This window comes from Dolichospermum sp. FACHB-1091 (assembly GCF_014697585.1).
Lineage (GTDB): Bacteria > Cyanobacteriota > Cyanobacteriia > Cyanobacteriales > Nostocaceae > Dolichospermum.
The window spans coordinates 57,672-115,342 of record NZ_JACJSB010000011.1; the positions used below are offsets into that span (position 1 = coordinate 57,672).

The 57,671-nt window shown below is 36.0% G+C and carries 61 protein-coding genes, 1 tRNA gene and 1 pseudogene (2 of these 63 cut by a window edge); 23 read left to right on the top strand and 40 right to left on the bottom strand.

From position 1 onward, the window contains the following. Together H6G25_RS09045 and H6G25_RS09050 are read right to left on the bottom strand one after the other, a co-directional pair. Positions 1 to 1,025, bottom strand: the 5' portion of a protein-coding gene (locus H6G25_RS09045) for a murein transglycosylase A (RefSeq protein WP_190392189.1). 208 nt of this gene lie to the left of the window's left edge; the window shows 1,025 of its 1,233 coding nt (coding positions 1-1,025); its start codon is at positions 1,023 to 1,025; its stop codon lies off the left edge, out of view. Further along, positions 1,018 to 2,331, bottom strand: a complete 1,314-nt coding sequence (locus tag H6G25_RS09050; RefSeq protein ID WP_190392190.1) for a proton extrusion protein PcxA — start codon at positions 2,329 to 2,331, stop codon at positions 1,018 to 1,020. Before H6G25_RS09050 ends, H6G25_RS09045 begins: the two co-directional genes overlap by 8 nt. Before the next feature lie 58 nt (positions 2,332 to 2,389). Here H6G25_RS09050 and H6G25_RS09055 point away from each other — a divergent pair, with 58 nt between their 5' ends. Next, positions 2,390 to 4,531, top strand: a complete 2,142-nt coding sequence (locus H6G25_RS09055) for a recombinase family protein (protein ID WP_190392191.1) — start codon at positions 2,390 to 2,392, stop codon at positions 4,529 to 4,531. A gap of 189 nt (positions 4,532 to 4,720) precedes the next feature. On the opposite strand, the gene H6G25_RS09060 is transcribed toward H6G25_RS09055, so the two are convergent. The 4 genes from H6G25_RS09060 to moaC form a co-directional block, all read right to left on the bottom strand. After that, a complete protein-coding gene (locus tag H6G25_RS09060; protein WP_190392192.1) occupies positions 4,721 to 5,704 on the bottom strand; it encodes a DnaJ C-terminal domain-containing protein in 984 nt (327 codons plus the stop codon). Positions 5,705 to 5,940: 236 nt separating this feature from the next. Beyond that, the gene (locus H6G25_RS09065) at positions 5,941 to 6,450 is read right to left on the bottom strand and encodes an AAA family ATPase (protein ID WP_190392193.1); all 510 of its coding nucleotides are present in this window, start codon (positions 6,448 to 6,450) and stop codon (positions 5,941 to 5,943) included. Between the two features lie 113 nt (positions 6,451 to 6,563). Next, entirely contained in the window at positions 6,564 to 7,853 is a 1,290-nt protein-coding gene (locus H6G25_RS09070) for a glucose-1-phosphate adenylyltransferase (RefSeq protein WP_190392194.1), read from the bottom strand. 140 nt (positions 7,854 to 7,993) lie between these two features. Beyond that, complete coding sequence (gene moaC, locus H6G25_RS09075) at positions 7,994 to 8,494, bottom strand: cyclic pyranopterin monophosphate synthase MoaC (protein WP_190392195.1); 501 nt, start codon at positions 8,492 to 8,494, stop codon at positions 7,994 to 7,996. 53 nt (positions 8,495 to 8,547) lie between these two features. Between moaC and H6G25_RS09080 the strand changes: the two genes are divergently transcribed. After that, a tRNA-Arg gene (locus H6G25_RS09080) sits at positions 8,548 to 8,621 on the top strand. Positions 8,622 to 8,793: 172 nt separating this feature from the next. Here the strand turns inward: H6G25_RS09080 and H6G25_RS09085 are convergent. The 7 genes from H6G25_RS09085 to fraC form a co-directional block, all read right to left on the bottom strand. Beyond that, positions 8,794 to 9,000 carry a hypothetical protein gene (locus tag H6G25_RS09085; RefSeq protein WP_028082131.1) on the bottom strand — a complete coding sequence of 69 codons (207 nt, stop codon included), beginning with the start codon at positions 8,998 to 9,000 and terminating at the stop codon, positions 8,794 to 8,796. A gap of 108 nt (positions 9,001 to 9,108) precedes the next feature. After that, a complete protein-coding gene (locus tag H6G25_RS09090; protein ID WP_190392196.1) occupies positions 9,109 to 9,513 on the bottom strand; it encodes a biopolymer transporter ExbD in 405 nt (134 codons plus the stop codon). After that, positions 9,513 to 10,151 (bottom strand): MotA/TolQ/ExbB proton channel family protein, encoded by a 639-nt coding sequence (locus H6G25_RS09095; RefSeq protein WP_190392197.1) that lies wholly within the window; start codon positions 10,149 to 10,151, stop codon positions 9,513 to 9,515. The genes H6G25_RS09090 and H6G25_RS09095 overlap by 1 nt, the downstream gene beginning before the upstream one ends. Positions 10,152 to 10,405: 254 nt before the next feature. Beyond that, positions 10,406 to 11,068 (bottom strand): phosphoribosylglycinamide formyltransferase, encoded by a 663-nt coding sequence (gene purN / locus H6G25_RS09100; protein WP_190392198.1) that lies wholly within the window; start codon positions 11,066 to 11,068, stop codon positions 10,406 to 10,408. A gap of 225 nt (positions 11,069 to 11,293) precedes the next feature. Then, a complete protein-coding gene (locus H6G25_RS09105; protein WP_190392199.1) occupies positions 11,294 to 12,073 on the bottom strand; it encodes an ABC transporter permease subunit in 780 nt (259 codons plus the stop codon). An 82-nt stretch (positions 12,074 to 12,155) separates the two neighbouring features. Then, positions 12,156 to 13,166: a septal junction protein FraD gene (gene fraD / locus H6G25_RS09110; protein WP_190392200.1), complete on the bottom strand. Its 1,011-nt coding sequence runs from the start codon at positions 13,164 to 13,166 to the stop codon at positions 12,156 to 12,158. 36 nt (positions 13,167 to 13,202) lie between these two features. Beyond that, the gene (gene fraC / locus H6G25_RS09115) at positions 13,203 to 13,751 is read right to left on the bottom strand and encodes a filament integrity protein FraC (RefSeq protein ID WP_190392201.1); all 549 of its coding nucleotides are present in this window, start codon (positions 13,749 to 13,751) and stop codon (positions 13,203 to 13,205) included. 281 nt (positions 13,752 to 14,032) lie between these two features. Between fraC and H6G25_RS09120 the strand changes: the two genes are divergently transcribed. Then, positions 14,033 to 15,172, top strand: coding sequence for a cob(I)yrinic acid a,c-diamide adenosyltransferase (locus H6G25_RS09120; RefSeq protein WP_190392202.1), 1,140 nt, complete (start codon positions 14,033 to 14,035; stop codon positions 15,170 to 15,172). A 222-nt stretch (positions 15,173 to 15,394) separates the two neighbouring features. Here H6G25_RS09120 and H6G25_RS09125 read toward each other — a convergent pair whose 3' ends face one another. From H6G25_RS09125 to der, 5 genes are all read right to left on the bottom strand, one after another. Continuing rightward, complete coding sequence (locus tag H6G25_RS09125; protein WP_242034914.1) at positions 15,395 to 15,625, bottom strand: DUF4351 domain-containing protein; 231 nt, start codon at positions 15,623 to 15,625, stop codon at positions 15,395 to 15,397. A 150-nt stretch (positions 15,626 to 15,775) separates the two neighbouring features. Continuing rightward, positions 15,776 to 16,600 carry a DUF4351 domain-containing protein gene (locus H6G25_RS09130; protein WP_190392203.1) on the bottom strand — a complete coding sequence of 275 codons (825 nt, stop codon included), beginning with the start codon at positions 16,598 to 16,600 and terminating at the stop codon, positions 15,776 to 15,778. A gap of 154 nt (positions 16,601 to 16,754) precedes the next feature. Further along, positions 16,755 to 20,579, bottom strand: a complete 3,825-nt coding sequence (locus H6G25_RS09135; protein ID WP_190392204.1) for a TaqI-like C-terminal specificity domain-containing protein — start codon at positions 20,577 to 20,579, stop codon at positions 16,755 to 16,757. A gap of 603 nt (positions 20,580 to 21,182) precedes the next feature. Then, the gene (locus H6G25_RS09140) at positions 21,183 to 22,112 is read right to left on the bottom strand and encodes an energy-coupling factor transporter transmembrane protein EcfT (RefSeq protein ID WP_190392205.1); all 930 of its coding nucleotides are present in this window, start codon (positions 22,110 to 22,112) and stop codon (positions 21,183 to 21,185) included. Positions 22,113 to 22,192: 80 nt separating this feature from the next. Then, positions 22,193 to 23,557: a ribosome biogenesis GTPase Der gene (der, locus tag H6G25_RS09145; RefSeq protein WP_190392206.1), complete on the bottom strand. Its 1,365-nt coding sequence runs from the start codon at positions 23,555 to 23,557 to the stop codon at positions 22,193 to 22,195. A 357-nt stretch (positions 23,558 to 23,914) separates the two neighbouring features. On the opposite strand from der, the gene H6G25_RS09150 reads away from it, so the two are divergent. Beyond that, a complete protein-coding gene (locus H6G25_RS09150; protein WP_190392207.1) occupies positions 23,915 to 24,514 on the top strand; it encodes a hypothetical protein in 600 nt (199 codons plus the stop codon). Positions 24,515 to 24,607: 93 nt separating this feature from the next. Here the strand turns inward: H6G25_RS09150 and H6G25_RS09155 are convergent, their stop codons facing one another. Beyond that, on the bottom strand, positions 24,608 to 25,351 hold the full coding sequence (locus tag H6G25_RS09155) for a response regulator transcription factor (RefSeq protein WP_190392208.1): 744 nt from the start codon (positions 25,349 to 25,351) through the stop codon (positions 24,608 to 24,610). A 221-nt stretch (positions 25,352 to 25,572) separates the two neighbouring features. Between H6G25_RS09155 and H6G25_RS09160 the strand changes: the two genes are divergently transcribed. Beyond that, positions 25,573 to 26,646, top strand: coding sequence for an alpha/beta fold hydrolase (locus H6G25_RS09160; RefSeq protein WP_190392209.1), 1,074 nt, complete (start codon positions 25,573 to 25,575; stop codon positions 26,644 to 26,646). Positions 26,647 to 26,658: 12 nt separating this feature from the next. Continuing rightward, entirely contained in the window at positions 26,659 to 27,393 is a 735-nt protein-coding gene (gene hetI, locus H6G25_RS09165) for a 4'-phosphopantetheinyl transferase HetI (RefSeq protein ID WP_190392210.1), read from the top strand. Between the two features lie 241 nt (positions 27,394 to 27,634). Here hetI and H6G25_RS09170 read toward each other — a convergent pair whose 3' ends face one another. From H6G25_RS09170 to H6G25_RS21125, 10 genes are all read right to left on the bottom strand, one after another. Further along, complete coding sequence (locus H6G25_RS09170; RefSeq protein ID WP_190392211.1) at positions 27,635 to 28,366, bottom strand: MAE_28990/MAE_18760 family HEPN-like nuclease; 732 nt, start codon at positions 28,364 to 28,366, stop codon at positions 27,635 to 27,637. After that, positions 28,363 to 29,460, bottom strand: a complete 1,098-nt coding sequence (locus H6G25_RS09175; RefSeq protein ID WP_028090496.1) for a DUF262 domain-containing protein — start codon at positions 29,458 to 29,460, stop codon at positions 28,363 to 28,365. Before H6G25_RS09175 ends, H6G25_RS09170 begins: the two co-directional genes overlap by 4 nt. 193 nt (positions 29,461 to 29,653) lie before the next feature. Continuing rightward, positions 29,654 to 29,995 carry a XisI protein gene (locus H6G25_RS09180; protein ID WP_028090498.1) on the bottom strand — a complete coding sequence of 114 codons (342 nt, stop codon included), beginning with the start codon at positions 29,993 to 29,995 and terminating at the stop codon, positions 29,654 to 29,656. Continuing rightward, positions 29,980 to 30,399 (bottom strand): XisH family protein, encoded by a 420-nt coding sequence (locus tag H6G25_RS09185; protein WP_190367320.1) that lies wholly within the window; start codon positions 30,397 to 30,399, stop codon positions 29,980 to 29,982. The genes H6G25_RS09180 and H6G25_RS09185 overlap by 16 nt, the downstream gene beginning before the upstream one ends. A gap of 237 nt (positions 30,400 to 30,636) precedes the next feature. Beyond that, entirely contained in the window at positions 30,637 to 30,834 is a 198-nt protein-coding gene (locus H6G25_RS09190) for a hypothetical protein (RefSeq protein WP_028082818.1), read from the bottom strand. A 14-nt stretch (positions 30,835 to 30,848) separates the two neighbouring features. Next, positions 30,849 to 31,097, bottom strand: coding sequence for a type II toxin-antitoxin system RelE/ParE family toxin (locus H6G25_RS09195; RefSeq protein WP_028082817.1), 249 nt, complete (start codon positions 31,095 to 31,097; stop codon positions 30,849 to 30,851). 83 nt (positions 31,098 to 31,180) lie between these two features. Continuing rightward, a complete protein-coding gene (locus H6G25_RS09200; protein ID WP_190392212.1) occupies positions 31,181 to 31,522 on the bottom strand; it encodes a XisI protein in 342 nt (113 codons plus the stop codon). A gap of 183 nt (positions 31,523 to 31,705) precedes the next feature. Then, positions 31,706 to 32,086 (bottom strand): type II toxin-antitoxin system VapC family toxin, encoded by a 381-nt coding sequence (locus tag H6G25_RS09205; RefSeq protein WP_199319707.1) that lies wholly within the window; start codon positions 32,084 to 32,086, stop codon positions 31,706 to 31,708. Beyond that, complete coding sequence (locus H6G25_RS21120) at positions 32,087 to 32,422, bottom strand: hypothetical protein (protein ID WP_242034915.1); 336 nt, start codon at positions 32,420 to 32,422, stop codon at positions 32,087 to 32,089. A gap of 105 nt (positions 32,423 to 32,527) precedes the next feature. Then, positions 32,528 to 32,896, bottom strand: coding sequence for a type II toxin-antitoxin system prevent-host-death family antitoxin (locus H6G25_RS21125; protein WP_190392213.1), 369 nt, complete (start codon positions 32,894 to 32,896; stop codon positions 32,528 to 32,530). A gap of 102 nt (positions 32,897 to 32,998) precedes the next feature. On the opposite strand from H6G25_RS21125, the gene H6G25_RS09220 reads away from it, so the two are divergent. Next, positions 32,999 to 33,154 (top strand): hypothetical protein, encoded by a 156-nt coding sequence (locus H6G25_RS09220; protein ID WP_190392214.1) that lies wholly within the window; start codon positions 32,999 to 33,001, stop codon positions 33,152 to 33,154. 3 nt (positions 33,155 to 33,157) lie between these two features. On the opposite strand, the gene H6G25_RS09225 is transcribed toward H6G25_RS09220, so the two are convergent. The 9 genes from H6G25_RS09225 to acnB all read right to left on the bottom strand — a co-directional run bounded on the left by H6G25_RS09225 (position 33,158) and on the right by acnB (position 39,473). Further along, positions 33,158 to 34,777 (bottom strand): peptidoglycan-binding protein, encoded by a 1,620-nt coding sequence (locus H6G25_RS09225; RefSeq protein ID WP_190392215.1) that lies wholly within the window; start codon positions 34,775 to 34,777, stop codon positions 33,158 to 33,160. A 157-nt stretch (positions 34,778 to 34,934) separates the two neighbouring features. Beyond that, positions 34,935 to 35,111: a hypothetical protein gene (locus H6G25_RS09230; protein WP_190392216.1), complete on the bottom strand. Its 177-nt coding sequence runs from the start codon at positions 35,109 to 35,111 to the stop codon at positions 34,935 to 34,937. 44 nt (positions 35,112 to 35,155) lie between these two features. Continuing rightward, complete coding sequence (locus H6G25_RS09235; protein WP_190392217.1) at positions 35,156 to 35,380, bottom strand: type II toxin-antitoxin system HicB family antitoxin; 225 nt, start codon at positions 35,378 to 35,380, stop codon at positions 35,156 to 35,158. Positions 35,381 to 35,422: 42 nt separating this feature from the next. Then, a complete protein-coding gene (locus H6G25_RS09240) occupies positions 35,423 to 35,767 on the bottom strand; it encodes a XisI protein (RefSeq protein WP_190392218.1) in 345 nt (114 codons plus the stop codon). Then, a complete protein-coding gene (locus H6G25_RS09245) occupies positions 35,755 to 36,171 on the bottom strand; it encodes a XisH family protein (protein WP_190392219.1) in 417 nt (138 codons plus the stop codon). The genes H6G25_RS09240 and H6G25_RS09245 overlap by 13 nt, the downstream gene beginning before the upstream one ends. Before the next feature lie 66 nt (positions 36,172 to 36,237). Further along, positions 36,238 to 36,372 (bottom strand): hypothetical protein, encoded by a 135-nt coding sequence (locus H6G25_RS21500; RefSeq protein ID WP_277881743.1) that lies wholly within the window; start codon positions 36,370 to 36,372, stop codon positions 36,238 to 36,240. A gap of 13 nt (positions 36,373 to 36,385) precedes the next feature. After that, on the bottom strand, positions 36,386 to 36,634 hold the full coding sequence (locus H6G25_RS09250) for a hypothetical protein (RefSeq protein WP_190392220.1): 249 nt from the start codon (positions 36,632 to 36,634) through the stop codon (positions 36,386 to 36,388). Continuing rightward, positions 36,634 to 36,822, bottom strand: coding sequence for a hypothetical protein (locus tag H6G25_RS09255; protein WP_190392221.1), 189 nt, complete (start codon positions 36,820 to 36,822; stop codon positions 36,634 to 36,636). Before H6G25_RS09255 ends, H6G25_RS09250 begins: the two co-directional genes overlap by 1 nt. A 56-nt stretch (positions 36,823 to 36,878) precedes the next feature. Beyond that, the gene (gene acnB / locus H6G25_RS09260) at positions 36,879 to 39,473 is read right to left on the bottom strand and encodes a bifunctional aconitate hydratase 2/2-methylisocitrate dehydratase (protein ID WP_190392222.1); all 2,595 of its coding nucleotides are present in this window, start codon (positions 39,471 to 39,473) and stop codon (positions 36,879 to 36,881) included. A 146-nt stretch (positions 39,474 to 39,619) separates the two neighbouring features. Between acnB and H6G25_RS09265 the strand changes: the two genes are divergently transcribed. The 11 genes and pseudogenes from H6G25_RS09265 to H6G25_RS09315 all read left to right on the top strand — a co-directional run bounded on the left by H6G25_RS09265 (position 39,620) and on the right by H6G25_RS09315 (position 50,932). Beyond that, the gene (locus H6G25_RS09265; RefSeq protein WP_190392223.1) at positions 39,620 to 39,835 is read left to right on the top strand and encodes a hypothetical protein; all 216 of its coding nucleotides are present in this window, start codon (positions 39,620 to 39,622) and stop codon (positions 39,833 to 39,835) included. After that, positions 39,825 to 40,229, top strand: a complete 405-nt coding sequence (locus H6G25_RS09270) for a PIN domain-containing protein (RefSeq protein ID WP_190392224.1) — start codon at positions 39,825 to 39,827, stop codon at positions 40,227 to 40,229. The genes H6G25_RS09265 and H6G25_RS09270 overlap by 11 nt, the downstream gene beginning before the upstream one ends. Before the next feature lie 7 nt (positions 40,230 to 40,236). Then, positions 40,237 to 40,581, top strand: a complete 345-nt coding sequence (locus H6G25_RS09275) for a XisI protein (protein WP_190392225.1) — start codon at positions 40,237 to 40,239, stop codon at positions 40,579 to 40,581. A gap of 64 nt (positions 40,582 to 40,645) precedes the next feature. Continuing rightward, entirely contained in the window at positions 40,646 to 40,846 is a 201-nt protein-coding gene (locus H6G25_RS09280) for a hypothetical protein (protein ID WP_190392226.1), read from the top strand. 108 nt (positions 40,847 to 40,954) lie between these two features. Beyond that, entirely contained in the window at positions 40,955 to 42,904 is a 1,950-nt protein-coding gene (locus H6G25_RS09285; RefSeq protein WP_190392227.1) for an ATP-binding protein, read from the top strand. A gap of 203 nt (positions 42,905 to 43,107) precedes the next feature. Next, positions 43,108 to 43,206, top strand: a pseudogene (locus H6G25_RS09290) (element excision factor XisH family protein); the annotation flags it as partial. A gap of 101 nt (positions 43,207 to 43,307) precedes the next feature. Then, positions 43,308 to 45,035 carry a 2-succinyl-5-enolpyruvyl-6-hydroxy-3-cyclohexene-1-carboxylic-acid synthase gene (menD, locus tag H6G25_RS09295; protein WP_190392228.1) on the top strand — a complete coding sequence of 576 codons (1,728 nt, stop codon included), beginning with the start codon at positions 43,308 to 43,310 and terminating at the stop codon, positions 45,033 to 45,035. A 349-nt stretch (positions 45,036 to 45,384) separates the two neighbouring features. Continuing rightward, positions 45,385 to 46,965: a phosphoglycerate dehydrogenase gene (gene serA / locus H6G25_RS09300; RefSeq protein ID WP_028088863.1), complete on the top strand. Its 1,581-nt coding sequence runs from the start codon at positions 45,385 to 45,387 to the stop codon at positions 46,963 to 46,965. A gap of 496 nt (positions 46,966 to 47,461) precedes the next feature. Beyond that, positions 47,462 to 48,361, top strand: coding sequence for a 50S ribosomal protein L11 methyltransferase (gene prmA, locus H6G25_RS09305; RefSeq protein WP_190392229.1), 900 nt, complete (start codon positions 47,462 to 47,464; stop codon positions 48,359 to 48,361). Between the two features lie 67 nt (positions 48,362 to 48,428). Next, positions 48,429 to 49,874 carry an NAD(P)/FAD-dependent oxidoreductase gene (locus tag H6G25_RS09310; RefSeq protein ID WP_242034916.1) on the top strand — a complete coding sequence of 482 codons (1,446 nt, stop codon included), beginning with the start codon at positions 48,429 to 48,431 and terminating at the stop codon, positions 49,872 to 49,874. Positions 49,875 to 49,882: 8 nt separating this feature from the next. Continuing rightward, positions 49,883 to 50,932 carry an agmatinase family protein gene (locus H6G25_RS09315; RefSeq protein WP_190392230.1) on the top strand — a complete coding sequence of 350 codons (1,050 nt, stop codon included), beginning with the start codon at positions 49,883 to 49,885 and terminating at the stop codon, positions 50,930 to 50,932. An 828-nt stretch (positions 50,933 to 51,760) separates the two neighbouring features. Here H6G25_RS09315 and H6G25_RS09320 read toward each other — a convergent pair. Next, positions 51,761 to 51,964 carry a hypothetical protein gene (locus tag H6G25_RS09320; protein WP_242034917.1) on the bottom strand — a complete coding sequence of 68 codons (204 nt, stop codon included), beginning with the start codon at positions 51,962 to 51,964 and terminating at the stop codon, positions 51,761 to 51,763. 250 nt (positions 51,965 to 52,214) lie between these two features. Between H6G25_RS09320 and thrC the strand changes: the two genes are divergently transcribed. Beyond that, on the top strand, positions 52,215 to 53,306 hold the full coding sequence (gene thrC / locus H6G25_RS09325) for a threonine synthase (protein ID WP_190392232.1): 1,092 nt from the start codon (positions 52,215 to 52,217) through the stop codon (positions 53,304 to 53,306). Positions 53,307 to 53,552: 246 nt separating this feature from the next. Here the strand turns inward: thrC and H6G25_RS09330 are convergent, their stop codons facing one another. Then, positions 53,553 to 54,137 (bottom strand): Uma2 family endonuclease, encoded by a 585-nt coding sequence (locus tag H6G25_RS09330; protein ID WP_190392233.1) that lies wholly within the window; start codon positions 54,135 to 54,137, stop codon positions 53,553 to 53,555. 256 nt (positions 54,138 to 54,393) lie between these two features. Here H6G25_RS09330 and H6G25_RS09335 point away from each other — a divergent pair, with 256 nt between their 5' ends. The 4 genes from H6G25_RS09335 to gltX form a co-directional block, all read left to right on the top strand. After that, a complete protein-coding gene (locus H6G25_RS09335; protein WP_190392234.1) occupies positions 54,394 to 55,263 on the top strand; it encodes a YihY/virulence factor BrkB family protein in 870 nt (289 codons plus the stop codon). Positions 55,264 to 55,406: 143 nt separating this feature from the next. Next, on the top strand, positions 55,407 to 55,910 hold the full coding sequence (locus H6G25_RS09340) for a DUF4112 domain-containing protein (RefSeq protein WP_190392235.1): 504 nt from the start codon (positions 55,407 to 55,409) through the stop codon (positions 55,908 to 55,910). A 19-nt stretch (positions 55,911 to 55,929) separates the two neighbouring features. Next, a complete protein-coding gene (locus H6G25_RS09345; RefSeq protein WP_190392236.1) occupies positions 55,930 to 56,865 on the top strand; it encodes an alpha/beta hydrolase in 936 nt (311 codons plus the stop codon). A 323-nt stretch (positions 56,866 to 57,188) separates the two neighbouring features. Next, on the top strand, positions 57,189 to 57,671 hold the 5' end (the start) of the coding sequence (gene gltX, locus H6G25_RS09350) for a glutamate--tRNA ligase (protein ID WP_190392237.1). The gene runs 960 nt beyond the window's last position; only the first 483 of its 1,443 coding nucleotides appear in the window; its start codon is at positions 57,189 to 57,191; its stop codon lies beyond the right edge, outside the window.

Below are 57,671 nucleotides of genomic sequence, written 5' to 3' on the forward strand. Positions count from 1 at the left end.
AATGCTAAAGCCCCTGGAGGCATTAATGATTTATCTGTAGCAATAGAACGCTCTGGAGTTAGTGGTACACTAATAGAACCTTGGGCTGGTTTTCCGTAGGTTTCTCGAAAAAATACAAAACTGCGATCGCGCGGAATATAAATATTCAAATCCTGGGGATATTTGCGGAAATATTCGAGGATAATTGGCATATTTAACCCTTCTAAAGGTAATTTACCATCATCAACTAACGACCTTCCTAAACTTCTATAATTATAAGCTGTATTACCAGCATAGCCTATGGTTGTTTGTGTTCCATCTGTTAATTTAAGTTTGGCTGAACCTTGAATTTGAATTATATAAGGTTCAAGACGATTTCTAAACCAAAATAATTCTAATCCTTTTAATTTTCCCTTTCCACCTTGTAAACCATCTGCACCTTCTAATTCTAATCTGGTAGGATGGGGTTTAGCCCAAGATTCTAAATCAGCGGGATAGCGATAAACAGGATAACGAAACTCTTTTGTTGGTTGACGACTGGCTAAATATACAGGTTCATAATAAGCGGTAAATAAAACCGTTCCTTTATTATCTCTCCCTACAGATTGATAAAAAACAAATTCTTTTTCGATAGCTGCGTGTAAGTCTTGAGCCGATTTTGTGGAAATCAACAATTGACGAAATCTTTGCAAACTTTGATCAACTCTTTCTCTAGTAATTTCCGATTTTTGATAAGCCATAATCGCCTGTTCTGTTTGCAAATATTTCAGGCTATAATCTATAGATTGTAATAATGCTTTTTTATCATCATAAGTTGCTTGATCTAAACAGGAAATATCCTCTTGACAGCAAGTAACTGGTACTCTAGGAACAAGTACGGGTAACTTCTTTGGCTCTGAATTTACTAACGGTGGTAAATTCCATTTTGCTAACCGACATTCGGGGGGACTAAGTTCTTGATTGAGGAGTGGTTTTATCCCCACAATCAAACTGGCCATAAATACAGGTAAACTAATAGTAATATTGGCAAAATGCTGGCTATTCATTCATGTTATGGTAGGTAGCAACCGCAGACGGTGAAATTCGATTTAAATACCGGAAAATCCAATATTTGAATATAGTATCTAAAATCACGGGAAATGTGGCAATAAATAAGAAAATAAAATCACGATTAGCCGGTAATCCCCAATGTCGTGATATCCCTTCTAACAGCACTTCCCAACCGTGGGGAGAGTGAAATCCAACGAAAACATCAGTAAATAAAATGATGATAAATGCTTTAGCACTATCACTTAAACCATAGACTACGTTATCAATAAATTCTTTGAGTACAGCAATATCAGATTTACTCATTATTAACAACACGGTGAAACTAATTACCGCACAAATATCAGCAAATACATTTTTAATTGCATTATCACTTTCTTGACGAAATTCCTCTTTTACTTCCTCCGCTTTCTCTTTGATTTTATTTTCTAATTCTTCAGACCCCAGAGGAGGTGCATTAGTAATTAATGCTTCAAATTTAATTCTTTCTTCAAATCTTTGTAATTTTAATAGTCCTTCTTCTTCCATTTCTGTATTTAAGAAAATTTCCGCTTTTTCTTGATTGCGAAAATGTTCTACCAATGGTCCAACAATTAGAGCTTTGGAAATTTGATGAGTCAGGAGAGGAATGATAATAAGTAGCAGTATAAATCGGATAGAGATAATACTTCTTTTTTGTGCTTGACGAAAATTTCTAACTACGTCCTGCTCAGAACCCGGATCTAATTCTACTTGTAGCCGAGTGATAGTATTGAAAATTGAGCGGGGTAAAATTCCTGTAGTATTAGCTTTTCCTTTTCTGATATTTTGGTTAGATTTACTTGCTGTTTTGGGTGTGAATGGCTGAGATTTAACTAAATCTACGGGGACTTTAACAGGTTGAGAATTGGGATTTTCATAATTTTTGTATATATCATTATTATTGTATTTAGAAGTAACTTGGTCAATAAATTCTAGTTTCTCTAAAATTAATGCTGGGCTACTATATTCTATACCCACTTTCATGGCGGCTTTTTGCTTAGATTCATTAGCCAACCACTGACTCGCTTTAAACTCCGTCAGCCGCATTTGTACCGTTTTTAATAACTTTTGCAAATCTGTCTCAAAATAATCCATGACACTACTACTGTAGGTGGTAGACTCGGCATCTATTTTGTTACCATGGAAATGTTTTTCTTCAATTCCCTGGATTTTTATAGCTGCTTGATAAGCTGCTTCTAAAGAACGCTCTGGTGTCAGTAGATACCATCTGTAAGCAGCTAGTAAAAAAGGGTATATTTTTTGTTTAAACACAGTATTTTTCATTGAGACCATGATCTGGCATTATCTACTAAACTATTAAACTTAAATTAACCTAAAAGATATGGTTTCTTCTATTTGGATTTTTGGTACTAGTCGCAGTGGTAAAACTACTCGCTTGCTAAACCAGTTTAGTGCTTGGTTGCAAATAAAAGACCGTAAGTTGTCCAATTTATCTGACAACCCTATAAATCCAACTTTAAATTTACACCAAAGAGAACTAAGTATTTTATTACTAGCTGCTAATGATGACAACAGACGAGAATTAGCTGATAGAGTTACTACTTTGACCCTGGGAAAACATCCTATTCGTGTCAAAACAGCCTTGGGGTTTTTTCAAGATGAGGTAATTTTATTTTGGCCATTATTAATTGATTTATTGTCAATAAAAGCACAATTTCCGGTTAGATTACGTCCAGAAACGGAACAGGAATTAGCGACAAAACTCTGGAGTTCCCATTTAAACTCAGATATCTTGCGGCGTGTCGGTATAAATGAGTATCGTTTAGTTAGACGAATACTGGATTTATGGCAATTAGCAGCTTATAGCGGTGTATCCTGTGAACATATTCCCCAAATATTGCACAGTGGTATAGTAGATAATTCTATCAATTTAGAACCGGAATTTTTGGGTTCTTTACTACTAAATTGGCGAAATTGGTGTTTAGAACGGGGTTTATTGACTTACGGGCTAATTACCGAGCTATATAACCAAAAATTATTAACTCATGGTGACTATCAGCAGCATCTCAAGCAACGTTATCAGGGTATCATAGCAGATGATGTAGATGATTATCCGGCGATCGCTGCTAATTTATTTGAATTTTTGTTAAATACTGGTGCTGTGGGCGCATTTAGCTACAATCGTGACGGGGCTGTCCGCTGGGGTTTGGGGGCAGATCCTCAGTATTTATCCAGATTAACTAAATATTGTCAAGTAGAGAATTTAACTAAACCACATCCCCATAGTTTGGGATATTTTCTCACTGATCAAATGGTAGAATTGGTAACACATCCCATGACAATGTTGAGTTTACCAAGTTCTGTACAGCCTGTCCAAACCACTTCCCGCGCTGAGTTATTACGTCAAATAGCCCAGATAATAATTCATGGGGTCAAATCCGGGGAAGTAGGGGCAGATGAAGTAGCAATTATTGCACCAGGACTAGATGCGATCGCTCGTTATACCTTGGTAGAAATATTAACTAAACAAAATATTGAAGTAGAATCACTTAATGAACAGCGCCCATTAATTAGTTCCTCCGTAGTTAGAGCCTTACTGACCTTAATAGCTCTAGTTTATCCTGGTTTGGGGCGTTTGGTGGATAGGGACGCAGTGGCGGAAATGTTAGTTATTTTAAGTCAATATCAAACTCCAGAGGGGGAGAAAAAAGAATTTCATCATTCTAGAATAGATCCGGTGCGGGCTGGGTTAATAGCAGATTATTGTTTTGTCCCCCACCCCGACACACCCAATTTATTATCAGTGAAAACCTTTGAACGCTGGGATAGAATTGGTTATACTGCAACTCAGGCTTATGAACAAATATTACAATGGATTGTCCAACAGCGGGAGCAATATCACCAGCGACCTGTTGTCACTCCCATTTTTCTCTTATATAAAGCCATTCAAGACTTTGTGTGTAAGGATAAAAATCCTTCATATCAGGAATTATCAGCATTAAGAGAATTAATAGAAACTGCTCAACATTATTGGGAAATAGACACTCGCTTAAAACAAACAGATTCCTTATTACTTTCACTGCATACGCCAGAAACACTTAGCATTACCATTGCAGAATTTATTCAACTGCTACAACGGGGAACAATTACTGCAAATCCTGAACCGGTGCGTTCTATCGGTAGTAATAGAAAAACTGTAACTTTAGCGACTATATTTCAATACCGTGCCAGTAAAAAAAATCACCGTTGGCATTTTTGGTTAGATATTGGTTCACCCCTGTGGGCAAAAGGTGGCGCGGCTACTTTATTTGGTGCTAATGTATTTTTACAGCATAGACTAGGAAAACCTTGGACAGCAGCAGATGAACAATTAGCCGAAGAACAAAGATTACAAATAATTATCGCCGATTTACTAGCGCGTGTGTCTGATAAACTATATTTGTGTCACAGTGATTTAGCTGTAAATGGACAGGAACAAATCGGACCTTTGTTACCTTTAGTTTATGCTAGTGAGGTGGTGTAAATAGCGCTGGCTGAATAAAGCTAAAACCTTTTATTTTTTATTAATAAGGTTTTCAAGTATTTTTAGAACAAAAAAATGCAACTGTTTTGGCTTATACCTTTGCCAACACCCTGAAACCCTGTTGATAGGGTAAGGGTTTTATTGGGTTTGGGAATTATTTTTGGAAAATTGGCACAGGTATTGTCAACATTACAATTTGACTTGTGCCAAATGGCTGCGGGGGTTATAGGTACGGATAGCCCTGATTTTCTCATAGTATTCCCTTTCTTGGGGATTGAGGTCTTTTGGGGGAGCGATCGCTACTTTTACCAATTGATCACCGCGTCCACCCTTAGTTAGCGGCCAACCTTTACCACGTAGGCGTAGAGATTGACCAGAACGGACTCCTGCTGGTAATTTGACATTAACATGACCGTCGGGGGTGGGAACATCAATAGCTGCTCCTAATGTAGCTTCATCCGGGGTAATCAAGACTTCGCAGACCAGATGATCCCCTTCCATTTGAAAAAAGGAATGGGGTTGTAATTCCACTTTCAAGTATAAATCTCCCCGTTGTTGGGTCTGATGGTTAATTTGGCCTTTTCCCTTAATCCGTAAGCGAGTACCAGCTTTAGCACCAGCAGGTATACGCACATCAATAGTTTCGCTACCTAAACTAAATCGTTTTTCGACACCGGAAAATGCTTCACCTAAAGTTAAAGTAATCACTGCTTCTGTGTCTTGTGTTCTAGCAGTGTCTTGAAAAGAAAAATCGTTAAAACCCCCATATCTACCACCTGTTCTCCCAGTGGAGGTAGAATCTGTGGCGGTTTGTCGTCCACTGCGAGGACCAGCGCCACCAAATAATTCATTTAAGAAGTCATTAAAACTGCCGTATTGTCCGAAGTCAAAGCCGCCCATATCAGCACCAGGACCACCGGAGGGGAAACCTTGACCGGCTTGTTTCCAATATTGACCAAATTGGTCGTATTTTTTGCGTTTATCTGGGTCTGATAAGACTTCGTAGGCTTCATTTACTTCTTTAAATTTTGCTTCGGCCTGTTTGTTGTTGGGGTTAACATCAGGATGATATTTACGGGCTAGTTTGCGAAAAGCTTGTTTAATTTCTTCCGATGTGGCGGTTTTAGTAATTCCTAAAATTGCATAATAGTCTTTAAAGTCGGTTGCAGCCATTTACTAGCCTCCTGTGGAAATTTAAGTAGGTTGGCGTTAAAAATTGTCGTTATGACAAGGGAACAGGGAACAGGGAACAGGGAACAGGTTTTGGGCAACTTTACTTTTTGTTACTTATGTCGGTTTTTTCCGTTCACCTATTTAGGTTATGTTTTTTCTAAAATATGATATGTACTGTTTTCTTGGTCTAATGCCGAAAAGACTCTAAATATTAAATTAACAAAAAGTTCCCAAAGTTAAGTGTGGTTTTTGCCGAATGTACCGGGGCAATTCCCGTACTCTTGCCATTGTGAATGATAAATCAACTCATCTATTCCTTCTTCTAAGCTGGGGGGAGCATCCCGGATTTGGCGGTGCATTCGGAAAATGATGTCTTCGGGAACTTGACGAATTCGTCTTTGATTTCGGGCTAAACATAGCCAGATTGGGGTTCTGAGCCAAATTCCGGTAATGTGAGTCAAGCCAAAATCACGGGCTAGGGTAATCACTTCTCGACGGTTTTTCCTTTGGGTGTTGGTAGCATCGAAAATCACTCCTTGATCTAAGTTTATCGCTTGTTGAAATTGTCGTTCTATTTCTTGCCAAATTAGCGGCCAAGCCCCTTGAATTGCTTCAGAACCAAAAAGCTGCCCCCGGATGGCATCTGTGGAAATTAGCTGCATCTGGGAGCATTCTGTTAATAGTTGTTTTGCTAAGGTTGATTTACCGCTACCAGGAAGACCAATCAGTAAAATTAATTTAGTCATTAGTCAGTGGTCAGTGGTCAGTGGTCAGTTGTCAGTTGTCAGTTGTCATTTGTCATTTGTCAGTTGTTAGTGGTAAAAAAATAAGGAACAACCGACGACGAACAACTGACTAACTAGATGATTGTTCCATGGGGAATGACAGCATTTTTGAGAACGACGACAATGCCACTACGAATGTAGAAGCCTTGTTTTTCCCGTTCTGCTTCTTGGATGTTGTCTTTGTTGATGATTTTCACATCGTGACCAATGCGGGCATTTTTATCAATGATGGCACGACGAATAATGGTGTCTGTACCAATACCGACGGGAATATCATTTTCTTCTAGGCTGCATTGTCTCTCTACAAATGGCTGATAATAGTCAGCGCCCATAATCAGGGTTTCTTCAATTGTAGATCCTGATTCTATGCGCGATCGCACTCCTAAAACTGAATGTTGAATCCGGCAATCTTTCAAGATACAACCTTCACCAATCATAGATTCTGTGATTTGGCAATTCAATAGTTTAGAGGGTGGTAGATAACGAGCGCGGGTATAAATTGGTGCTGCTTCATCGTAGAAGCTAAAGGGAGGGAGGGGTTGCTTGGTTAGGGCTAAATTGGCTTCATAAAAAGATTCAATTGTCCCAATATCTTCCCAATAGTCATCAAATAAGAAGGCTTGAACGTTATGATCTTTAGCTGCGTCTGGAATAATTTCCTTACCAAAATCAGTCCGTTCTAAAGATTCTTTTAGCAACTTAATCAAAACATCTTTTTTAAAGACATAAATCCCCATGGAGGCGATATATGGCTGTAATTGAGCTTGTTCTGGCGTTAATCCCAATATGGTAGTATCAACACGCATTTGCGCTAAGGCTTCCCCTTTAGGTTTTTCGCTAAAGTCAATTACTCTTCCGGCTTGATTAATTTTCATTAAGCCAAAATCCGAAGCCCGACGATCATCCATGGGAATTACGGAAAGTGTAATATCCGCATTTGTATCTCTATGACGCTTGATAAATTGACGGTAATCCATACGGTAGAGATGATCACCAGAAAGAATCAGAAATTCCTCTACATCCCAATCCTGTAACATCCAGATATACTGACGCACAGCATCAGCCGTACCTTGAAACCAGTTCGGGTTTTCTGGGGTTTGTTGTGCTGCTAACACTTCTACAAATCCATCGCTAAACCCACTAAAGTTGTAAGCACGGGCGATGTGACGATTCAGGGAGGCTGAGTTAAATTGAGTGAGGACATAGATTTTGAAAATTTCCGAATTGATGCAGTTGCTAACGGGAATATCTATTAAGCGATACTTCCCTGCTACTGGTACTGCTGGTTTGGCGCGAAGCTTGGTTAACGGATAAAGCCGAGTACCCGCACCCCCACCAAGAATGATTGCTAAAACTTTTTTCACAAAATTTCTCCCGACTGCCTTTCAACTCTCATCTACAGTTTAGGACTCTATGTAGCAACTGATAAAGACAAGAGCAAAGAATCTTAGGGATGAATTTTTAGAATGGGCGTTAATTGGAGAAAATAGAACTGATGTACTATTTATTCATGCTCACACCAATCTCCAGATTTTCCTCCTGTTTTACTAACCAAATGAATCGCCTCAATCTGAATCGTTTTTTCTAACGCTTTAGCCATATCGTACAAAGTTAAAGCAGCAATAGACACCGCTGTTAAAGCCTCCATTTCCACACCAGTTTCCGCCTTAGTTTTCACAGTAGCATCAATTTGATAACCAGGTAGTTGGGCATCGGGGATAATCTCAAGGGTAATTTTCTGTAAAGGTAAGGGGTGACAGAGAGGAATTAAATTAGCTGTTTGTTTAGCGGCCATAATACCCGCCAACCTAGCCGTTGCTAAAACATCACTTTTGGGGGTGTTTCCGGCTTGAATAGCAGCGAAAGTTTCAGGTAGCATCCGCACCTTACCAGTGGCCACCGCTTGACGAATAGTGGCTATTTTACCTGATATATCAACCATTTGAGCCTCTCCTTGAGCATCCAAATGGGTTAACGAAAAAGAATTTGAAAAATGATCTTGCATAATTGGGAAACTGTGTGTTATTATAAATCTTGTAAGTCAAGGTTGTAAGTCAAGGGTGTGTAGCTCAGTGGACTAGAGCACGTGGCTACGGACCACGGTGTCGGGGGTTCGAATCCCTCCTCGCCCGTTTTATAATTTTAAATGCACAAGCCCCATTTTTGGAGTTTGTGCATTTTTAATGGTCTTGCCTCATAACTAGCAACTTGAGTTATTAGGAGATGTCTAATGATTAGCCGCAGATAAACGCGGATAACCGCGGATAAGTTGAGGATTTTAAAACCAGACGCGATTTATCCAGATTAATCAAGTTTTAAGGCATTAACTGGTACATCGTCCCAAGATTTGACTGTCCGTAATTTTGCAATCCAACCTGCTGCTGTTTGTACTGCGGTTAAATTATTCTTGAATGACTGATGACAATCAAGTGCCTGAGACTCGTTACAACAGGCAATACAGGCATGAATCATCCCGGAAGGATCAATTTGCTCATTTACCCAAATAGTCATGTTTTATCCCCCTTAAAATAAAAGCGGCGGTTATTTTTTAGATCTCACAAATCAAAAGCAAAAATCAAAGGTAAGGCAAAATACCGCTAGTAACTAAGAACTCAATGTTTAGGGTTTTTGAGTAGCGATCGCTAATTTTGCCCCTTGTACCTGACGCACTTTATCCATAACTAGCACAACTTGACCATGGGTGGCACTTTGATCAGCGTTAATAATTACAACTACTTCTGTATTTTTTCCCTTTAATTGTTGTACCCTAGTTGGTAAAGTATCCAGGGTGACAGGCTGGCGGTTTAAACTTACATCCCCTGCTGAGTCTATTGTGACAGTAATTGGTGTGGCTGATGATTGGGTTTTGGCGGTGCCAGCTTTGGGTAAATTAACTGGTAATCCTTCGGAACGATTTAGAAATAAAGTTGACATGATAAAAAATGTCAAAATCGCAAAAATGACATCAATCATCGGGACAATATTAATCTGGGCTGGTAAATCAGGTTCATCAGGTAGACGCATTATGATTTATGTCCTCTTTCATAGTAACGACGATAAAGTAATTCTAACTGACCACCATACTCTTGAATCCAAGCAATTTGGCGTAAATACATTCCGCGAAAGGTGTTAGCAAAAAACAGAGTAATAATAGCTACCACTAATCCTGAAGCGGTGGATACTAAAGCTTCACTAATCCCAGAGGTGACACCAGCGGTTTTTGTCCCCCCAACATCGCCAATATTTAATGATGCAAAGGAGGTAATTAAGCCTAATACTGTACCTAGTAGCCCTAACAAGGGGGCTAAACCAATAATGGTATCAAAAATGTTCTGAAACCGTTTTAACAAGGGAATTTCTGCCTGTGCTTCACTTTCTAAAGCCAAACGAAATTCTTCGGGGTTGGGTTCTTCTAATACTAAGGCTGCTAAAAAAATCCGGGCTATAGGTAAATCAGCATTTCTATGTAGTATGTCTAAAGCAGCAACTACATTACCCTGACGATAAGCTTTGAGAACATTTTGGACAATGCGGTTTTGACGATTACTGATTTTTATCCAGAAGATAATGCGTTCGATAATTAGCGCCACTCCTAACACCGAAAAAAACAGTAGTGGCCACATGACTACACCACCGGATTTGAATAAATTACTAATTTCCATTGACTATTTTGCTTATCCTTGTGGAAGATTTTATATTTAGGGCTTGCTGAATAAGTTGTCTGTGAGGGTAGGGAACAAGGAACTCTTAACAGTGAACAGTTTCGGCTATCTGGATATCCTCAGTTTCCCAGATCCGACAAGGAAAAATACAACTGTTTTGAGAGACCATAAGTCAAAACCTTGTAGTTTCTTGTTCTAAAAATCCACAAAACCCTTATTGATAAACGTTTATAGCTTTATTCATCCAGCCCTAGTTACGACTGAGTGGGGAATGTCGAATTTAAGAGAGCGATCGCCATTGGTAAAATCCGATGCTCTTGCGCTTGAATTCTAGCGTGGAGTGTTTCTGGTGTATCCTCTTGGAGGACGGGAACAGCCGCTTGCATTAAGATATTACCGCTGTCAACTTCTAAAGAAACCAGATGCACAGTACATCCAGTGATTTTGACTCCAGCCGCTAAAGCCTGTTCTACGGCTCGTACTCCCTTAAAACTCGGTAATAAACTGGGATGAATATTAATCATCCGCTGGGGAAAAGCGTCAATTAAGACTTGTGTAACTAACCGCATCCATCCTGCCATAATCACAAATTCCACATCATACCGCTGCAATATTTGGACAACTTTACTATCAAACTTTTGCCGACTTTTATAATCACGATGATTTAATAGTATAGCATCTACACCCCATTTTTCAGCCCTAATTGCCGCCTTAGCATCAGGATTATTGTAAATTAAAACTTGAATTTTGGCGTTAATTTTACCATCAGCAACAGCTTGAGAAATTACTTCAAAGTTAGTTCCATTTCCAGAGGCCATAATTCCTAGTTTTAAAGGTTGATTAAATGAACCTTGGTAATTATAAATATCAGGAGAAATCAGACTAGAACAATTATTTATTATGGAATCATTAATCATATATGGGAATCCTCAATGGTATGTAAGAAAATATTTTGGTTCTTGCGTACTTACTATGCTAAATTAGTTGTTAAAACTGCAAAACCCTTACTATACAAGGATTTTCACTTAATTCATCGGTCAATTTGAGATGAATTTGGCATCAAAAACCATGAAACCTTTTATTTATATGGGTTATTTGGCATAACAGGTACGGAAGAGCCAATATTTTTGCTAGTCAATTACTTAAAACTCTCGTCGTAAGAAGATAAGAATAGCAAATGTTAAAAACATAAAGCTGTAAAGCAAGCCATAACCAGTATTGGTGATTAATGTTATCGTGTTGGGTAGTGCTTCTAAACCGTAAACCGCATCATTTTTTAGATCTAATCTGGATAAATCTGGTAATATCAGGTATAAAGCTTGGGTAATGCGTTCTATACCAGGGTTATTACTCAATTTACCTAATGCAACTAAATCTTGAGTAATATTTCCCATTAAATATACTGCATAAGTTAGGGCAGTGGCAATTAGGGAACTAGTAAAAACTCCTAGAGTAATAGCTACGGCAGTAATTAAACATAATTGGAAAAATATAAACAACGTAGCCAGAAAAATGCTGCTAATTGAATAGGATATTTTGCCAATTTGCAAAAATCCTAAATAAATCATTGTCATTATGACAACTAAAACAGCTATAATCGCTGATAGCCCTAAATATTTACTGGCAATAAATTCACTACGGCTGATGGGTTTGGCAATCAATACTAGGATAGTACGTTTTTCGATTTCTTTGTTAACTAATCCCGTACCGATAAATATAGCCACAATTAAACCAATGATATTCATGGTTGCCAAACCAAAATCTAGAAAGATTTTATCAGAAGTGGTGGCTGTAAATTCAGGAATCGCCCGGAAGGCCAGAGTGAGTATGAGTGCATAAAAACCAATTATGTACAGGATGCGATCGCGTATCACCTCCTGAAATACATTCTTGGCCATGACAACAGTTCTAATTACATTCATATTTGTTAGTCATTAATTATTAGTCATTAGTTCTTAGTTGTTGGTTATTGATTTGCTTTCGTTCTATTTTACCTTAGTTTTGTTACTTTTTGGGTGGGGGAGAACCATTGAAAAATTTACTTGTGCGATCGCAAGAAATCTTGGCAACTGTATTCTTATTATCTGTCTGTTGTCCCGATTGAGACGGTTGAATAAAACAAGATTTTTTCCAGTAAAATCCTTTGGAATTGGCACTCGGTCCATTCCAAATAGTCAAAATATCTAGCTGATATCCAGATTTCATATTAACTAGACGAGGTTCAACACTCCAGAGTTGTTTTTCTTGGGATCTACTGAGGTGATTATTAATTGTTCTCTTCCCCAAGTTCCCTAGCTGCTGATCAGCTTCTAGTAACCATTTTTCTACTTCTGACCAAGGTTTATTGGCAATTTGTTGCTTAACTAAAGGTTGCAGTTTATTTAAAATCAAATCACCATTTTTGGGTTTTTTTGCAGGTGGTTCTAGTCTAATTACAAAGGCGCTTTTCTGAAAGTTGTCTGCACGTAAACTAGGATAGTCTTTTAACCACTTATCTATAACGAAGTAAAACTGCAACCAACAACTAATTAGCATACACCAAGATAACAAAATTATTATTTTTTGCCTATCTTGTAATTTGGGCAGTTTTGCTTTTGCGGATCTTCCTCCCGTACCTTCAAAGAAGTTAGGTATGGCCGTAACAATTGCAGATATTGTTGGCCAAATAACTATAGTTTTAGCTGTTAATATATTCTCCTGATGTCCAAAGGCAAAGACGCTAACTAAGAACCCTGTGATTATTGCCCCGACTGGCATAAAAGTTCCGGGAAATCTTAAAGGATCATCGGTGGTATACCAAGCTGTTCCTGCTAACAAAAATAGCCAACCACAAAAGGCAATAATATCTTTGACAGATCCTACCGCAAAATATGATATTCCCCAAGAAAAAACACTCAAATAAATAAATGTCTGCCACGAGTATGCTTTTGCTGGTGTCAGAAATGTTTGCAACCCGGCGAATAAACCTTTAATAAATTGAAATATGCCCAGTATTTCCTTAAATAATGAGTCCATGGGATTACCTCTAACTAATAAAGTGATTAATATTGATCATCTTACAGAATACAGAGAACGAATTAATAAGATGATGGTTATGGCAGTGTAACTCAGTGAATTTGCTATTAAGATTGCAATTACTAAATTAGTATTTTGCAACTTAGCTATATTCATATAAATTGCTCTTTGTTGTGAAGAAATAATGTCTGTTTCTGTTTTTTTTCCACCTTCATCCATAACAATGATCAGCATTTTCATAATTAAGAACTTAATTATAAAAGTCGCTAAAAAAATAGTAAATGATAACAAAATTATCAGGGAACTGATACTAGTGTCTTTTAGCTTATTAAAAAATACATAATTAATCAGTTCTGATTTGATATTAGTAGGTAATATGGGTTCGATCACAAAAAAGATAATCCAGCCAATTACACTAGAAAAAACATTAATGGTAATGGCATAAAAAATGCTGGTCTTCTTATCAAACTTTAGCCATTTATTAAGAACGGAAGCTTCTATGGGAATGGCTGCTAGTAAGAATAATATTTCAAAAAATATTGCCCCAATTGGCAAAATTATGGGTAGTGATAATTCTTCAGACATATTTGTTAAAAGTCTAAGTTAGAACCATTTGGGCGGTTATAATCCGCGCTTACATTGACGAAACCCACCTGAGTGAGTTGATAAACCTGATTTTTGGCTGATAAAAAATACTAACAACCCGCAATTATCTCATGTTTTGGTATTTATAATCTGAGTATTTAAAGATTTTTTATGGAAATTATCAATACATTTACTTAATGTAAATACGTAGGCAGAAAACCGTACATCCTCAGCCCGGTTTCGTTAAGATAAGGAATTACCACTTTATAGCTTTTCAAAAGATGACAAGGAACGGTATCGGTATTCGCACAGCGCAAGTGCGTTCTGAGCGGCTTACGGGTCAAATTCACGTCTATGATGGTTTGGGCAAAGGTAAGTCCCAAGCGGCTTTAGGGGTGGTTTTGCGCTCGATAGGTTTGGGAATTAATACACCAGAGGATTCTTATAACCGGGTGTTACTGTTGCGGTTTTTAAAGGGTCCAGAACGGGATTATGATGAGGATGGAGCAATAGCGGCTTTACAGCGGGGATTTCCCCATTTAATTGACCAAGTTCGCACGGGAAGAGCCGAATTTTTCGGACATGATCAAATTACACCTTTTGATCGTACGGAGGCTACACGGGGTTGGGATGTAGCCAAAGGTGCGATCGCTTCTGGTTTATACTCGGTTGTAGTTCTGGATGAAATTAACCCGGTTTTAGATTTAGGTTTGCTATGCGTGAATGAAGTCATAAACGTTTTAAAATCTAAACCCCAAGAATTAGAAATCATTACGACTGGACGCGCTGCACCACAAGCATTATTAGATATTGCAGACCTACATTCGGAAATGAAACCTCACCACCACCCCACAGCCGCAGAACTGTTTATTGAAGGGATTGAAATTTATACAGGTGCGGGTAAGGGTAAATCTACCAGTGCCTTGGGTAAAGCTTTACAAGCTATTGGCAGAGGTATCAATCATCCTGGTTCTAACCGTGTATTGATTATGCAGTGGTTAAAAGGTGGTAGTGGCTATACTGAAGATGCAGCTATAGCCGCTTTACAGAAATCCTATCCAGAAGTAGTAGATCATCAACGTTGTGGACGGGATGCCATTGTTTGGCGTAATTCGCGTCAAGAATTAGACTATATAGAGGCGGAGAGAGGTTGGGAAATTGCTAAAATGGCGATCGCTTCTGGTGTGTATAAAACTATCATTCTCGATGAACTCAATCCCACTGTGGATTTAGAATTATTACCTGTTGATCCTATTGTCCAAGCATTATTACGTAAACCCCGCGACACAGAAGTGATTATTACTGGTCGCTGTCAAAATCAACCAGCTTATTTTGATTTAGCCAGTATTCATTCTGAGGTTTATTGTCATAAACATTACGCAAATGAAGGCGTGGAATTGAAGCGGGGAGTTGATTTTTAACCGTAGGGGCGCAGGGTCTGCGCCCTTCGTTCTATTTCTATTTAAGGTATAAGTAGGTTGGCGTTAAAACTTGTCGTTATGACAAGGGAACAGGGAACTCTTAACTGGGAACAGGGAAGAGGTTTTGGGCAACTTTACTTTTCGTTACTTATGTCGGTTTTTTTCCGTTCACCTACTTAATATTTTTATTTGGGTTGAGAAAAACCAACCCAAAAATCACGATTATTGATGATCTTCTTGATTTAACCAAGTTATTAAATCAGCAACTTCAGAAATATTAAACAACGCTGCACCTAAATTTTCTAGCTGTTCAACAGGTAGGATTTTCACTCTTTCAAGTATTTCAGAATCAATTTCTCCAAATCTTTGATTTAGTAGCATTACACAAAATTTAACTGCCTCTTTTTCTTCTCCTTTTTGGAAAATGTCCTGATAAATTACTGATTCTTGCATAATATCCTCACTCAATAATTGACGAATAAAATCTTTAAATTATAAATTGTCTGAATCAGATATTGAGTAGGTTGGGTTGACGTTAGGAAACCCAACATTTTCAAGCATTTGTTGGGTTGCGCTGTCGCTTAACCCAACCTACACAAACTATTATTGATGATCCTGTTGATTTAACCAAGTTATTAAATCAGCAACTTCAGAAATATTAAACAACGCTGCACCTAAATTTTCTAGCTGTTCAACAGGTAGGATTTTCACTCTTTCAAGTATTTCAGAATCAATTTCTCCAAATCTTTGATTTAGTAGCATTACACAAAATTTAACTGCCTCTTTTTCTTCTCCTTTTTGGAAAATGTCTTGATAAATTACTGATTCTTGCATAATATCCTCACTCAATAATTGACGAATAAAATCTTTCTCAAACCGCAAACCGGCTAAAATCTCTGTGTAAGCTGCAATATCCTGTTTAGTCTCCCTGTCTGCAATTTTAGCAAGATTATTGGCAATCTGAGATAATAAACCTTGGGGTGAATTTGTCCGGGTTAATGGTGCTAATGGTAATAATGGCAGACTATTTAAAAATAATTCTGGTTCTTCTTCCCACATTCTGATGACACGGTAACGGTGTCTGGTTGTTTCGTTAACATATTCTTCAGTAAAAACAATTGGATCATCTGTTTCTTGTAAGAAAATCACTACTTGAGTAACGGGAACTTGATATGTACGGATTAATCTCACTGAATAATCTAACTCTCTAAACGGAATGGGAGGTTTAGATTGTGGTTTGGTTTGAAATTCAATATGTAAAATGCGATTTTCTGTTTGTAAGAAGGTGACAAAATCAGCGCGAATTGGTTCTATACTCAATTCGGTTTTTAAAACTTTGATTGTTTTTGGTTCTTGGGGAAGTAACCATTTAGCAAAATCAAAGGGATATTTTTCTGCTAGTAGTTTACAAACGTTGTCAAAACTCATAGGGTGATTAAAATTAAATTGTCTGAATCAGATATTGGGTGGGTTGACGTTAGGAAACCCAACATTTTCAAGCATTTGTTGGGTTGCGCTGTTGCTTAACCCAACCTACGAAAACTAATTAATATCAGAAGTTGGGGACATGGATAAAGTGATATTATTGAGAACTTTCGATAATTTGAATTTCCTCTGCTGTTAAATTATATAGTTGATAAACCATTTGATCAATTTCTGTTTCTAATGCGGTTGTATCTGCATTGGGATCTGATTTTTTAGCGTTGAGAATTTGATCAACTAATTGCGTCAAAATATTTTGATCACGATCAGAAATTTGAGGAATAGGAATTTGTTCAAAGTATTGAGGTTTTACTTCAATATAACCACCACTTCTGACAACACAAATATTTCTCAAAAAATACCAAATAACTTGAGAGTTAAGGATACCAAGTAAATATTTCTTCTTGACACTTATCGGTAAAAATACTGCTGGTGCATTGAGATAAGTACCTGATTCATCAAAACAAAATTTATTTGAGCTTTGCAGATTAGGAAATATAATTTTAGGTTGGGTAAACAGATCATAATAAGCACAGTTTCTTAATTCCCACCAATATTGACCTTTATCATGTCTTTCTTTAGCTTTTGTCTTAAACTTTAATAAATGGTAAAAAATACTTGGATATTGTTTTCTCATCTTTTCTAAAGCATCTTTTTCTGTTAGTTTACCAAAATTTAATTGTGTAGATTTACTGGCAAATATTATCATCCATTTAGAAGTAGATGGAGTAAACCATTTTTTAATATCTTTCCCATCAAAAATAGGTTTTAATTCCTGATCATTAGATATTTCTTGATTAATAATAAAAGCCTCATTTAATCCTGTTAATATACCACGATAACATTTACCAAATATATCTATAATTCGCTTATTTTGATTGAGTCTACTTAATAATTCATGCTCAAAATCATTTCTAAAATGCCAGACATCAGCTAATAATGATTGATGAGAAATTCGGCTAAAATATTCAGCATTAAAAATATTTTTCTTGTCATTATATATAGTTTTATTAACTTTCATAAAATCAAAACTTTCATTAATATTATCAGATTTAGAAGCAAGAAAAATAATTGGATAAGTAGTAGCTTCATCAAACACAACTACAGAAGTCATATCTAAATACTTTTCAATTGTAAAATTTTTGATCACAAAATCTCGTAATGTCTTACCAGCAGTTGTTTTATCATAAGTATTGTTAATAAAACAGAATTTACCCTGATTGACTAATATTGAATATGAAAGCTCATAAAAATAATAAAATATATCTCCAGCAGTAACGAAGGTACTAAATTTATTTTTTAAGTAGATTTTTAAAGCTCCTAATTCTTCTGATCTAATATAAGGAGGATTACCAATAACCACATCAAAACCGATAAAAACACCGTCATCATTTAATACTTCAGGAAATTCAAAACGCCATTCAAAAGCATTTTCATATATTTTACCATTTTCTATTTCTTCAATCTCAACTTTTAACTTATTAATTTCATTATTTAACTGATTAATTCTTTGACCACGGATTTTTTTCTCATCTTCACTTTCTTCTAGTAATAAAGTTTGATTTTCCAGATTATAAACTTCTCCCTCTAATTGTCTTAACTTAGTTTTATTAGGATCACTTAATCCTAAAGTTGTTTTAAAATTACTTTTAATATTGTTAATTAATTTTTCCATTGCTCTTTTTTGTTCTCGGTTCTCAGCATTGCGGTAAGTTTTGACAGCATTTTTATAATCTTCTATAGTGTATTTCTGCTTACTTAAAGCAACTTGCAAATTACCATCTAAGGAAAAGCGACTAATTAAAGAATTACCACATTTAATATTAATATCAATATTGGGTAAAGTCTCCAATTCTCTCATATTCCCCTCTCCTCCCAGGAGAGGGGTTAGGGGTGAGGTTTCTCCTCCCAGGAGAGGGGTTAGGGGAGAGGTCTTATAATAAGCATTTTTCAAAAGTTCAATCCATAAACGTAACCGACAGATTTTTACAGAGTTGGGGTTAATATCCACACCAAATAAACAATTTTCAATAATCGTTTGTTTCTCATGAAATAGAGTTTCTTGTACTCGTTGACTTTCCTGATTTTTCGGGTTATATTCAAATAATAAACCATGCTCATCAGTCACAATTAACTCATCATTAGCAACCTCAAAACTATATTCCTTTAATCTCTTACCTTGTCTATCAAGTAAAATTTTTAACTCACTTTTAATCGCAATAATTTCATTTAAAGCAGAAACTAAAAAATGTCCTGAACCCACAGCAGGATCACATATTTTCAAATTGTTAATAAGATCATTAGCTGCTTTTTTATCCTCGATTTGATCATATAAATCATCAATAGTTTCACAATTCCAACCTTTAAGATAATTAAACTTTTGAATAACCGCTCTTCTAATGGTTTCCCGACACATATACATAGTAATAAAACCGGGAGTAAAGAAAGAACCATCTTTATAACCATTAATTTTCTCAAAAATTAAACCCAATACAGAAGCATTAATTAACCTTTTATTTTCTTCCTGAATTTCTTCCCCAATGTCACTACTAAAATTGTAAGCATTGAGAAAAGCAAACAGATATTCTAAGGTATTAATTTCTCCAGTCAGTTTTTTACCATTGTTATCTTTTAAGATAGTACCAGGAAAAATGGGCAATTTTTCATTTCTCAAATTGCTAATACAAATAGTTTCCTGTTCAATGTCTGTCGGTTCAAACAAAGAACTATTCAAATAAGGAACATGAGCAAATCTTTCTTGTAATTTTTGTTGTAAATTCTGACTTCTTTCCTGTGGTTTACGCGCTAAAACACTAAAAAATAGACTATTGAGATCATCATAATTTGCAACTTTTTGTAAATTCAAGAATCCCCAAGACGGATCATTTTTATGATATCTAATTAATTGAGCTTCTAATAGTTTTAAAAACAGGATTCTATTCATCCAAGTAATTGCTAATTCTAACCCTAGATTAAAAAGTTGTTCTTGATAGGTTTCTCCAAATTGTTCTGGTTTTTCTAAACGAGAAATTTTATCTAAACTATCAATTTGGGAAATAGCATTTTCTATCAAAGAACCAATATTTCTATCATGTTGTTTTTTGCGTTTAATCAGCTTTTTACCACCTTCCTTAGTTTCTACCAAACCGATAATATGTAATAATTCACTGTAAAAACCTTTATCAAGGGTATTACTATCATTAATAAAAGGTAATTTTAATAAATGTTCTGGAGAAAATAGTTTAAATAGGGAAATTAACTTATGTTCATCTGGATGCTTACCTGGGTTTAAATATTCCTGATATTCTCGAATATCAAAATGGGTAAAGGTAATTTTATCGGTAATTTCAGTAATAGCAGGTTGAGCAATTTCTTTATAGAAAAATTCAGTTTTTTTGCTAGTTAATCTCCCTGCTTCAAAATCAGTAAATTGTTTAACCAGAGATTTATTACCAATAAATAAGTTTTCAAAGGTCTGAGCATCGAAAATAAACCATTCGTAAATATTAGTAGCGATTAAATATTTAATTTCTAAATTTTTCCCTGTTAAACGTTCTCGCAAGAAATATAAAACTAATTCCTGAAATGCTTTAGTATTGAGATGATCAACTTTCAACATTTCACTTTTATTATTTGGCTTTTTAAATTCTAAAATCACCCCCACACTACTTTTAGCATCTTTACCATTATAAATAACTAGATCATTGCGTCCCTTAGTATTAATAAAATGATTTGCACGATAAAAAGTATTCTTGAAAAAATCCACAATGAGATTTTTATGAAATTCTTCAGATTCCGATTCATTAATTTTATTAATTAGATTTTGCAGATGATTTTTAAAATTTTCAACATCATTTCTAAAGGGGTTAATTTTCAGAAATGCTTTATTTAATGCTTCTCTAGGTTGCAATTTTTGTAAGTTCATTTTTTCACACCTTGATATTTATTAAAGTTGGTTAATTTCCACAGGACTTACGCAAAATATCTCTTAAATCCTCATTTCTCCGTGACCTCTGTGCCTCTGTGGTTCGTTATTCCATGAATCTTGCGTAAGTCCTATTCCATTATCTCATAAAACATTCTGTAAATCCCTAAATCCTGTACTTCGACTAGCTCAGTACAAGTCGCTCAGTAACCGAACACTCTGGGCTTGTGTCATGCTACGCTATCAGATAATTAATTATATAATTTAGGACTTACGCAAGTGTCAAACCAAAAATCTGTTGTAGGGTGCTTTACTGCTGGATAAATCCTGCAAATAAACAGATTGTTGATATCTGACGCACCCTACCAATGTGCCAGTTGCGTAAGTCCTGGCTGTGTATTATTATTTGTGTATTATTATTTATAATATACAATTTAGAGGAGTATGAATAATATGACCATAGATAACAATACCTTAGATCTAGTCACCGGGGGATTAGCGATCATGATTTTAGCAGGGGGAATGTTGATGATGTTTACTACCATTTTCACTACCAAGAAATAATTAATGCACCCAGGGTTTCTGGGTGATTAGTAGTATAATTTAAGAAGCATCTACACCAAAAGCTATTCTAATTACCCAAAATATCATTAAAGTTGCGATCGCTAACCAATCGGCCATTTTTAACTTTAATTCTTGCCATTTAACCTGATGTTCATTGGGACTAGTAAACCCCCTAACCATCATCGCATTTGCCATTTGTTCAGCCCGCAAAAGGATATTTTTTAATAGTCTCTCAGTCACAATTAACCAAACTTTTGCTCCTCCTTTTAATCCTAGCTTTTTCCAATTAATTGATCTAGTCATGATAGAACGAACTAAGTTTTGGATTTCTTCTAAAACCAAGGGAATAAACCGCAAAGATAAAGTTAGAGTTAGGGTGATTTCTGTAACTGGAATATTCAATTTTCTTAAAGGCTGCATTAAACTTTCTATTCCTGAAGTAATTTCCTCCGATGCGGTTGTGAGTAAATATAAATTAGTGCTGTAGATTAATGTAAAAACTATTGTACTCAAACTAATTGCTAAATCCCAAGAACGGCGACTGACTTTCACAAATCCCTGGTGAAATAACACATAGCTATATTGTTTATTACTATCTGCTATTTTCGGAGTAACTTGGGTATTTTTATCAGTGCTTGGTTGCGTGAGAATTTGTTCATTTCTAGGTAAACGGGACTGATAATTTATGCCTAATCCATCAGGACTAATTGCGCCAATAGCTAATACTAGGAATGATAATACCAACAGCCAGCCCATTTGTTGTCGCCATACTCTTGGGGGGATTTTAGCAAACACAGTAAAAAGAATTAGCAGTAATACCAGTAATACCCGCCAATAATTATTAGCGAAAACATAGCTACTTAGAAAGCTCAATAACCAAATTAACTTAACTCGCGGGTCGAGTTTATGTAACCAAGTTTGCGGTTCTTCTAAGTAAAGTCCGATGGGTAGCGATCGCAGTAAATCCATATTTTTGTCATTGGTCAGTTGTCATTTGTCAGTTGTCAACGGCATCAAGTCCAGGAAGATGATCAACTGACAATAGTTTTTTATTTTACACGAGTAGCTCGATTCGGACCACCAATTTCCATGTCTCGAACTTTCTTACTGCGCCAAAATAGACGAATGGGTGTCCCTTGAAAGCCCAACTGTTTACGGAATTGTCGTTCGATGTAACGGCGATAATTCTCATTAAAGCGTGTAGCATCATTCACAAACAAAGCAATAGAAGGAGGTTGACTACTCACCTGAGTCCCATAATATATTTTACCCTGACGACCGCCTCGGGATGTCGGTGGTGAATGCCAACTGATAGCATCTTCTAGCACTTCATTAATTACTGATGTACTTACGCGGCGTTTATGTGATTCAGCGGCTTCATTGACCAATTCTAAAATTTTTTCTACTCTTAATCCCGTAACTGCACTCACAAAAATAGTATCTGCCCATTCAGTAAAATGTAAGCGTGACTCTAAATCTTTTTCATGGTCATAGATAGTATAAGAGTCTTTTTCGACAGCATCCCACTTATTAACAACAATAACACAAGCGCGACCTTCTTCTAAAACGCGCCCAGCTAATTTTTGATCTTGTTCGGTTACACCGTCTATGGCATCAATCACTAATAAAACCACATCAGCCCGACGAATAGCTTTAAAAGCGCGGTTAATACTGAAAAATTCCGTCCCGTATTCTATATGTTTCTTTTTGCGAATACCAGCGGTATCAATTAACCTGTAAGTCTGTCCACCTCGTTCAACTATTGTATCAATTGTGTCTCTAGTTGTTCCAGAAATAGGACTCACAATAGCTCTATTTTCACCGACAAAAGCATTAAGTAAACTGGATTTCCCCACATTTGGACGGCCGATAATAGCGACTTTAATTTCTGGATTTTCCTCTACTTCTGTTGCATAAGGAATGTGATTCATTAACTCATCGAGAATTTCCCCCGTACCACTACCATGAATAGCGGAAATGGGGAAAGGTTCACCTAGTCCTAATTCCCAAAATTCAGCGGCTTGAATGATTCCCTGGTCAGGAGATTCGCATTTATTCACGGCCAATAATACGGGTACTGGTTGCTGACGTAACCATTCGGAAATTTCTTCATCTGCGGGCATTAGACCGGCTTGCCCATCAACTACGAAAATCGCCGCAGAGGCTTCTGCAAGAGCCGTTAAAGCTTGTTGGCGAATTAAAGGTAGAAATTCGGTGTCATCGTTAAAAACTAAGCCGCCTGTGTCCACTACCACAAATTCCCGATCATTCCAAAAAGCTGGACGATAGGTGCGATCGCGTGTTACACCTGGTTCATCGTGGACTATTGCTGTTTGATCTCCAGCAAGACGATTTACAAAGGTAGATTTGCCCACATTCGGGCGGCCGATAATTGCAACAATTGGCAATGGCATAAACTGAAGTTCTTTAGTGCTGAGTGTGTAGGTGTGCTGAGTTTTGTCTCTACGTTCTTCACCCAGCACTGTTTTAGAGAACTATTTATTGTAACATGGTTTTTGATAATTATGAGTTTTTGAAAAAGTTTTCCGTCAAGTGAGGTAAACTGCGATATTTACAGAATTTTTTGTGTCAACATACGAGCTATGAACACTATGAACACTGGTTCAGGAACATTATCTTGGCGAGCTAATTTTGTTGTTTTGGGGTTACTATGTCTTTAAGTGTAAAATTTCGTTATGAGATTCAATATTTATGGTCACATAGTATTAAAATTTGTTTGTATTAAGCATTTTATTTTTGAATTTTGAATCATGTTCATCAACCAAAAAGTTTGTATAGCTATCGCTGGTGCTACCTTGGCTGGGACGATTGCTTCTGCTTCCCCTGCTGGTGCTGTTGTTTTTACCTATAATGGTTCAAAGTACGATGTAACTACGCACAGTTTCAATGGCGATGATGCTTTTTCCGGCACAAATGCTTTGAACAGTCCGCTTAATGCGTTGTGGGGAAATCAATCTCTTGCTAATGGATTGGCTAGTGTTGTTGGTTGTCAATTAGGCGGTTGTTACGTGAATCCGACTGGAATAAATGGGAATGATTGGGCAGGAGCGTACTTCGCTTATGCAACCCAGACTGAACACGTACCTGGAAAGACGAACACTATTCTAAGTTTAGCGTCAATACAGCCGAACAATTCAACCGCCCTTCCATATATAGGAGAAGTTCAACACTCGTACAACATATATAACTGGCAAAATCCCAACCGAACATTCGCTAGAGCTGTGGCTGTGCCTGTGCCTTGGGATATTTCAGGGAGTGGTACTATTCTTGGTTCTATGACAGGAATTGGTCTTGGTGTAGGGTTGAAGCGATTAAAAAGCAAAAAAACATCAACATTAACAATAAGTTAAGTTGGCGTTAAAAATTCAATCTATGTAACATAGATAAATCCCTGAATTTTTAGAGAAATCAGGGATCTGAGTATCAAGATATTTAACTAGATTTCATTCAGGAATTGTAACTACTGGATCTTCAATTTCAGAAGACACACTAGGTAATTCTAGACAATATCCAGCGCCATAGACGGTTTTAATATAGCGTGGATGACGAGGATCGGGTTCAAGTTTGGTTCTCAAATGACGAATATGTACGCGAATAGTCTCAATATCATCATCAGGATCATAACCCCAAACTTCTCTGAGGATTTCACTGGGGGAAACGGTTTGTCCGTGACGTTGTAGCAAGCAGTGGAGTAACTCAAATTCTAAATGAGTCAATTTCACTGTTGTTTTGAACCAGATAGCCTCAAATCTTTCAGGAACAAGGGTAAGAGATCCATAGTTGAGAATTTCACTATGTTTTGCTGCTTGGGGAATTCTGTCAGTGCGTCGCAATAAAGCCCGTATCCGTGCTAATAATTCCTCTACCTCAAACGGTTTGGTAAGGTAGTCATCCGCACCAGCATTAAACCCTTCTACCTTATTTTGAGTTTGGCTTAAAGCAGTCAACATCAATATAGGAATCTCAGCAGTGCGTTCATCCCGACGTAAGCGTTGACAAACTGTAAACCCATCTACTTTGGGTAACATCAGATCAAGCATAATTAAGTCCGGTTGTAGCTGGAGAGCCAGTGCTTGACCTTTGACACCATCTTCGGCTTGACTAACATCGTAGCCCGCCATTTCCAAGTTGACGGCAACAAGTTCTGAAATCGCTAGGTCATCATCTATGACAAGAATCCTGGGCATTCTTAAAAATTATAACTACTTTATTTAAGGATAATTGACGTTCCCCTCACTACTAAAAGTTCGCTGTGCTAATTCTGGTAGAAAGTTGAGGGACTTTTGAGATCATCAAGCAAACCGTAAACTTTTGTTTTCCTTGATATATAAAAAGATTACCATCTTAATTATAAAAAATATGTTAAATCTAATATAAATATTAAAATCAAATTCATCCTCCCGTTCTTATGTATAAATACGAATACTCACCGCCATATTTTTTGCAAAATGGCATGACCATGACAACTTATACAGCTTTGTGGGCTAGTCGTGATTGGGAGAGTAAAACTACTCATCCAGAACCAGGATATCACGAAGTCATCTTCACAGGTGGACAAGGTGTGCCAATTTTTGGTAAGGTTGCTATTCCCCCAAATGCCCATAGTACAATTATTGGCACTTATGGTATTACTGGAGAATTAGACCAACAATGGTTTTTGCAAATTTTGGGACGCAAGGCTTACGCCCAAGGTTATGCTGTAGTATTATTTGATTGGCGGGCCCATGGTAAAACCGCAGAATTATCGCCAACATTGACTTCAGACGGTTTGTATGAGGGGGAAGATTTTGTCAGAATTGCGGAAACGTCCGCACAAATGGGTTGTCCTCCGCAATTTTGGTTTATAGGCTATTCTTTGGGGGGACAATTGGCCTTGTGGGGAGTGAAAGCTGCAGCAGATTTAGCACCCAAAGATATTGATCTTGCTGGTGGGGCGGTGATTTGTCCGAGTTTAGATTCCTGTCGATCACTAACTTATTTAGTTACGCACCCATTCGGTAAATATATTGAATCTCGCATTGCTAAAGAATTAAAAAAACTAGCTTGGAAAATCCATGCTGCTTATCCTGAATCTATTAAGCCTGAAGCTATTCATAGGGCTAATAGCATTTGGAAATTTGACGAAGAACTCGTTATTGAGGGTTTGGGTTTCCCTACCGTCACTGATTATTATCAAGCCAGCAGTGGGTTAGAATTATTACCTAAACTATCAAAACCAACCTTAATTCTATATGCTGCTGATGACCCCTTATTTGATCCTGCTATTATTCCTGATTTAGAAACCGCTGCTAGGAAAAATCCCGATATAGATTTATTACTCACTCGTTACGGTGGCCATGTTGGTTATGTGAGTAGTAAAAGATGTCAAAATCAATATCAAGATCCTGATCAATGGTGGGCTTGGAATCGCGTTTTACAGTGGATAGAAATAAAACGTCACCAAAAAATTGAACAGGTTTCTCTGGAAAAAAGTAAAGTTTAATTATTGACAACTGTGTTTAATTATAATTGGCTACCTGCACCCAAAAACTTAAATTTGTCATTAAATGATGTGCATCTTTGGCGCATTAATTTAAATCAATCAGAATCACAATTACAAGCTTTTTGGGAAACTTTATCTAGTGATGAAATTGCTCGCGCCGAAAGGTTTTATTTTCCTGAACATCGGCAAAGATTTATCGCTGGACGTGGCACAATCCGCGCCATTTTAGGGCGATATTTAGCTATTGACCCCAAACAAGTGGAATTTGAATATCAACCCCGTGGTAAGCCTTTTTTGGCGGCTAAATTTGCCAATCAAAGATTATTCTTTAATTTATCTCATTCCCAAGATTTGGCTTTGTGTGGTGTGAGTTATCAAAATCAGATTGGTGTAGATTTAGAATGTATTCGCACTATGTCAGATTTAGAAAGTCTGGCTAAACGGTTTTTTTCTGCTGAAGAATATGAACATCTGCGGTTAGTTTCTTCTGAAGAACAAAAACAAATGTTTTTCCGTTATTGGACTTGCAAAGAAGCTTATGTAAAAGCTACAGGAGATGGTTTAGTCAAGTTAGAAGAAATTAAAATATCTTTAACAGTAAATCAACCCAGTAGATTACTTGTATCAGGAGATTGGAATTTAAGAGAATTAATACCAACAGATAATTTTGCGGCCGCAGTTGTCGTTGCGGGGAAGAATATTAATTTGCATTGTTGGGAATATTGCTTCTTTGCGGACTATTATTAGGAAATATTAGGTAAAAAGTTCATCATCATCGTTACGAAGTCTGTCTTTTTTCGGTGGTTGGTTGTTCATTTGTGGGGTGTGTTTTTATATCGTGTTTGACCTCTCCCCCAGCCCCTCTCCTACTAAGTCTTGCTCCCCCTTCCCTTGCAGGGAAGGGGGTTGGGGGGTTAAGTCCGTTTGGGATGTTGGAGGAATGCGATCACTTTCTCAACGCATAACCAAAAAGCGATCACACTTCCATCTAAATATTTTCACTATTTTGTACATTTATCTGTAAATATTCTTGATTTGATATATAATTTTCTACATTTTCTAATATTTCCCTTAAATAACAAATAACTCTTTTTTGAATCTTCAATAATTCATCAGCAGTAGCTTTGTTGCCAATTTCCTCAAACGTCTTAAAACCATGTGCTAAATCATTTCTATTGGTTTTAATTGTGAGTAAATCACTTCCATCTTGAGTTTTGCTTTTATTAGTTTGGGACGAAAAACCATAAATTTTTGCTATATTTCTGATTTTTTGTGCATCTACATTACCTGAAAATAGTCTTTTCTTATTTTCTTTCTTAATCAGAGCATCAAAGGTAACTGATATGATATCAACTGAAATATTGATGAGACCTTGTAAAAGAGTATCTGTAGATTGGATATCTTTATCTCTTACATGATTAATAATAATTTTTTTTATTTCTTTTCTCACGTCATCGAAAGAGACTTGTTGCATTTTTAATTCATCAAAAATTGTTTCAATAGCATTACGCATAGTAGCTTCAACTAGGTTATATAGTAAAAAATATCCTGTCGCTTTAAGAGTATTTTCTAAATCATCATCTATTGGTTTTGTTTTTATATTGTTAGCATTACCCATACTTAATTGAATGTAACCTTGCTCTAGGTTTTTCAGGAAGTAAAAGTATTTACTAACTTCTTTAGCGCGTTCATTAAAATCTTGAAATAATGTACTTGTCATGAATTACCTAAAAGCTGATTGCGAACATATTCAATACGACGACTGACTTTATTTTGAGAACTACTAGCATCAGATTTCGTTAATTTTTTAAACTCATCAGAATCTAAAAAGGAAGTAGATTTTGGAACTAAATTAGGATTTTCTCTGAGCGCCAAAGCAATACCTACTGTAATAGATTCAAACTTAATTCTAGTTGTAGGTTCATAGCAATTCTTAGTTTTTCGATAAATATGTAAAGAATTGGAAATATACTTTTGTACAAATGCTAACATTGAATCAAATTCATTTCTCATAGCATTTATTTTGCTCTCATCTGATTGATTTTCCAGTTTTAAATATTCATTCAAGAATTTATGGACTTTGTTTTCAACATTGCCATAATTTTGATAATTATTTAAAAATGCAAAAAAACGTAATACATATTCTTGTGGATCTCCTTTATTAATTTCAGTGTCAGTAAAGGAACATAAATCTCTAAATAGTAGATTTTTTGAAAGTTCCTCAACTAAATCAAGACATTTTCCTGGTTCACCTCCTCTACGTTTTTCCATTTCATTCAATTCAACACTACCACTATTAATTCTTTGGAACAAATCCCTTCTAATTTCTTCATCTGCTTCTTCTGTTAATTGAATCATTTTAATAGTAGTTCTATTAAAACGTCTTTGGCGTGTTGGTAGTAAATCTGTAAACGTAAAGCCATTAAGATTTGTTAGTTTTTCAAGATTTCTTAATGTAAGTTCATTATTAATAAATCTGCTTAAAGTACGAATACGTTGTGTACCATCTATAATTTCCAACCGGGTTAAATCTTCTGATTCTGATACATCGGCCACAAAAATATAAGGGATTGGTAAATCTAACATTATAGATTCAATGAATTTTGATTGGGTATTTTCATCCCAAGCCATTGCTCGTTGATAATCTGGAATAAAAATCTCATTTTTATCTTCATCTATTCCATCTAAATATTTTTGAACAATTACTTCGATAGGATATTCTAAAGTCTTATAGTCAACACGCTTTCTATTATCGCGGATTTCTTGTTCCGCATTTTCTTTGCGTTGATTTGTAATTTCTAGTTGAGTTACCATATTTGACAATTTATTGTTTTGATATCTAAAGTTAGAGCTTTTTGATTGAGTGAATTAATTACATTTTACCAGTGAAATAGGTGAATTTAGCTAGATTAAGAAATCTTAATAATTGAATATAAACCCTTTAAAATCAAGGTGAGTCCATCAAGACCCACCATAACCTAAATTATAATAACAAAGTTTTTCTCTATTAAGCAATAGCAAACTCAGTAAACTTCCGAGTTTCAGGATCATGAAAAGCTAACACAATATCTTCTTTTGGTACACCTTCCCTTAATAACTCCGTTGCTATTCCTTCCTGGGTCCAATCTTCCTCAATGTAAATTTTCTCATTTTTAATACGAATATGAACATGAGTTGATTTTAGTCTTTTATCTTCTTTCCAATCAACTGTTAACCACAAATAATGATCGTGAGTTTCATCAAATACTAAACAGGTTTCAGTATTATAATCAGGAGATTTATGAACCAACTGATCATATTCTGTTAAAATACTTTTAATTAACTCCCGATATTTTATAATTTTATCCATGATTGAATCTCCTGTTTTTTATCATTAAAAACAATAAAGTTAAGTTGATGACGTTTAATTACAGGTTGGATGGATTTTCTTTGAAAGAAAGTATTAAAAATTGTACTTCTTACTGCTAAATACAGTTCATAATCTTTATGAGAAAATTCGAGAAAATCACGATATAAAAGATATTGCCCTAAAGCATTTTGAAAATCATTCATTGGTGAAGGATTAATAAAACTTTTGATTTCTACTACAATAATACGTTTTTGTTTTTCAGGCAATAAAGTCTTTTCAGCTAATAAATCAGCATAAAGGTTATCATCTTCATATTCAACAGTATAAGGATCTGCTGTAATTGTCCAACCGTCTTTAATTAAAGCATTTTTCACCGCTTCATGGTATATGTCCTTTGCTGGCATTTTTCACCCCGATAATCAACTATTATATTATATAGCAATCCTGAACAGTTTGTGAGAAAATACGTAGATAAAAATCCTTGTTTTATAAGCATTTTAGCCTTGTTGAACTCTCACGTATCATTTAGGATTGCTATAACATTCAGGTGAGTTCATCAAGACCCACCCTAACCTAAATTATACCAAAGCCGCTTCTCCTTACTAATCACCCTCCCCTCATCCTCAAAACCAACAATTTGATCACATTAACAACATACTTTTCACATCTTCTAAAGACATTGAAACACTATTCTTTTCTTCTTCCTTAGCATCTCTCAAATCTCGTAAATCTTCCAAATCTTCTAATAATTCCTGAATCTTCAAAAATTCCTCATAAGGTAAAACCGCAAATTGTTTTTCACCATTTTTTGTTAAAAACTCAGGATGTAATTCAATCATTTTTTAACCTCCTATTACTCATAAGCTTTACTACGATGCTTAACCCTATACACGATTATAGTTTGTTCTGCTAATTCAAACAAAATTCGATAATCACCAACTCTTAAACGATATTCTGGAGTAAAATTTGTTAAGCGTTTCACATCTCCTTGTAAATCATCTTGCATTGCTTCAATTTTATTGATAATGCGTTCTCTGTCATTTACAGGAATTTTCTGTAAATCTTTAATCGCTTTGGGTTTAAATTCTATTTGGTAATGCACATATTTTAACCTTTTTCAAAACATTAAGGTGAGTCCATCCAAACTCACCCTAACCTAAATTATACTAACAAATTTTTTCTCGATTAAGCCACAGCAAATTCTGTAAACTTCCGAGTTTCAGGATCATGAAAAGCCAAAACAATATCCTCTTTTGGTACACCTTCTCTTAATAACTCCGTTGCAATACCTTCCTGGGTCCAATCTTCCTCAATATATATCTTATCATTTTTAATGCGAACATAAATATGAGTATTATTAACTCTTTTTTTGTTAACCCAATCAATACTACGCCAAAAATAATGATGATTATTGTCATCAAAAATTAAACAATTTTCCGGGTGAAAATCAGGAGCTTTTTCAACAATTTGATAATATTCTGTTAAGATTTTTTTGATTATTTCTCCATATCTTGTGAGCTTATCCATGATACAATTTCCTCCTGTTCGTTATTAAAAACAATAAACTCTACCTGATGACGTTTAACAATAGCTTTTGCATATTCCGCATCTGCATCTGCTGATAATAATACAGGATTGGCTTTGATCTAAAAGATAGTTTTTATTGATCTCTAACATTTTAGTAACACTCCGATAAAGATTTTATGAATGTTAAATATTCTGATTTTTTTCAAAAGGATTGAGTAATTTTAAATTAGTAATCCAACGAAAATCATCAATGTTTCTAGTGACAACAGTTAAATCATAAACTAATCCTGTAGCCGCAATAATAGTATCTCCTAAAGACATTTTTTTAATCTGTTTTAGTTTTACTCCTTGCTCAATTACAGCTTGAGAAACTGGTAATATTTGAGAAGCATTGAAAAACTCCTCAAAAGAGGTTTTATCTTCATCATTTATCTGATGATAACCCAATACTTCGAGATAAGAAAGAGCAGATACAAAAGGAGAATTTTCAGCGATAAACTCCCTTAAAAATTCATTTTCTGCTTGTGCTGCATAAATAATAATATTGCTATCAAGTAACATCATTTAATCACGATTAGGAAGAGAGCGATCTTGACGAATTTCTTGTTGCCATTTCTGCGGATCAATTTCAACAAAAATATTCTTTTTTGATATTTTTCTTAATGCTTCTGCCATTTTTTGTCCATTAGATATGGTAAGATATGAAAAATCTATTCCCATTAATTCTAAAATATTCAAAAATATGTCTGTATCCATTTCCATGATTTCGGCTGCTTTATGTAAACTAATTAACCGAGATGTTAAAGCACCAAGTACAAATATAAAGGTTTCTTTTTGTTCTATACTCTGGAATAATTGCACTTGAGAGGCAATTTCTTTAAAGGTAGTTTGGTGATTCATTTATTTGATACTGGTTAATGGATTAAGTCTATTTTTATAATTATATCAACTTTGCTCTACCAAAAACATAAAACAAAACGAGAAGAAGGATAATTAATCTTGGCATTATGCCAATGGTAAAAATAGGGAACGATTAGAAAAATGATCTTGTTCTAAAGATTGAGATAAATACTCTAAAGTTTCTGTTTGTTCTTGTTCATCTCCTTCTTCTTCCCACGTTTTTAATAATTCAAGTGCTTTTTTGTTGTTGCTTTTTGTTGGTTCTAATTCTCTTTTCCTCTCAATTATTGTTTCTAATTGTTTGATATAATCGAGGATTTTTTGATAAGATGCGGCATCTTGTACTACTAATTCTGCTTTACCGTTAACCGTTAAAATCAGAGGATTTCCGGTTTCTTTCATCTGATTAATGAGTTCGTTGGTGTTGCGTTTGAAGGTTGAGAGGGATTGAATATCTTGACTGAGATTAATCATGGTTGGTGACTCTGCACTAAATTTAGATTTAATTTAATGTTAGCATAAATAGGACTTACGTAAGATGTTGCTGAACACCTTATTCTTGCGTAGGGGTAATTCATGAATTACCCCAAATTCGGTTCTTTTTGCGTAAGTCCTGATAAAATTAAAAAAGCAATCGCACTTCATTCTACCTACATCAAAAAGCGATCGCTCTCCACCAAACCACACCCAAACAGCGATCGCTTTGTTATAGTTTCTACTCTACTCAGTTAACGGTTAACGGATTCTGATAAATCCTGATACAGAAGATAAATTACGAGTAAAGTTACCACTGGTATTGACTGGTCGCTTACCTTTATTACCTTCAGAAGTCTTAATTACAGTGCTTCCTTGAGAATATGCTCTGATAATGCCAATATGATTAAACTCACCCGGAGCTTCAGACCAGTCAAAAGTAACAATATCTCCACGCATAGGAATCACCGAACCTTTAGGACACCAAAAATCGTTTTGTTTTGCCCAAAATTTCCATGATTCAACAAGAGCCATTGTTGCCCAAAAACCTTCAGGTTGATCTGGTATATCAATTCCTACGTTACGACAACAATAAGCAACAAAAGCCGCACACCAATTATAAAAAACTGGATCACTTCCGATATGACCTATATTTTGCATAGGTTTACGGAAAGGTTTGAGGTATTTTTCCGCTTCACTACTTGCACTACTCCAAGTAAGTCCTTTAGCGGCTTCAATTTCAGCAAAACCAGCCAATCGTAAATAAATAGGATCAGATGGATCTACAGAAATGCTATCTCCAGGTTTACCACCAAGTTTATCCCAAGTCATGGGACCTACTTCCCCATCAGCCATTAAACCTGCTTTTAACTGAAAAGCTTTAACGGCATTTTCTGTGTTATTTTCAAATTCACCATCTACTTGGCCAGCATTAAATCCTAAATCATTAAGTGCTTTTTGCAAGGCTTTAACATCATCTCCTTTACTACCCCAACGCAGAATACGAGTTAAGGTTGGTAAATCAGTGGTAGGAGTAATGGTAATATCAGGTGCGGTAACAGAAGGAATCTTCTTATCAGAGGGAGCAATTAAAAAGGTTTTTGCTGTAGGATATTTGCCTAAAAAATCTACAAATTCATCCGTTAGTTTGGTTTTTAATTCTACTACTTCAATAGGTTCTGAACCTGCATTAGCAGCGATAACTGGATAAGATGTGCCATCTTCTTCCTTCCGAAAAAGTTCAAACCATGTCACCTCTTTTTGTTTTGTTTTTGTATCAATATCGTCACCCATTCCACTTTCTGGTGATAAGGAAATAAATCCTTTTTCTTCCATTCTTTTGAGAAGAACAACAGCACCGCATTGTTGACTCACTAAATTAGGATCAAATTTTCCATCTGAAGCATATTTACCTTTAGTATAGTGATTAGAAAAACTCCATAAATAAGGAGATTTTACGCTAGGATGAAATAGACGATGACCTAGTCCATTGTAGCGTTCAAGTTTCCAGCAACAACCACTAATACTCCAATCAGTCCAATTATTTAAACCATCAAAGGTTAAAGCATCTTGTGCCGATTCTTCCCATGTAAAAGGTGGCTTTCCGGGGGGACGATTTTTAGGAATATTAATTGTTTTAGCACTTAAGCGATCGCCATTGTGTAAATGAGTATTAAAATTTCCACTAGCTTCTAGTTGATGAATTACTGCAACAATAAACCAAGGAACATCAGTCAGTCTTTCTACTTTTTTATAGCGAGAGCGATTGTCCATAAGACGATTAACAATCGTATCAACTTGACTTAGTTTATCAGATTTGATTTGACAATCTCTGTAGAGTTGTTCATATTCTGTTCTTAGCGCTGCATTGAATTGTACCATTTGATTTGCTCCTTTGAATACAATTTGATTATTTTTAGCTGACAAAAGCTATATTTTGATAGTTCCATAAAATATCCTCAAAATTCTGATATATAAGTAATAACGTATCTCCCCCCCCCCCGAATAATCAGCTTTTCTTATGTATTTTCATAGTTAATTAATAGTTGATTTCTCTATCGGGATATCCTGAGCATGAAACATTTATCCGCGTCAATTCTAAAATTTGCCAAAACATTTCTGTATCCACTTCCATAATTTTGGTTGCTTTATGCAAACTAATATTAATTAGAATCAGTAAAATTTGCTCTTCTTGTATAGCAAGTTTAAGTGGCACAGGCTTCTAGCCTGTGAATCTGCTAAAATCAAACTTGTAAAAATTTAAAAATTAACTCTTAACAAAAATTCATGTAATTCATCTATAGAAATAGGAGATTTATAAATATTATCTTCTGATTCATAAACATCTGCAAAAGATACTATTGCTTCCTTTAATTTATTAACTGCATCTTCTTGAGTATCTCCCTGTCCAACAATACCATTTTCTAAACACAAACCCACCCAATAACCAGAACTTTGTCTGAGAACAACTGTGTAAAAGTTCATTTTTGTTTCCCTATAGATTAAATTTAGGATCAAGAGACAGTATTAAGCCACAGCAAACTCTGTAAATTTACGAGTTTCAGGATCATGAAAAGCTAAAACAATATCCTCTTTCGGTACACCTTCCCTTAATAACTCCGTTGCTATTCCTTCCTCAGTCCAATCTTCCTCAATGTAAATCTTCTCATTTTTAATTCTCACATAAACAGTAATTGCCTTCACTCGTTTTCTTTCATTCCAACCTACATCAAACCATAAATACTGATCTCTTTCATCATCAAAAGATAAGACTGTATCAACTCCAGAAATATTAGGAGTTTGACTAGCTATTTGATCATATTCTGTTAATATTTTTTTGACAATTGCACGATAATTATTTAATTTATCCATTGGACAATTTCCTCCTGAACAATATTAATTACAATCAGTAAAATTTTATATTCTTCTATGACAAGTTGAATCCCTTTTGTTTGAAAAAAAGTTTCATAAGCCTCTTGCTCAATTGCTAAGTAAAGACGATAATCAGGATGTAATTGTCTTAGCAATGTACGGTATAAAATATATTGTCCTAAAGCACATTGAAATTCATGAATTAAAGAAAGACTCAAGAAACTTTTAATTTCTACTACAATATTAGTATCTTCTTTTTGTGCAGAAAATAACTTTTTACCGGCAAGATCAGCAAATAGTTTTAGTCCTTCATATCTAATGGTATAAGGATCACGAATAATCTGCCAACCATCCTTGAGTAAAGCGTTTTTAAATCCATCATGATATAAATCCTTTGCTGGCATGGTTTACCCTGGTAATAGAATATTATAACATTCAGGGGAGTCCACAAAGAACTCACCCCAATTACATTATACCAAAGCCGCCTGTTCCTCCTTACTAATCACCCTCCCCTCGTCCTCAAAACCAACAATTTGATCAAAATTCAAATAACGATACAAATTATCAGCCTTAATTCTATCATGTTTTATCCTCTTTATATCCATAAGATTTTATACACTAATCATCTACTAAATTTTCCAACTCATCAGAAATCAAATTTTGCCAATCTTCATCACAATGGGAATGTAAATGAATTGAAGCTACTAATAATTCTGAAAGTATTTTACCCTTTTGGCGATCGCTTAATTCAGAAAGTTGTAATTGATTAACCAGAGAAAGAACATTTTGACATTCTTCCTGTAATTCCATTAGTAACTGATTAAGCGTTGAGTTTTCACTGCTAATTTTTTGTTTTGCGAGTGTCATTAGTTTTTACCCAATCTTTTTAACGCTTGTTTTATTCCTTGTTCAAAAGCTCTGATTTCCTTTTCCCAATGATTAATCAAACCTGGATCTGGAAATTCTTTCTCTAATTCTACCCTAATTTTTTCCTTGTGTTCAGCAATACGAGATTCCAAAGATGATATTGCTTTCTTAAAATGACTTTTCCCCATAAAATATAAATTATAACATATTCAGGTGAGTCCATCCAGACCCACCCTAACCTAAATTATACCAAAGCCGCCTGTTCCTCCTTACTAATCACCCTCCCCTCGTCCTCAAAACCAACAATTTGATCAAAATTCAAATAACGATACAAATTATCAGCAAAAGGATTAATTTTCTCCCCCACAATCTCCATATATTCCTTAACTGTAGGAATACGCCCCAATAATGCACAAACTGCTGCTAATTCCGCTGAACCTAAATACACTTGAGCGCCTTTACCCATGCGATTATTAAAATTACGAGTTGAGGTGGAAAACACTGTTGTATTATCATCAACTCGCGCCTGATTTCCCATACATAAACTGCATCCAGGAATCTCCGTTCTCGCATTCGCACCTACAAAAACATCATACACTTTTTCTACTTTTAATTGATGTTCATCCATTCTTGTCGGAGGTGCAATCCATAACCGCGCTTTCACCGCACCAGCACCTTCTAAAACCTTGGCTGTTGCTCGATAATGTCCGATATTTGTCATACAAGAACCTACGAAAACTTCCTGTACTGGATCATTCGCAACTTCTGATAATAACTTAACATTATCAGGGTCATTTGGTGCCGCTACAATTGGTTCTTTGATTTCGTTTAAATCAATCTCAATTACTGCTGCATATTCGGCATCTGCATCTGCTGATAATAATACAGGATTGGCTAACCATTCCTCCATTTTTGCCACGCGCCGCAGGATAGTTCTGGCATCACTATAACCCCGTGCTACCATATTTTTTAACAGGGCAATATTTGACCGCAAATATTCGGCTATTGTCTCTTCACTTAACTTAATTGTACAACCTGCACAAGAACGTTCGGCGGAAGCATCTGTTAATTCAAATGCTTGTTCTACTTTCAAATTTGGTAATCCTTCAATTTCCAAAATGCGCCCGGAAAAAACATTTTTCTTGTTCTGTTTTTCCACTGTTAATAATCCTTTCTGCATAGCTACATAAGGAATGGCGTTAACAATATCTCTCAAGGTAATTCCTGGTTGCAATTCTCCTTTAAAACGGACTAATACCGATTCTGGCATATCTAAGGGCATTACACCCAATGCACCGGCAAAGGCCACTAAACCAGAACCCGCAGGAAAGGATATACCCAAGGGAAAGCGGGTATGGGAGTCTCCTCCTGTTCCCACGGTGTCAGGTAATAACATCCGGTTTAACCAGGAGTGAATGATACCATCACCGGGACGCAAAGCCACGCCACCACGAGAGGAAATGAAGTCTGGTAGTTCTTGATGGGTTTTGATATCTACAGGTTTGGGATAAGCGGCTGTGTGACAGAAACTTTGCATGACTAAATCTGCACTGAAACCTAAACAAGCCAGTTCTTTTAATTCGTCTCTGGTCATTGGTCCTGTAGTGTCCTGAGAACCCACTGTGGTCATGATTGGTTCGCAAGATGTCCCCGGACGTACTCCTGGTAAACCAGAGGCTTTACCGACCATTTTCTGCGCCAATGTGTAGCCTTTTCCGGTGTCTGATCCCCCCAGTCCCCCCTTAGTAAGGGGGGTTAGGGGGGTGCGGATAAATAAATCGCTGGGTGCTAAACCCAAGGCTTGACGGGTTTTGTCGGTGAGGGTACGGCCAATTAATAGGGGAATGCGGCCACCTGCGCGAACTTCGTCTAAAATGGTGTCAGGTTTGAGGCTGAAGGTGGAAATTACTTCTCCTGCGGCGTTGGTAACTTCACCTTTGTAGGGGTAGATGGTAATTACGTCACCAGTTGCCATTTTTGTGACATCGCATTGTATAGGTAAAGCTCCCGCATCTTCGGCGGTGTTAAAAAAGATAGGTGCGATCGCACTACCCAAAATATAGCCTCCAGCCCGTTTATTTGGTACAAAGGGGATATCATTACCTAAATGCCATAATACAGAATTGATCGCAGATTTACGAGATGAACCTGTACCCACCACGTCACCGACATAGGCCACAGGATGTCCTTTTTTCTTTAAGTCTGCAATGGTTTCTAAACTTCCCGGTTGTCGGGTTTCTAACATTGCTAAGGCGTGTAAAGGAATATCTGGACGGGTTGTAGCGTGGGTTGCTGGTGATAAGTCGTCAGTGTTAGTTTCTCCGGGAACTTTGAAAACCGTGACGGTGATAGATGCTGGTAATGTGGGACGAGTGGTAAACCATTCCGCTGCGGACCAGGAGTCTACCACTTTTTTAGCGTATTTGTTGGTTTTTGATAGTTCTAATACATCATGAAACGCATCATAAACTAACAGGATTTTGCTCAATGCTATTGCTGCGGTTTCTGCTACCGGGGAAGAGAGTAAATCAATTAAGGATTGAACGTTATAACCGCCTACCATTGTTCCCAGTAATTCTACTGCTTCGATAGCAGAGACTAAGGGACTGGTAATTTCTCCTTTAGCAATAGCAGTAAGAAATCCGGCTTTTACATAAGCTGCTTGATCTACTCCGGGGGGAATGCGATCGCGTAATAAATGTAATAATAACTCTTCCGTACCTGGGGCGGGATTTTTCAGTAATTCACATAATTCTGAAGTTTGTAATGCGTCTAATGGTAAAGGGGGAATACCGAGTTGGGCGCGTTCTTGGGTGTGTTGTTGGTATTCTGCTAACATGATTTAGCCTTTCTCCTGCTATGTCTTGTTTTCTTTATTTTATTGTAAGGGAATTGTTACAGGAGTTACTGGTAAACGAATTTGTCAGAAATAGACAGTTTGTGGTTTATAATTTAAGAAGTAAAGTTGACATTAGGTAGGTTACTATGGTGACAAAACAAATAATTCAAGAGAAATTAGAAGGTTTAACCCAAGAAGAACTTAATCAAGTTTATGGACTAATTGAACAATTAAGTAGTGCAGAAAAGCCAGTTAAAAAGCCTAGTCTAATGTCTCAATTACGGCAAATATCAATTGATGCTCCTGAAGATTTTTCTGTGCAAGTTGCGATTAGTTTAGGGAGAGATGTAAGTGAGGAGTAAAATTTTTGTTGATACTCTGTTTATTGTAGCTTTAATCAATAAACGAGATCAATATCATCAAACAGCTTTACAGTTTGCTGAACAATTTGAAAATTATCCTTTGATTACAACTGACGCAATTTTTTTAGAAGTTGGTAATACTTTATCAAATAACTATAAAAATCAAGCGGTTGAATTGATGGAAAGTTTTCTAGAATCTGATGATGTTGAAGTTATTCGTTTAAATCCTGATTTATTTGATGAAGCATTAAGTTTATATAAAAAACATCAAGATAAATCTTGGGGTTTAGTTGATTGTATTTCTTTTGTGGTGATGAAAAGATATGAAGTTACCCAAGCATTAACTTTTGATAGGCATTTTATTCAAGCAGGTTTTCAAGCATTAATGAAGTAATTATCAAATGGATAAATTAAATCAATATCGCAATGTGATCAAGAAAATTCTGACTGAATATGAACAGTTAGCATCACAAACACCTAACCCTGACGGTGTTGATAGTATTTTAGCTTTTGATGAACATAGAGATCAATATCTTTGGTTTCAAACAGGTTGGCATAATGATCATAAAGTTAGAGGGATTACTGTTTATGTAAGAATTAAAAATGAGAAAATTTACATTGAGGAAGATTGGACCCAGGAAGGTATTGCAACTGAGTTATTAAGGGAAGGTGTACCAAAGGAAGATATTGTTTTAGCATTTCATGATCCTGAAACTCGGAAGTTGACAGAGTTTGCTGTTGTTTAGGTTAAATATTTAGGTTATAATAGTTACACACAATATTTTTGATAATCAAAAGGAGTTGTCAATAATGAAGGTAAAAAAAGAAGAAATTAAAGCCATGATTCTCCAATTTCCTGTAGAAGAAATTAATGAATTAATTGCAGAAATTAGGAAGGCTTTGGAAATAAGAGAGTTTATGAAATTAGCAGAAACAGGATTTACAGAGTGGAATGATCCAGAAGAGGATATTTATAAGGTTCAAGCGAAAGATTCATGGAATCTTCTTTAGGTGTAAGTATTAATTTTTATGAAGTATCATTGACAACGAATATGGTTATTGGATAAAATCCTAATCTAGTTTACATATCGAATAAATTCATTAGTAGAGAGCAAAATTATGCCAGATAACAAAAAACAGCCAAAATATCCGATCATATCCTACACTCACACTCTTTTCCAGCTGTCTGTTAATAGAAAAGATCCTTGTGAAGTAATTCGTGAATTAATATCTAATTCCTATGATGCCAAAGCTTCAATCATTGAAATATATCCACTTTTATCCGAAAAAGGATTTATTTTTTTTGATAATGGCACTGGTTTAAGTGAAGAACAGGAAATTAATGGTATTACTCCTTATGTAGCTTTCTTTTCTATTGGAAAATCAACCAAAATTCAAGGTGAAGCAATAGGTTATAAGTGTCAAGGTTCTAAACTGTGTTTTGCTTCTAAAAAAGTAACTATTATTACACGCTCTCAAGAAGATTTATTTTGGAGATACAAATCAATAGATAATCCTAAAGATAACCTAAATGAACATTTTGATATTTCATCAGATTTTACCCAAACTCCTTGGGATGTAGTGAAAGGCAATTTCCATACAGCAAAGTCCACAACTGCAAATATTATTAAAGAATTAGATGAGAATTTTTTTACATCTAAATTTAATAGACAGGGTACAATGATCATTGTTCAAGGATTAGAAGTTAATAACTTTTCTGAGTTTTACTCTTCAGATGATTTTGGACAAAATAAATATTCATATCTAAAAAACTATATAAAATTTAATACAAGACATGGTGATATGAGAATACTCAGGCCAGATGTTACAGGTTTTCATCATAGCAAAGCTAATTCATTTAGTAAAACAATAGGATATAATGATGAGTGCAAATTATATCTTTGGTCGAAAAAAAGAATAAAATATAGTTTACAAGAAGTAGAACCTGGATATCCTTACCTTGAAAAACCAGATAGTTCTGAAGAAAGTAAAATTAAAACTCCATCCCAAATATCAAGACTTAATGATGGGAATTTTTATGCTCGTTATTGTTCAACTTTTTCCTATGAAGAAACAACATACTGTATAGTTTTAGCAATAGATGGTAATAGAAGAGCTTTAAAGAAATATCAGGAATTAGATAGAAAAGGCAGTACAAGATCAGGTATTAAACTATCAGATCAACGAGGAGTATTTATTTCCTCAGAAGGTGTGAGAATCTGTGTTTATAATGAGATTTTTGAAAGTAGTTATTTGCAAGATTATAATTTATTAGCTGATAGTAAAGCTCAATCACATTACTTATTAATTATAAATGGGAGCTTTGACGTTGTAACTAACAGAAACTCACTCACTGATAGCTCAAGACAAATATTAAAAGATGAATTATTTATCGCAAAAGTAAAAGACTTCCTAGATCAAGCAAAAACGAAAATTCCTATATTTAAAGAATTTATCGAAAGATTAACTCAAGAAAATCAAGAAGAGAAATTAGAAGCATATCAAAAGAAACTAGATAAATTAAAAAGTAGTGTTCAGAAAAGGTGCAGATTTAAAGTAACTAATATAGAACAATTAAAAGATAAGTGGATAATCCAACCAGAAATAGGTGAAGAGCATTGGGTAGGTGCTTTATATACAATGTTTGCTCATTTAGTAACTTTGGATTTACCTTATTCTAATTTATGGATGCGTCCACGTACATTTTCTGGAGTTGGTCTTGATAGTATCGCAGTACCTTTGGAGGAAAATAGTTTAAAAGATAAAGTCCATAGAGGATTAGAATATAAATATACTTTTTCACCAACAGATGAATATAATCATCCTTTTATTGTTACTAACTTCATAGTTTGTTGGGATATGATTACACCAGAAGAAAAAGAGCGTATTACAGATTCTTATGGTTATTTTGGTTTTGTTTTATTAACAGAAGAATTAAAAGATATTGGGTATGAAATTATTAACATTGAAAGTAATACAGGTGAAATACACAACGAAAATATCAAGGTTATTAGTTTAAAGAAATTACTTGATAAAACTTTTGAATGTAAATGGACTGACCCAAATTAAAACACATATACATTATCAAAAAATAACCCCATCCTGAAAATCCTGAAATCCTGGACATCCTGATTCTGACAAATGCAATGTCTTGTTTTCCTTATTTTATTGTAAAGGAATTGTTACAGGAGTTACTGGTAAACGAATTTGTCAGAAATAGACGGTTTATAGTTTATGATCAGATTATGAAAATTTTACTGAATTTAATTTTTATGTCAGCTAAGGATACCTACCATGAAGCAATTAAAAATGCCTTGATTAAAGATGGTTGGATAATTATTCGTGATCCTTATACTATTAAGTATGAAGAGATAAGTTGGCGTTAAATAATCAATATATGTTACTTAGCATTGCTATAGCAACTAATTCCTGTTAAATGAATAGAGTCCACAGAGTCCAGAATTTATCATCAATGCAGCTTACTTTTAACAATCTTAATCAAATTTGGTCTTATGTATTAACGGAAACACTTAAACGCTTGGGTTTGGAATGCGCTGTAATCTGTCCTGGCTCTCGTTCTACACCTTTAACAGTGGCTTTTGCTCAACAAATACCGCATATTGCAGCTATGCCGATTTTAGATGAACGTTCGGCGGCTTTTTTTGCGTTGGGACGAGCAAAAGCGACAGGAAAACCTGTAGTATTAGTTTGTACTTCGGGAACTGCGGGGGCAAATTTTTATCCAGCGGTAATTGAAGCTAAAGAAAGTCGTGTTCCTTTATTGATATTAACCACTGATAGACCCGCAGAATTAAGAAATTGTCATTCTGGACAAACTATTGACCAAGTAAAATTATACGGTAATTATCCCAATTGGCAAGGGGAATTAGCTACACCCTCCCCAAATTTAGAAATGTTAGCTTATCTCAGACAAACGGTTATTTACGCTTGGGAACGTTGTCAATTTCCTAATTTTGGTCCTGTACATTTAAATATACCTTTCCGTGACCCGCTCGCTCCCATTCCTGATGGTACTAACGTTACTTTAGATGTGTCAGATTTCTTTTCAGCAGTGGCTTCCAGCCCAGTAGCAATTACTAATTATCAATTACCAGTAATAAATTACCAAAAAGGAATTATTATCGCTGGTGTAGCTCAAACACAGCTATCTGAACAATATTGTAGAGCGATCGCACGATTAAGTCAATCTCTCCAATGGCCTGTTTTAGCTGAAGGACTTTCTCCAGTGAGAAATTATGCAGACTTAAATCCCTATTTAATTTCTACCTATGATATCATCCTCAGAAATGAAAAACTTGCCAAAGAATTAACACCAGAAATGGTAATTCAAATTGGAGAAATGCCTACAAGTAAAGAATTAAGAAATTGGTTAATTAATACTAAATCTGAACGTTTGATCATTGATAATTGTGATCAAAATCTAGATTCTTTACATGGAAAAACCAGACATTTAAGAATATCAGTCACAGAAATTAGCAGCGAATTAGAAATTGAGAAATTAGGAGAAAATGAATATTTACAAAAATGGTGTAAGATAGAGAAACAAGTTAGAAAAAATATTGATGATTATTTGCAAAATCTAGACGAATTAATCGAAAGTAAAGTAGCGTGGTTAATTTCCCAAATTCTGCCACCAGAAACACCTTTATTTATTGCTAATAGTATGCCTGTACGAGATGTAGAATTTTTCTGGAAACCGAATAATTTAAGAATTAAACCTTATTTTAATCGCGGTGCAAATGGTATTGATGGTACACTTTCCACGGCTTTAGGAATCGCACATCAACAACAAAGTAGTGTTTTATTAACCGGAGATTTATCTTTATTGCATGATACAAATGGGTTTTTAATTAGTGATAAATTTATCGGACATTTGACGATTATCTTAATTAATAATAATGGTGGGGGAATTTTTGAAATGCTACCCATTGCTAAATTTAATCCACCTTTTGAAGAGTTTTTTGCTGCTCCCCAAAATATTGATTTCTGCCAATTATGCGCTACTTATAATGTGCAATATCAGTTAATTACTGCTTGGGAAGAATTAGCAGATCATTTAAAGCAATTACCAAAAACAGGAATTAGGGTTTTAGAAGTCAAAACAAATAGAAAAATAGATGTGATCTGGAGAAAGGAAAATTTACAAATGTTTGCTAAAATCAGATCCCCAACTTCTTAGAAAATCCGAGTATCCAAGCTACATAGGGCTTACTGATAGCCTAGCGTGGCGTTAGCCATATAAAGCTCAAACCATTTATTAACAAAGGGTTTCACGGATTTTTACCACAAAAAAGTGCCAGGTTTTGGCTAATGGTGTCTCAAAATGAATTGCATTTTTCTTTGTCGGATTTGGAAAATTGAGGATATCCAGACAGTTAAAACTGCTCCCTGTTCCCTGTTCCCTTGTCATAACGACAATTTTTCACCCCAACCTACTTAGATTTCATGATTCTGTGCAGCTTTACATGAAATTGGTATAAACTGAAAAATCTTGTACAGCACAATCTGTTAACTAAAATCGAGTTATTATGTCTAAGGTTCTTGTCTCTGATCCAATTGATCAAGTTGGGATTGATATTCTTTCTCAAGTGGCTACAGTTGATATCAAAACTACGTTGAAACCCGATGAACTGAAAGCTATCATTGGTGAGTATGATGCGCTGATGATTCGTTCTGGAACTCGCGTCACTCAAGATATTATAGAGGCTGGAGTCAAATTAAAAATTATTGGCCGCGCTGGCGTGGGAGTGGATAATGTTGATGTCCCCGCAGCTACTCGCAAAGGTATTGTCGTTGTCAATTCTCCAGAGGGTAATACCATTGCGGCCGCAGAACACGCTTTAGCTATGATGTTATCCCTATCTCGTCATATTCCTGATGCTAATGCCTCAGTCAAACGTGGTGAATGGGACCGCAAAAGTTATGTTGGTTCAGAAGTATACAAAAAAACTCTCGGTGTTGTCGGCTTAGGTAAAATAGGTTCTCATGTTGCTTCCGTAGCTAAAGCCATGGGAATGAAACTTTTAGCCTATGATCCATTTATCTCTACAGAAAGAGCCGAACAACTTGGTTGTCAACTAGTGGAGTTAAATTTGCTCTTCCAGCAAGCTGATTATATCACCTTGCACATTCCTAAAACCTCAGAAACCGCTAATTTAATCAACGCCAAAACTTTGGCTTTAATGAAACCCACCACCAGAATTATTAATTGCGCCCGTGGTGGTATTATAGACGAAGCAGCTTTAGCTGTGGCTATTAAAGAGGGTACAATTGCTGGCGCTGCTTTAGATGTGTTTGATTCTGAACCCTTGGGTGAATCTGATTTGCTAGGTTTGGGTAAAAATGTCATTCTTACTCCTCACCTCGGTGCTTCTACGGCTGAAGCCCAGGTAAACGTGGCTATAGACGTGGCTGAACAAATTCGGGATGTGTTATTAGGACTACCAGCCCGTTCCGCTGTGAATATTCCCGGACTCGGTCCTGATGTCCTCGAAGAGTTTAAACCCTATATGGAATTAGCGGAAACTTTGGGAAATTTAGTTGGTCAACTCACAGGTGGCAGAGTAGAGACACTTAATGTTACCCTACAAGGAGACTTGGCAACTAATAAAAGTCAGCCTCTGATTATAGCCGCCCTCAAAGGACTACTTTACCAAGCCCTCCGCGAACGGGTAAATTATGTTAACGCTAACATAGAAGCAAAAGAAAGAGGTATTCGCGTAATTGAAACTAGAGATGCTTCAGCCCGTGACTATGCTGGGTCATTGCACTTACAAGCTACAGGTACTTTAGGTACACATTCTGTAACTGGTGCTTTATTGGGTGATAAGGAAATTCACCTAACTGACATTGACGGATTTCCTATTAATGTCCCCCCCAGTAAATATATGTTGTTTACTCTCCACCGTGATGTACCAGGTATCATTGGTAAACTCGGTTCTCTTCTGGGCAGTTTTAATGTCAATATTGCTAGTATGCAGGTCGGTAGAAAAATCGTTCGTGGTGATGCTGTGATGGCTTTGAGCATTGATGATCCTCTACCTGAAGGCATTTTAGAAGAAATTAAGAAAGTATCGGGCATTAGGGACGCTTATACAGTGACACTTTAATTCTAGACTGTGATTTTTTTTGATTTATGAGATGAGGATGATTAAGTAATTTGATAATTAGAATATCATTTTAATTATCTAACAATAAGATCCCGACTTCTTTTCAGAAGTCGGGAATTTAAAACTTTCCATGTTCAAAAATAAAATGAGCAATTTAACCGCAGATAAACCCAGCTATGAATCTACTTCAGTGGACTAGAAAATGCTATATTCTGATGGTTTGGTTTGTTTTTGCACCATTACCTATTACTAAGTAGGTGAACGGAAAAAACCGACACAAGTAACGAAAAGTAAAGTGGCCCAAAACCCCTTCTCTGTTCCCTGTTCCCAGTTAAGAGTTCCCTGTTCCCAGTTAAGAGTTCCCTGTTCCCAGTTAAGAGTTCCCTGTTCCCTGTTCCCAGTTAAGAGTTCCCTGTTCCCAGTTAAGAGTTCCCTGTTCCCTGTTCCCTTGTCATAACGACAATTTTTAACACCAACCTACTTAATCTCAAATTCTATGGCAAATACTTGGTGGGAAATCAATATTATATCTAACCCAGATTTAGAAGATACTATATATTGGCGATTAGAAAAGTTTGGCACTCGTGGTACAGCAGTGGAAATTAAAGACCATAACTTATTGGTTAAGGCTTATTTGCCCAGTTTTCAAGCAGAATTACCAGATTTGCAAGAATTATCATCATCCTTGGGTGAAGATGCTATATCTGTAGGATTCCCCCCTCCTGTGCTAAATTGGCACTTAATTGATGAAGAAGACTGGTCCAGTAGTTGGAAACAACATTGGCAACCAGAGGAAATAGGCGATCGCTTCTTGATTAATCCCGCTTGGCTACCTTTACCCACTACTACAGACCGCTTAATCATACTCCTTGATCCTGGTGTAGCCTTTGGTACAGGTAATCACGCTACCACTCAATTATGTTTAGAATCCCTAGAAATGCACTTTTCTAACATAACAGAGAACCAAAAACCCTCGACCATTGCCGATATTGGTTGTGGTTCAGGTATTCTAGGTGTTGGGGCAATATTACTAGGTGCTACTAAAGTCTATGCCGTTGATAATGATCCCTTAGCAGTAAAATCTACTTTTAGTAATTGCACTCTGAATCATATCCCTCCAGATTGTTTAATTCCCCTAGAAGGTAGTGTAGACACGGTTAGGAAAACAATTGATCAACCAGTAGATGGTATTGTTTGCAACATTTTAGCCGATGTCATTATTCAATTACTCCCAGAAATGACCGCAATTACTAAATCTAGCACTTGGGGTATATTTAGTGGTATTCTAATAGGACAATCAAAGGCTGTTGCTCACGCCTTAGAACAAAATGGTTGGACTGTGACTACTATCCGGGAGAAAAAAGAATGGTGTTGTTTAAATGCCCGTCGTTCTTAATTTTTTGCAGGTACAAGTTAGATATAATTAGTTTGACAATAATTGCCACAAATAACCCCAGAAGTTTTTGACAATTCCTCATGTTATGGTATTAAACTATCAAGATAAATTGAAACCTGAAGAAATCTATGATGTAGTCATAGTTGGCGCTGGACCTATTGGTTTAGCAACTGCCATTGGTCTATACCAGCGCGGTATCGAAAATATATTAGTCATTGATCAAACTCGTAGCTTTCGTCAAGTTGGGCAAATAATAGACCTTCTTCCTAATGGATTAAAAGCCCTCAAATGTTTAAGTGTTAATGCTTATACGTCCGTAACACAAACCACGTTATCTAATCAGCAAAATTCCTCTGGAAATCCTTCTGTATGGTCTATCAAAAATCTTCAAGGACAATTAATTTTGTCAATTCCTCTCGGTTTTGATAACTGGTTTCAAGAATATGGTGAAGGACGAGTATCAATAGCTTGGTATGAATTACAAACCATCCTCAGAAACCTTTTACCCCCAGAACGGGTAAAAGCTAATCACCGTTGTATTAATGTCATAGATGAGCCAGAACTCAACTGTGTACGGATAGATTGTGTTTCTGATATCAGTAGTGCAGCCAATCCCTATGCTCATTGGGCAGAAAATCAAAACCCTGATGAAAATTCACAACAAAATCTAGATACCATTTCTCCCACATTAGCAACAACATCTTTCCGCGCTAAATTAATTATTGGTGCAGATGGAATTAACTCTACTGTTCGGCAAATAATTTACCAAAATACTCCTAATACACCTTTTGCTAAACCTGAATATTCTGGATTTGCAGGTATATATTGTTCTGGCATAACTAACATCCCAGAAGCAATACAAACAGAAATAGAATCCAGATTTTTAGAAAATTCAGCACTTGTCACCATTAAAAATGATCAAACATCTAGAAATTCTAATTGTCATAATCATCTCAGGATGATTTTATTCTTTAGAAATGGTCAATTTAGATATATTATCCATTTACCTATACCTCTAGAATCCTTAGCAGGAAAAGTGGAAACTGATTTAATAAATTTAGCTCGACAAGAAATAGAAAAAGCTGGCTTTCCTGATTGTCTCCAACAATTAGTAAATCTCTCTCCTTCTGCCAATATGAGTCAGCGTGCTTACTACATTCATCCTGTTATTAATAAGTTTAATGATACTACCATAGAACCAACCTGGAATCAACAGCGAATTGTCTTAATTGGTGATGCTGCCCATGGAATGCCTCCTTTCATGGCTCAAGGGGCAAATCAAGGCTTAGAAGACGCATTAACAATTACCAGGCTGATCGCTAAAATTGGTCAAAATAATGATTGGGATAATTTGTCAATTATAGCTGAAGCCTTCGCAAATTATGAACATTTACGTCGTCCATTTATGGAATATATCCAATCGGCAACATTAACCGAATTACCTCATTCATCACTTCAAGCATGGCAAGATCATAACCAAAAGGTCTATAGTCGTAATTTTGCAAATTTGTAATTTAATCAATGAATAACCCACTACAAGCATATAATCCCAATGATATCGCTGAAGAAAATGGTAACTTTCTCGGTTTACCATTTAACTATGAATCAGCTAAATTAATCATTTTTTCTGTTCCCTGGGAAGTCACTGTTTCCTATCATCAAGGTACAGCACAAGGACCACAAAGAATTGCTGACGCTTCTTTACAAATAGACTTATTTGATTTTGATCATCCCCAAGGTTGGCAACAAGGTATCTTTCTGGAAAGACATACCGCAGAAATGTTAGAAAAAAATGAATACTATCGTAGCCAAGCAGCAACAATTATCAAAAGTCTAGCACAAGGTCTAAAAATATCTGATTCTCAAAGTTTAAAAGATACTCTTGTTACTGTTAATCATGGTTGTCAACAAATTAATGAATGGTTATTTAAAGAATGTCAAAAAGCTTTAAATTTAGGTAAAAAAGTCGCTGTTATTGGTGGTGATCATAGCGTTCCTTTAGGTTATTTTCAAGCCTTAGCTACTCAATATGATGACTGGGGAATTTTACATATTGATGCCCATGCGGATTTAAGAAATGCCTATGAAGGTTTTGAATTTTCCCATGCTTCCATTATGTTTAATGCCATGAAAATACCACAAATTTCCAAGTTAGTCCAAGTGGGTTTACGGGATATTTGTGATGATGAAGTAGAGATGATTAATCAATCCAATCAGCGCATTATTGCTTACTATGATCCAGTAATCAAACAACAATTATACTCTGGTAGAAATTGGCTAGATTTATGTCGAGAAATTATCAGTCATTTACCAGAAAAAGTTTATATTAGTTTTGATGTTGATGGTTTAGATCCTAAACTTTGCCCCCATACGGGTACTCCCGTTCCCGGAGGACTGGAATTAGAACAAGTTTATTGTCTATTCCAAGAAGTAGTGAATACTGGTAGGGAAATTATTGGTTTTGATGTTTGCGAAGTTGGTAATGCTGAATGGGATGGTAATGTTGGTGCGCGAATAGTCTATAAATTAGCGAATTTTTTAGATCTGTCACAGATGAAAGTTAAAAACTAACAATCATGATTTGGCATTTTGGCATTTGCAGACGGGGCTAATTTTGTCCTTTATTTTTGGCTATGGAAATGGTTGATTATCAGATTTTAGGATATTTGTACACATACCATAGGAAGATACTAGAAATATATCAAAAGTGTTAAATTGATTCGGGATGTTGTTATGCACTGGATTTAAGTCAAGGTTTGGTTCTCGACCAGACCTTTTTTTATAACCCACATTCCGCACTTCAATAAGTAGTATGCAAAAACTGCATTCGCGGGTAATTTAAAACTATACCTTATGAATTTCAATTGGACAAGGTTGCTCATTACAGCAAGAATCCCCCCCCTCTATAGGGCGGGGAGCGTCAAGGCTCATTTTATGCTATATACAGCGGATTTAATTTGATAGCCCGCGTGGCGTAGCCATCTGACTTACAGTCCTAGTGGGCAAGATGTCCGCACCGCAAGAATTGTATTATGAATATCTGTACCTCATAACACGGGGAAATGCTGTAAATCCTAGACAAATCCAGACATTTACTTCTTATTTTAATGGGAGCATGGGAGCGGTTATCCCTCAGCAAGCTTTTACGCTTTAACCAAACGCGATAAATTAATTGCTCTTTATTGGTGATTTGAAACAAAACCGACAGCGCATTTTATCTAAGTATGGTAAGTAGATTTGATGGTGATTTTGCCTGTCCAAACCATTAGAAGCTAATAGCTATCGCTCAACTTACCGATGACCAATATCCGGTGTCAATGGTATAAAAAACACCGCTATGGACTGGAACTTAGGTAACAGACTCATCAGAGACTTAAATGGTTGACAGGTGCTTTAGATTTATTCTTTGTCGCTAGGAGCTTCCACTTTTTCGCTTTTAAGACTTTGTAGTTTCTCTAAAAGAGAATCTATCTCTGCTTGTAAGTTCATGAACTTGACTTGCTGATCGTCTTGATAGTAAGCTTTAGTTAACTTCTTGACTAAGTTAACGTGGGATTCGCATTCGGAAACACTGGATGACATAGTAGACATAGTTGTTGGCATTACAAACTTAACTCACACCATTACAGATAATACTATAATACACTAATCTCAAGCTTTACAATAATATTATATTATATAGTTTTCATCATATACTCTAATAAGTTACAGATGTAGTAATAAGGGACTTATATGACATGATTATGATCATGACGGTGTTCCCGAACTAACTAACATATAGACTCGAAAAGTGGGATACTTGTACCAAAGGCATTCCCAATCCCAAATCCTTAATTAATAAATTTTGAATCCCGTGACTTTGAGCCTGTCTGCTGCTAAATCTCATTGCCAACCTTGGCCAGGGCTGATAGAAGCCTATCGTCAATACTTGCCTGTCAGCGAAAAAACCCCCGTGGTAACTCTCTTGGAAGGTAACACACCTTTGATTCCCGTGCCAGCCATCGCCGAACGTATTGGCAGACAGGTCAAGGTGTATGTCAAATATGATGGTCTTAACCCCACTGGTAGCTTCAAAGACCGGGGGATGACAATGGCAATTTCTAAAGCAGCAGAAGCGGGCGCTAAGGCTGTAATTTGTGCCAGCACTGGTAATACCTCCGCCGCTGCCGCTGCCTATGCTAGAAGAGGTGGTATGCGCCCCTTTGTGTTAATTCCCGATGGCTACGTGGCTTTAGGAAAGTTGGCACAAGCGTTACTGTATGGGGCAGAAGTCTTAGCAATTCAAGGCAATTTTGACCGCGCTCTAGAAATTGTCCGGGAAATGGCGGATCAATATCCCATAACTTTAGTAAATTCTGTCAATCCTTACCGTTTAGAAGGACAAAAAACTGGCGCTTTTGAAGTTGTTGATGTTTTAGGTGATGCTCCCGATTGGCTATGTATTCCCGTGGGCAATGCCGGCAACATTACAGCATATTGGATGGGTTTTTGTCAATACCATCAACATGGTAAATGCGATCGCCTCCCGAAAATGATGGGTTTTCAAGCCGCTGGGGCTGCACCCTTGGTCAATGGTCAACCAGTCACACATCCTGAAACCATAGCCACAGCCATTAGAATTGGTAATCCTGCCAGTTGGGATAAGGCCATTGCGGCACAAACAGCCAGTCAAGGCACTTTCCGGGCTGTGACTGACGAGGAAATTCTCGACGCTTACCGTCTATTAGCATCATCAGAAGGGATTTTCTGTGAACCCGCTAGTGCGGCTTCTGTGGCAGGATTGTTACAGGTAAAAGACGAAGTTCCCACTGGTGCGACTGTGGTTTGTGTTCTCACTGGTAATGGTTTGAAAGACCCAGATACCGCTATTAAACACAGTCATGCCCAATTTAAACAGGGTATTGCAGCAGATGTAAAAGCTGTTGCAGAAGCCATGGGATTTTGAGCAAATTTTAGGGTTTATAACAGGTTTTAATGATTGAAACAAGCGATTTCCGGGCAGTGCTTCGCTATCGCTTATTCTAAGCTGTTAAGCAGCTAAATTGTACAATCCTAATATGGCTAGATATTGTGGTGCGGGCATCCTGCCCGCTATAATTATACAAATTAAATACAGTACAGCTGATTCTAGGATATTCTAGACAAAAGCGATGATTTTGCTTTCATTCAAACCCCGTTCTTAAGCTATAATTTACGGAATGAGAATATCACTGACCTTAATCTCAATTTCTGGAAATACTGCACTTTTAATCAAATCATCACCTGTATAGATACATTCTTCATAAAAGCCTTCGACTAAAGATAAAACTGTAATTTTGTTCTGTACAGGGTCAACAATCCAATATTCAGCAATTCCCCTGGCTGCATATTCAGAACGCTTGAAACGATAGTCTCTTACTTCATTTTCAGTACCAGGTGATACCACCTCTATTGCTATTAATGGTGATGGCATATCATGGGTAATTGTTCCTCTTTTCGTAGTTTCTAAAGCAGCGCGACATTCTTCACCCAAAACTAATAAATCAGGGATTCGCACCTTAGCCCTACGTCCACTTACCTCCATCATAATCTCTTTATACTTTAATAAATAAAGAGGGACTATTTTAGCCAATTCCAACAATAATCGCATTGATACATCGGAGTTAAAAATTGATTCTGGTGGCATTAAAACTAATTCTCCATCCACTAATTCATAGCGATTTCCAGTACCATCATCATAGGCATAGTAATCTGCAAAGGAAAAATAATTGACTGGTGCTTGAGTAATTTGAACCATAACATAAATATAATTCCATTCCCTTAGTACATCTTACTACAAAAAATGCAGTATAGTTGATCAATTGATCAATAACATCACCTAAAGCCATAGTCAGACTTTTCCGGGCTTGAGCCTGATTTTATTGCTCAAGTTTGAATTAAATTGGTACTTTGTCGCTGAATAGCTATAGTCTTGCCACTACCTGCTTCATTATAGATTTTTATAGTATAATCACTGAGGAGGCCTGATAAACTCTGCCAGAACCCCCTTAAATATGTTCAATTTTCATTTTATCAGCTTTTTTCGTCACTTAAAATGGCGCACATTGAAAAAAACTTTTGCGAGGACAATGGAAACAAGACTGTTAGGATTAGCTGCGGAAATAGCCTTTAATGCCATGTTATCGTTATTTCCGGCAATTCTAGCCTTACTAACAGCAATTGGTTTATTTGCAGAATCTTTGCGAAACACATTTATTCAACTAGCGACAGAACTGAGTAAAATTGTCCCCCAAGAAGCTTGGATATTAATTCGTGATTTTGCTACTCATGAAATTGCTAATTCTAAAAATAGTAGTTTATTTTCTCTGAGCTTTGTAATTACCCTTTGGACAGCTTCTGGGGCAATTAATACCGCTATGACAGCTTTAGATCAAATTCAACAAATTCACCCCAAAAAAATGCGTCCTTTTTGGCAAGCAAAACTTATATCTCTTGGTTTAACAATCGGGACTATATTATTATTAATGCTGGCTTCTTTTTTAGTATTTATTAGTGATTTACTTCTGGGAATTGTCGTAAATAACAATACTTATTTAATCTTTATATCCCATCTTTGGCAATTTTTACGTTGGCCTTTAGCATTGGCTACAGTTGCAACCGCTTTTGCTTTTGTTTATCGCTATGGACCTAGCAAATGTAAAACAAATACACCACTAATACCAGGAGCAATTTTAGCAGCTATTTTTTGGGCAATAGTTTCTGCAATATTTCGTCTCTATGTTAGCAATTTCGGTAATTATAATAAAGTTTATGGTGCAGTGGGCGCTGTTATTGTCTTAATGTTATGGTTATGGATGAGTGCTTTTATTCTTTTAGTCGGATACCAATTAAATGTAACTGTTGGTGAAGAGATGAAGAATTGAACATTGAAAATTAAAACAAAAAATCTGATTTAAAATTACAGTCAAGCAACAACTATATATTTCTCAAATAAATCTCAAAAATTTCAGTTAGAAAAATGAGATAATAAGGAAATTGATCACTTAGTCAGTAAAAATAATTAATAATGCCTAATTCTCCTGAACACTTTTCTATCACATCTGATGGTTATGCACCTCGATTAAAACGTCTACGTCAACTTACTAAAATATTAGATAATATAATTACCATTCCCGGAACACAAGTGGGAATCGGTTTAGATCCAATCATTGGATTACTACCTTTATGTGGTGACGCTCTGGGACTAATATTTTCCTTTTATATTATCATTGAAGCCGCACAATTAGGCCTATCTACAGCCACATTAGGAAGGATGGTCATGAATGTGATTATTGATTCCTTGATTGGCTCTATTCCCATGTTAGGAGACTTCTTTGATTTTGCCTGGAAAGCTAATAATTATAATATCATTTTATTAGAAGAAGCCTTAAAAGATCCTCGCAAAAACAAAAAAGCAAATAATTCCTTTATTTTCCTGTTGATTATCGGCTTATTTCTGATTGCCATTGTCTTAATATCCATCCCCGTGATATTAATAAGAATATTATGGCAGCTTATCACTGGTAGTTAAATTACTCCTACATAAAATTATGAAAGATTGGTGGCAAGATAATTTTCCTCAAGGGCGGCAAAATCTCACTATTACCGATTCTCAAGGTTATCCAATTCAAATAGCCTATGGTGAAAAAGGTACGGGTAAACCCCTAATTTTATTACATGGTTTAGGCAGTTGGAGTTATAATTGGCGGCTTAGTATTCAGCCATTATCTCAACATTTTCGCGTAATTTGTTGTGATTTTAAAGGGTTTGGTTTTTCAGAAAAGCCTGGATCTCGTCGAGAAAAAAATGGACATCAAATTATTGAATTAAAACGAATTATTCAGGGTTTATGTGATGAACCACCTATCATTGTGGCAGAATCTATAGGGGCATTAATTTCTCTCGGATTAGCTGGTATTAACCCTCATTTAATCGCACGTTTAGTAGTAATTAATGCCCCTATTTTTGCAGAAACTTTACCCCACTGGGCTATGGATTTACTTGCGAAAACACCAATAGAAATCATCCATGCAATTGATTATTTACGTCTAGCATATTGGTTTGCACCTTTAGTGAGAGAAGTTATGGGAACAGAAAGACGCAAGGTATTATATGATCCCTCATTATTAACAGAAGAAGATATTTATTGGATTACTTACCCATTTATTGAAATTCCTGGAACTGTGGTCAAAGTTGCCGAAGAATTACAAATTGCTGCCAAAGAAATCGAGAATTTCCGCACAAATCAGCCTAATATGTTGAGTAATATTCAAAAAAATCTCAAAAATATTGAATGTCCAACTTTAATTTTATGGGGTGATCAAGATAGTTGGTTTCCTGTTAGTCATGGAGAAAAATTACATCAATATCTACCTAATTCTCGTTTACAAATTTTGCAAAATTGTTATCATGATGCCTCCACTGGTGCTGCTGATGTTGTCAATGCAGCAATTTTAGAATTTTTACAAGATACTAATTTCTGTTAGCCAGGACTTACGCAAAATATCTCTCAAACCCTCTTTTCTTCGTTCTCTTCGTTCCTATCCCTGACGGGACGCTCCGCGAACGTGGTTCATTATTCCGTGACTTGTGCGTAAGTCCTATTAGCTTAAAAATTGGCTTTTAATATAAACTCAGAAGAGAAACTTAAATAATTGGGTTACAATCACCTATGTGATCTATTATAAGATTTCGGGTTTTGTCAGTCCCGTTCAAAAGTGCTGAATGTAAGATACTGAGTTAGTCATATATACTCACAGGTTTTACATCAGTAAGTTTAATCATGCTTTGTAAAAAGAGAGAATCAACTGTGACCGTCAGAGTCCGTATAGCTCCGAGTCCTACCGGAAATTTACATATTGGTACAGCAAGAACGGCTGTATTTAATTATTTGTTTGCCCGTCACCATGATGGCAAGTTCATTTTAAGAATAGAAGATACAGATTTAGAGCGATCGCGTCCAGAATATACAGATAATATTCTCAATGGACTACGCTGGTTAGGATTGAATTGGGATGAAGGTCCATTTTTCCAATCTCAACGCTTAGAACTTTACAAAGAAGCAGTTGAAAAACTACTAGATCAAGGACTAGCTTACCGTTGTTATACCACATCTGAAGAGTTAGACGCTTTACGAGAAGCGCAAAAAGCTAAAGGTGAAGCACCTCGTTATGATAACCGTCATCGGTACTTAACTCCAGAACAAAGGGCAGAATTTGAAGCTCAAGGACGTTCTTCTGTAATTCGTTTCCAAATCGCCGATGATCGGGAAATTGTTTGGAATGACTTAGTA

What these genes read in the sequence shown, in the direction of transcription:
- H6G25_RS21500 (WP_277881743.1), bottom strand. Translation starts at nt 36,372, where the DNA reads ATGGATATAAAGAGGATAAAACATGATAGAATTAAGGCTGATAATTTG.
- H6G25_RS09170 (WP_190392211.1), bottom strand. Translation starts at nt 28,366, where the DNA reads ATGACAAGTACATTATTTCAAGATTTTAATGAACGCGCTAAAGAAGTT.
- H6G25_RS09320 (WP_242034917.1), bottom strand. Translation starts at nt 51,964, where the DNA reads ATGCCAACAACTATGTCTACTATGTCATCCAGTGTTTCCGAATGCGAA.
- H6G25_RS09190 (WP_028082818.1), bottom strand. Translation starts at nt 30,834, where the DNA reads ATGATTGAATTACATCCTGAGTTTTTAACAAAAAATGGTGAAAAACAA.
- serA (WP_028088863.1), top strand. Translation starts at nt 45,385, where the DNA reads ATGTCTAAGGTTCTTGTCTCTGATCCAATTGATCAAGTTGGGATTGAT.
- H6G25_RS09225 (WP_190392215.1), bottom strand. Translation starts at nt 34,777, where the DNA reads ATGGTACAATTCAATGCAGCGCTAAGAACAGAATATGAACAACTCTAC.
- prmA (WP_190392229.1), top strand. Translation starts at nt 47,462, where the DNA reads ATGGCAAATACTTGGTGGGAAATCAATATTATATCTAACCCAGATTTA.
- H6G25_RS09060 (WP_190392192.1), bottom strand. Translation starts at nt 5,704, where the DNA reads ATGGCTGCAACCGACTTTAAAGACTATTATGCAATTTTAGGAATTACT.
- acnB (WP_190392222.1), bottom strand. Translation starts at nt 39,473, where the DNA reads ATGTTAGCAGAATACCAACAACACACCCAAGAACGCGCCCAACTCGGT.
- H6G25_RS21125 (WP_190392213.1), bottom strand. Translation starts at nt 32,896, where the DNA reads ATGATTAATCTCAGTCAAGATATTCAATCCCTCTCAACCTTCAAACGC.
- H6G25_RS09140 (WP_190392205.1), bottom strand. Translation starts at nt 22,112, where the DNA reads ATGGATTTACTGCGATCGCTACCCATCGGACTTTACTTAGAAGAACCG.
- H6G25_RS09125 (WP_242034914.1), bottom strand. Translation starts at nt 15,625, where the DNA reads ATGCAAGAATCAGTAATTTATCAGGACATTTTCCAAAAAGGAGAAGAA.
- purN (WP_190392198.1), bottom strand. Translation starts at nt 11,068, where the DNA reads ATGATTAATGATTCCATAATAAATAATTGTTCTAGTCTGATTTCTCCT.
- H6G25_RS09205 (WP_199319707.1), bottom strand. Translation starts at nt 32,086, where the DNA reads ATGATGTTACTTGATAGCAATATTATTATTTATGCAGCACAAGCAGAA.
- H6G25_RS09280 (WP_190392226.1), top strand. Translation starts at nt 40,646, where the DNA reads ATGAAGGTAAAAAAAGAAGAAATTAAAGCCATGATTCTCCAATTTCCT.
- H6G25_RS09200 (WP_190392212.1), bottom strand. Translation starts at nt 31,522, where the DNA reads ATGGATAAGCTCACAAGATATGGAGAAATAATCAAAAAAATCTTAACA.
- H6G25_RS09220 (WP_190392214.1), top strand. Translation starts at nt 32,999, where the DNA reads ATGAATTACCCCAAATTCGGTTCTTTTTGCGTAAGTCCTGATAAAATT.
- H6G25_RS09175 (WP_028090496.1), bottom strand. Translation starts at nt 29,460, where the DNA reads ATGGTAACTCAACTAGAAATTACAAATCAACGCAAAGAAAATGCGGAA.
- fraC (WP_190392201.1), bottom strand. Translation starts at nt 13,751, where the DNA reads ATGTCTGAAGAATTATCACTACCCATAATTTTGCCAATTGGGGCAATA.
- H6G25_RS09240 (WP_190392218.1), bottom strand. Translation starts at nt 35,767, where the DNA reads ATGGATAAATTAAATAATTATCGTGCAATTGTCAAAAAAATATTAACA.
- H6G25_RS09085 (WP_028082131.1), bottom strand. Translation starts at nt 9,000, where the DNA reads ATGACTATTTGGGTAAATGAGCAAATTGATCCTTCCGGGATGATTCAT.
- H6G25_RS09345 (WP_190392236.1), top strand. Translation starts at nt 55,930, where the DNA reads ATGAAAGATTGGTGGCAAGATAATTTTCCTCAAGGGCGGCAAAATCTC.
- H6G25_RS09340 (WP_190392235.1), top strand. Translation starts at nt 55,407, where the DNA reads ATGCCTAATTCTCCTGAACACTTTTCTATCACATCTGATGGTTATGCA.
- H6G25_RS09180 (WP_028090498.1), bottom strand. Translation starts at nt 29,995, where the DNA reads ATGGATAAAATTATAAAATATCGGGAGTTAATTAAAAGTATTTTAACA.
- H6G25_RS09245 (WP_190392219.1), bottom strand. Translation starts at nt 36,171, where the DNA reads ATGCCAGCAAAGGATTTATATCATGATGGATTTAAAAACGCTTTACTC.
- H6G25_RS09275 (WP_190392225.1), top strand. Translation starts at nt 40,237, where the DNA reads ATGGATAAATTAAATCAATATCGCAATGTGATCAAGAAAATTCTGACT.
- H6G25_RS21120 (WP_242034915.1), bottom strand. Translation starts at nt 32,422, where the DNA reads ATGAATCACCAAACTACCTTTAAAGAAATTGCCTCTCAAGTGCAATTA.
- H6G25_RS09095 (WP_190392197.1), bottom strand. Translation starts at nt 10,151, where the DNA reads ATGGAAATTAGTAATTTATTCAAATCCGGTGGTGTAGTCATGTGGCCA.
- H6G25_RS09160 (WP_190392209.1), top strand. Translation starts at nt 25,573, where the DNA reads ATGTATAAATACGAATACTCACCGCCATATTTTTTGCAAAATGGCATG.
- H6G25_RS09235 (WP_190392217.1), bottom strand. Translation starts at nt 35,380, where the DNA reads ATGAACTTTTACACAGTTGTTCTCAGACAAAGTTCTGGTTATTGGGTG.
- H6G25_RS09185 (WP_190367320.1), bottom strand. Translation starts at nt 30,399, where the DNA reads ATGCCAGCAAAGGACATATACCATGAAGCGGTGAAAAATGCTTTAATT.
- der (WP_190392206.1), bottom strand. Translation starts at nt 23,557, where the DNA reads ATGCCATTGCCAATTGTTGCAATTATCGGCCGCCCGAATGTGGGCAAA.
- H6G25_RS09265 (WP_190392223.1), top strand. Translation starts at nt 39,620, where the DNA reads ATGGTGACAAAACAAATAATTCAAGAGAAATTAGAAGGTTTAACCCAA.
- H6G25_RS09335 (WP_190392234.1), top strand. Translation starts at nt 54,394, where the DNA reads ATGTTCAATTTTCATTTTATCAGCTTTTTTCGTCACTTAAAATGGCGC.
- H6G25_RS09135 (WP_190392204.1), bottom strand. Translation starts at nt 20,579, where the DNA reads ATGAACTTACAAAAATTGCAACCTAGAGAAGCATTAAATAAAGCATTT.
- H6G25_RS09065 (WP_190392193.1), bottom strand. Translation starts at nt 6,450, where the DNA reads ATGACTAAATTAATTTTACTGATTGGTCTTCCTGGTAGCGGTAAATCA.
- H6G25_RS09155 (WP_190392208.1), bottom strand. Translation starts at nt 25,351, where the DNA reads ATGCCCAGGATTCTTGTCATAGATGATGACCTAGCGATTTCAGAACTT.
- H6G25_RS09050 (WP_190392190.1), bottom strand. Translation starts at nt 2,331, where the DNA reads ATGAAAAATACTGTGTTTAAACAAAAAATATACCCTTTTTTACTAGCT.
- H6G25_RS09130 (WP_190392203.1), bottom strand. Translation starts at nt 16,600, where the DNA reads ATGAGTTTTGACAACGTTTGTAAACTACTAGCAGAAAAATATCCCTTT.
- H6G25_RS09285 (WP_190392227.1), top strand. Translation starts at nt 40,955, where the DNA reads ATGCCAGATAACAAAAAACAGCCAAAATATCCGATCATATCCTACACT.
- H6G25_RS09330 (WP_190392233.1), bottom strand. Translation starts at nt 54,137, where the DNA reads ATGGTTCAAATTACTCAAGCACCAGTCAATTATTTTTCCTTTGCAGAT.
- H6G25_RS09105 (WP_190392199.1), bottom strand. Translation starts at nt 12,073, where the DNA reads ATGAATGTAATTAGAACTGTTGTCATGGCCAAGAATGTATTTCAGGAG.
- menD (WP_190392228.1), top strand. Translation starts at nt 43,308, where the DNA reads ATGCAGCTTACTTTTAACAATCTTAATCAAATTTGGTCTTATGTATTA.
- H6G25_RS09250 (WP_190392220.1), bottom strand. Translation starts at nt 36,634, where the DNA reads ATGACACTCGCAAAACAAAAAATTAGCAGTGAAAACTCAACGCTTAAT.
- H6G25_RS09090 (WP_190392196.1), bottom strand. Translation starts at nt 9,513, where the DNA reads ATGCGTCTACCTGATGAACCTGATTTACCAGCCCAGATTAATATTGTC.
- fraD (WP_190392200.1), bottom strand. Translation starts at nt 13,166, where the DNA reads ATGGACTCATTATTTAAGGAAATACTGGGCATATTTCAATTTATTAAA.
- H6G25_RS09315 (WP_190392230.1), top strand. Translation starts at nt 49,883, where the DNA reads ATGAATAACCCACTACAAGCATATAATCCCAATGATATCGCTGAAGAA.
- H6G25_RS09150 (WP_190392207.1), top strand. Translation starts at nt 23,915, where the DNA reads ATGTTCATCAACCAAAAAGTTTGTATAGCTATCGCTGGTGCTACCTTG.
- H6G25_RS09055 (WP_190392191.1), top strand. Translation starts at nt 2,390, where the DNA reads ATGGTTTCTTCTATTTGGATTTTTGGTACTAGTCGCAGTGGTAAAACT.
- H6G25_RS09255 (WP_190392221.1), bottom strand. Translation starts at nt 36,822, where the DNA reads ATGGGGAAAAGTCATTTTAAGAAAGCAATATCATCTTTGGAATCTCGT.
- H6G25_RS09120 (WP_190392202.1), top strand. Translation starts at nt 14,033, where the DNA reads ATGACAAGGAACGGTATCGGTATTCGCACAGCGCAAGTGCGTTCTGAG.
- moaC (WP_190392195.1), bottom strand. Translation starts at nt 8,494, where the DNA reads ATGCAAGATCATTTTTCAAATTCTTTTTCGTTAACCCATTTGGATGCT.